General features: G+C 73.5%; 49 protein-coding genes and 2 pseudogenes (1 of these 51 running past the window's edge). 18 read left to right on the top strand and 33 right to left on the bottom strand.

Features of this window, described 5'->3' with window-relative positions; genetic code table 11:
• Together HN013_RS25235 and HN013_RS25230 are read left to right on the top strand one after the other, a co-directional pair.
• Positions 1-196, top strand: partial view of a hypothetical protein gene (locus HN013_RS25235; RefSeq protein ID WP_171170055.1) — the final stretch only. The gene continues 275 nt to the left of window position 1, outside the view; only the last 196 of its 471 coding nucleotides appear in the window; its start codon lies beyond the left edge, outside the window; its stop codon occupies positions 194-196.
• A gap of 97 nt (positions 197-293) precedes the next feature.
• Positions 294-752 (top strand): annotated as a pseudogene (locus HN013_RS25230) (aldo/keto reductase); the annotation flags it as partial.
• Positions 753-796: 44 nt separating this feature from the next.
• Here HN013_RS25230 and HN013_RS25225 read toward each other — a convergent pair.
• Together HN013_RS25225 and HN013_RS25220 are read right to left on the bottom strand one after the other, a co-directional pair.
• On the bottom strand, positions 797-1765 hold the full coding sequence (locus tag HN013_RS25225) for a 2OG-Fe(II) oxygenase (RefSeq protein ID WP_171170053.1): 969 nt from the start codon (positions 1763-1765) through the stop codon (positions 797-799).
• A 141-nt stretch (positions 1766-1906) separates the two neighbouring features.
• A complete protein-coding gene (locus tag HN013_RS25220) occupies positions 1907-3397 on the bottom strand; it encodes an FAD/NAD(P)-binding protein (RefSeq protein WP_171170051.1) in 1491 nt (496 codons plus the stop codon).
• Positions 3398-3502: 105 nt separating this feature from the next.
• On the opposite strand from HN013_RS25220, the gene HN013_RS25215 reads away from it, so the two are divergent.
• The 3 genes from HN013_RS25215 to HN013_RS25205 all read left to right on the top strand — a co-directional run bounded on the left by HN013_RS25215 (position 3503) and on the right by HN013_RS25205 (position 6813).
• Positions 3503-4486, top strand: coding sequence for a reductase (locus HN013_RS25215; RefSeq protein ID WP_171170049.1), 984 nt, complete (start codon positions 3503-3505; stop codon positions 4484-4486).
• 172 nt (positions 4487-4658) lie between these two features.
• Positions 4659-5270 carry a PadR family transcriptional regulator gene (locus tag HN013_RS25210; RefSeq protein WP_171170048.1) on the top strand — a complete coding sequence of 204 codons (612 nt, stop codon included), beginning with the start codon at positions 4659-4661 and terminating at the stop codon, positions 5268-5270.
• On the top strand, positions 5263-6813 hold the full coding sequence (locus HN013_RS25205; RefSeq protein ID WP_171170046.1) for an FAD-dependent monooxygenase: 1551 nt from the start codon (positions 5263-5265) through the stop codon (positions 6811-6813). Before HN013_RS25210 ends, HN013_RS25205 begins: the two co-directional genes overlap by 8 nt.
• Positions 6814-6926: 113 nt before the next feature.
• Here the strand turns inward: HN013_RS25205 and HN013_RS25200 are convergent, their stop codons facing one another.
• The 3 genes from HN013_RS25200 to HN013_RS25190 form a co-directional block, all read right to left on the bottom strand.
• Complete coding sequence (locus HN013_RS25200; protein WP_171170076.1) at positions 6927-7397, bottom strand: MarR family winged helix-turn-helix transcriptional regulator; 471 nt, start codon at positions 7395-7397, stop codon at positions 6927-6929.
• A 53-nt stretch (positions 7398-7450) separates the two neighbouring features.
• Positions 7451-8875 (bottom strand): MFS transporter, encoded by a 1425-nt coding sequence (locus HN013_RS25195; protein WP_171170044.1) that lies wholly within the window; start codon positions 8873-8875, stop codon positions 7451-7453.
• 82 nt (positions 8876-8957) lie between these two features.
• Positions 8958-10061: a PP2C family protein-serine/threonine phosphatase gene (locus HN013_RS25190; RefSeq protein ID WP_171170041.1), complete on the bottom strand. Its 1104-nt coding sequence runs from the start codon at positions 10059-10061 to the stop codon at positions 8958-8960.
• A gap of 292 nt (positions 10062-10353) precedes the next feature.
• On the opposite strand from HN013_RS25190, the gene HN013_RS33260 reads away from it, so the two are divergent.
• On the top strand, positions 10354-10701 hold the full coding sequence (locus tag HN013_RS33260; RefSeq protein ID WP_312018709.1) for an anthrone oxygenase family protein: 348 nt from the start codon (positions 10354-10356) through the stop codon (positions 10699-10701).
• A gap of 6 nt (positions 10702-10707) precedes the next feature.
• On the opposite strand, the gene HN013_RS25180 is transcribed toward HN013_RS33260, so the two are convergent.
• The gene (locus tag HN013_RS25180) at positions 10708-11205 is read right to left on the bottom strand and encodes an anthrone oxygenase family protein (protein WP_312018708.1); all 498 of its coding nucleotides are present in this window, start codon (positions 11203-11205) and stop codon (positions 10708-10710) included.
• 31 nt (positions 11206-11236) lie between these two features.
• Between HN013_RS25180 and HN013_RS25175 the strand changes: the two are divergent.
• Positions 11237-11560: pseudogene (locus tag HN013_RS25175) on the top strand (helix-turn-helix transcriptional regulator); the annotation flags it as partial.
• 144 nt (positions 11561-11704) lie between these two features.
• Positions 11705-12166, top strand: a complete 462-nt coding sequence (locus tag HN013_RS25170; protein ID WP_171170037.1) for a DUF2690 domain-containing protein — start codon at positions 11705-11707, stop codon at positions 12164-12166.
• Between the two features lie 24 nt (positions 12167-12190).
• Here HN013_RS25170 and HN013_RS25165 read toward each other — a convergent pair whose 3' ends face one another.
• Both HN013_RS25165 and HN013_RS25160 read right to left on the bottom strand, forming a co-directional pair.
• On the bottom strand, positions 12191-12874 hold the full coding sequence (locus tag HN013_RS25165; RefSeq protein ID WP_249375372.1) for an IclR family transcriptional regulator: 684 nt from the start codon (positions 12872-12874) through the stop codon (positions 12191-12193).
• 255 nt (positions 12875-13129) lie between these two features.
• Entirely contained in the window at positions 13130-13609 is a 480-nt protein-coding gene (locus tag HN013_RS25160) for a CcdC protein domain-containing protein (RefSeq protein WP_171170035.1), read from the bottom strand.
• A 168-nt stretch (positions 13610-13777) separates the two neighbouring features.
• On the opposite strand from HN013_RS25160, the gene HN013_RS25155 reads away from it, so the two are divergent.
• Together HN013_RS25155 and HN013_RS25150 are read left to right on the top strand one after the other, a co-directional pair.
• A complete protein-coding gene (locus tag HN013_RS25155) occupies positions 13778-14053 on the top strand; it encodes a hypothetical protein (RefSeq protein WP_171170033.1) in 276 nt (91 codons plus the stop codon).
• A gap of 56 nt (positions 14054-14109) precedes the next feature.
• Positions 14110-14490, top strand: coding sequence for an RNA-binding S4 domain-containing protein (locus tag HN013_RS25150; RefSeq protein ID WP_171170031.1), 381 nt, complete (start codon positions 14110-14112; stop codon positions 14488-14490).
• A 55-nt stretch (positions 14491-14545) separates the two neighbouring features.
• Here the strand turns inward: HN013_RS25150 and HN013_RS25145 are convergent, their stop codons facing one another.
• Positions 14546-18907 (bottom strand): hypothetical protein, encoded by a 4362-nt coding sequence (locus HN013_RS25145; protein ID WP_171170029.1) that lies wholly within the window; start codon positions 18905-18907, stop codon positions 14546-14548.
• A 731-nt stretch (positions 18908-19638) separates the two neighbouring features.
• On the opposite strand from HN013_RS25145, the gene HN013_RS25140 reads away from it, so the two are divergent.
• Complete coding sequence (locus HN013_RS25140; protein WP_171170027.1) at positions 19639-20037, top strand: hypothetical protein; 399 nt, start codon at positions 19639-19641, stop codon at positions 20035-20037.
• Between the two features lie 57 nt (positions 20038-20094).
• On the opposite strand, the gene HN013_RS25135 is transcribed toward HN013_RS25140, so the two are convergent.
• On the bottom strand, positions 20095-21546 hold the full coding sequence (locus HN013_RS25135) for an MFS transporter (RefSeq protein ID WP_171170021.1): 1452 nt from the start codon (positions 21544-21546) through the stop codon (positions 20095-20097).
• A gap of 253 nt (positions 21547-21799) precedes the next feature.
• Here HN013_RS25135 and HN013_RS25130 point away from each other — a divergent pair, with 253 nt between their 5' ends.
• Entirely contained in the window at positions 21800-23353 is a 1554-nt protein-coding gene (locus HN013_RS25130; RefSeq protein WP_171170019.1) for an LCP family protein, read from the top strand.
• A gap of 70 nt (positions 23354-23423) precedes the next feature.
• Here HN013_RS25130 and HN013_RS25125 read toward each other — a convergent pair whose 3' ends face one another.
• The 4 genes from HN013_RS25125 to HN013_RS25110 form a co-directional block, all read right to left on the bottom strand.
• On the bottom strand, positions 23424-23951 hold the full coding sequence (locus HN013_RS25125) for a DUF4142 domain-containing protein (protein ID WP_171170017.1): 528 nt from the start codon (positions 23949-23951) through the stop codon (positions 23424-23426).
• Between the two features lie 232 nt (positions 23952-24183).
• Positions 24184-24780 carry a hypothetical protein gene (locus HN013_RS25120; protein ID WP_171170015.1) on the bottom strand — a complete coding sequence of 199 codons (597 nt, stop codon included), beginning with the start codon at positions 24778-24780 and terminating at the stop codon, positions 24184-24186.
• A gap of 356 nt (positions 24781-25136) precedes the next feature.
• Positions 25137-25748 carry an NADPH-dependent FMN reductase gene (locus HN013_RS25115; protein WP_171170013.1) on the bottom strand — a complete coding sequence of 204 codons (612 nt, stop codon included), beginning with the start codon at positions 25746-25748 and terminating at the stop codon, positions 25137-25139.
• A 142-nt stretch (positions 25749-25890) separates the two neighbouring features.
• Positions 25891-26805 (bottom strand): NADP-dependent oxidoreductase, encoded by a 915-nt coding sequence (locus HN013_RS25110; RefSeq protein ID WP_171170011.1) that lies wholly within the window; start codon positions 26803-26805, stop codon positions 25891-25893.
• A 162-nt stretch (positions 26806-26967) separates the two neighbouring features.
• Here HN013_RS25110 and HN013_RS25105 point away from each other — a divergent pair, with 162 nt between their 5' ends.
• Positions 26968-27927: a LysR substrate-binding domain-containing protein gene (locus HN013_RS25105; protein WP_171170009.1), complete on the top strand. Its 960-nt coding sequence runs from the start codon at positions 26968-26970 to the stop codon at positions 27925-27927.
• 426 nt (positions 27928-28353) lie between these two features.
• On the opposite strand, the gene HN013_RS25100 is transcribed toward HN013_RS25105, so the two are convergent.
• Both HN013_RS25100 and HN013_RS25095 read right to left on the bottom strand, forming a co-directional pair.
• Entirely contained in the window at positions 28354-29118 is a 765-nt protein-coding gene (locus HN013_RS25100) for an alpha/beta fold hydrolase (RefSeq protein WP_171170008.1), read from the bottom strand.
• Positions 29119-29777: 659 nt separating this feature from the next.
• On the bottom strand, positions 29778-30677 hold the full coding sequence (locus HN013_RS25095) for a DMT family transporter (RefSeq protein WP_171170006.1): 900 nt from the start codon (positions 30675-30677) through the stop codon (positions 29778-29780).
• Positions 30678-30791: 114 nt separating this feature from the next.
• Here HN013_RS25095 and HN013_RS25090 point away from each other — a divergent pair, with 114 nt between their 5' ends.
• Entirely contained in the window at positions 30792-31349 is a 558-nt protein-coding gene (locus tag HN013_RS25090; protein ID WP_171170004.1) for a CGNR zinc finger domain-containing protein, read from the top strand.
• Between the two features lie 288 nt (positions 31350-31637).
• Complete coding sequence (locus HN013_RS25085; protein ID WP_171170071.1) at positions 31638-32306, top strand: hypothetical protein; 669 nt, start codon at positions 31638-31640, stop codon at positions 32304-32306.
• Between the two features lie 33 nt (positions 32307-32339).
• Here the strand turns inward: HN013_RS25085 and HN013_RS25080 are convergent, their stop codons facing one another.
• The gene (locus HN013_RS25080) at positions 32340-32774 is read right to left on the bottom strand and encodes a hypothetical protein (protein ID WP_171170001.1); all 435 of its coding nucleotides are present in this window, start codon (positions 32772-32774) and stop codon (positions 32340-32342) included.
• 170 nt (positions 32775-32944) lie between these two features.
• On the opposite strand from HN013_RS25080, the gene HN013_RS25075 reads away from it, so the two are divergent.
• Positions 32945-33259, top strand: a complete 315-nt coding sequence (locus HN013_RS25075; protein ID WP_171170000.1) for a Ku protein — start codon at positions 32945-32947, stop codon at positions 33257-33259.
• 641 nt (positions 33260-33900) lie between these two features.
• On the opposite strand, the gene HN013_RS32450 is transcribed toward HN013_RS25075, so the two are convergent.
• Positions 33901-35436 (bottom strand): integrase, encoded by a 1536-nt coding sequence (locus tag HN013_RS32450; protein ID WP_212764785.1) that lies wholly within the window; start codon positions 35434-35436, stop codon positions 33901-33903.
• A gap of 175 nt (positions 35437-35611) precedes the next feature.
• Here HN013_RS32450 and HN013_RS25065 point away from each other — a divergent pair, with 175 nt between their 5' ends.
• Positions 35612-36148: a hypothetical protein gene (locus HN013_RS25065; protein WP_171169998.1), complete on the top strand. Its 537-nt coding sequence runs from the start codon at positions 35612-35614 to the stop codon at positions 36146-36148.
• 10 nt (positions 36149-36158) lie between these two features.
• Here HN013_RS25065 and HN013_RS25060 read toward each other — a convergent pair whose 3' ends face one another.
• The 4 genes from HN013_RS25060 to HN013_RS25045 all read right to left on the bottom strand — a co-directional run bounded on the left by HN013_RS25060 (position 36159) and on the right by HN013_RS25045 (position 39525).
• Entirely contained in the window at positions 36159-36815 is a 657-nt protein-coding gene (locus HN013_RS25060) for a response regulator transcription factor (protein ID WP_171169996.1), read from the bottom strand.
• Positions 36803-38083, bottom strand: a complete 1281-nt coding sequence (locus HN013_RS25055) for a sensor domain-containing protein (RefSeq protein WP_171169994.1) — start codon at positions 38081-38083, stop codon at positions 36803-36805. Before HN013_RS25055 ends, HN013_RS25060 begins: the two co-directional genes overlap by 13 nt.
• 78 nt (positions 38084-38161) lie before the next feature.
• Positions 38162-39088: a phosphotriesterase gene (locus HN013_RS25050; RefSeq protein ID WP_171169992.1), complete on the bottom strand. Its 927-nt coding sequence runs from the start codon at positions 39086-39088 to the stop codon at positions 38162-38164.
• Positions 39085-39525: a carboxymuconolactone decarboxylase family protein gene (locus HN013_RS25045; protein ID WP_171169990.1), complete on the bottom strand. Its 441-nt coding sequence runs from the start codon at positions 39523-39525 to the stop codon at positions 39085-39087. The genes HN013_RS25050 and HN013_RS25045 overlap by 4 nt, the downstream gene beginning before the upstream one ends.
• A 99-nt stretch (positions 39526-39624) precedes the next feature.
• On the opposite strand from HN013_RS25045, the gene HN013_RS25040 reads away from it, so the two are divergent.
• Positions 39625-40248, top strand: a complete 624-nt coding sequence (locus HN013_RS25040; protein WP_171169988.1) for an ABATE domain-containing protein — start codon at positions 39625-39627, stop codon at positions 40246-40248.
• Here the strand turns inward: HN013_RS25040 and HN013_RS25035 are convergent.
• From HN013_RS25035 to HN013_RS24985, 11 genes are all read right to left on the bottom strand, one after another.
• Complete coding sequence (locus HN013_RS25035; RefSeq protein WP_171169986.1) at positions 40227-42725, bottom strand: DUF6519 domain-containing protein; 2499 nt, start codon at positions 42723-42725, stop codon at positions 40227-40229. The two genes, HN013_RS25040 and HN013_RS25035, sit on opposite strands and share 22 nt — an antisense overlap.
• Entirely contained in the window at positions 42722-45202 is a 2481-nt protein-coding gene (locus HN013_RS25030) for a hypothetical protein (RefSeq protein WP_171169984.1), read from the bottom strand. Before HN013_RS25030 ends, HN013_RS25035 begins: the two co-directional genes overlap by 4 nt.
• Complete coding sequence (locus HN013_RS25025) at positions 45199-47790, bottom strand: baseplate J/gp47 family protein (protein ID WP_171169982.1); 2592 nt, start codon at positions 47788-47790, stop codon at positions 45199-45201. Before HN013_RS25025 ends, HN013_RS25030 begins: the two co-directional genes overlap by 4 nt.
• Positions 47787-50327: a baseplate J/gp47 family protein gene (locus tag HN013_RS25020; RefSeq protein ID WP_171169980.1), complete on the bottom strand. Its 2541-nt coding sequence runs from the start codon at positions 50325-50327 to the stop codon at positions 47787-47789. The genes HN013_RS25025 and HN013_RS25020 overlap by 4 nt, the downstream gene beginning before the upstream one ends.
• Positions 50324-50698, bottom strand: coding sequence for a GPW/gp25 family protein (locus tag HN013_RS33740; RefSeq protein ID WP_212764784.1), 375 nt, complete (start codon positions 50696-50698; stop codon positions 50324-50326). The genes HN013_RS25020 and HN013_RS33740 overlap by 4 nt, the downstream gene beginning before the upstream one ends.
• On the bottom strand, positions 50695-51027 hold the full coding sequence (locus HN013_RS25010) for a hypothetical protein (protein ID WP_171169979.1): 333 nt from the start codon (positions 51025-51027) through the stop codon (positions 50695-50697). Before HN013_RS25010 ends, HN013_RS33740 begins: the two co-directional genes overlap by 4 nt.
• A gap of 64 nt (positions 51028-51091) precedes the next feature.
• The gene (locus HN013_RS25005; protein WP_171169977.1) at positions 51092-51601 is read right to left on the bottom strand and encodes a phage baseplate assembly protein V; all 510 of its coding nucleotides are present in this window, start codon (positions 51599-51601) and stop codon (positions 51092-51094) included.
• Entirely contained in the window at positions 51598-52716 is a 1119-nt protein-coding gene (locus tag HN013_RS25000) for a hypothetical protein (RefSeq protein WP_171169975.1), read from the bottom strand. Before HN013_RS25000 ends, HN013_RS25005 begins: the two co-directional genes overlap by 4 nt.
• The gene (locus HN013_RS24995; protein WP_171169973.1) at positions 52703-53026 is read right to left on the bottom strand and encodes a hypothetical protein; all 324 of its coding nucleotides are present in this window, start codon (positions 53024-53026) and stop codon (positions 52703-52705) included. The genes HN013_RS25000 and HN013_RS24995 overlap by 14 nt, the downstream gene beginning before the upstream one ends.
• The gene (locus tag HN013_RS24990; RefSeq protein ID WP_171169972.1) at positions 53023-53688 is read right to left on the bottom strand and encodes a hypothetical protein; all 666 of its coding nucleotides are present in this window, start codon (positions 53686-53688) and stop codon (positions 53023-53025) included. The genes HN013_RS24995 and HN013_RS24990 overlap by 4 nt, the downstream gene beginning before the upstream one ends.
• A 25-nt stretch (positions 53689-53713) precedes the next feature.
• A partial coding sequence (locus HN013_RS24985) for an HNH endonuclease signature motif containing protein (protein WP_171169970.1) occupies positions 53714-56564 on the bottom strand: 2851 nt, incomplete at its 5' end.

The following is a 56564-nucleotide window of genomic DNA, read 5'->3' as shown; positions in this document are numbered from 1 at the left end:
CGACACGCTCGGCAGCCGGGTACGCACGGTGGGCCCCCTGCACATCGACTACGACAAGCTCGGCAGCCGCCCGCACGTGGTGCACCTGCCGGGGGAGGGCGCCGGGCCGGGAACGCTCCCCGACGACCTGCTGATCGCCCTGTTCCTCGTCCTGTACTGGCGGACGGAGGAACAGGAGAACGCGCGACGCCGCTGAGTCCCCGGTCCGGTTCCCGTCCCACCGTCAGAACGCCTGTCGCGGCTCGGCCGGCAACAGCGTCTTCCGCGCGACGGGCGACGACAGCACCACCACCGACTCGGTCGGCGCCCTGCGCGAGCTGCTCGACGCGGGGACCGTCCGCACGGCCGGCCTCTCCAACGTCGACGCCGCACAGATCCGGCAGGCCCACGGGATCCTGGGCGACCGGCTGGTGTCCGTACAGAACCGCTACTCGCCCGCCGTCCGGGACAGCGCTCCGGAGCTGCGGCTCTGCGCGGAGCTGGGCATCGCGTTCCTGCCGTGGAGCCCGCTGGGCGGGGTCTCCCGGAGCTCGCTGGACGGCGCCTCCGGGCAGGCCGTGGACGACGCGTTCGCCGCCTTCCAGACGATCGCCCGCGAGCGCGGGGTGAGCCCCCAACAGGTCTGTCTGGCCTGGCTGCTCGCGGCCTCCCCGACGGTGGTCCCGATTCCCGGCGGCAGCCGTCCCGCGAGCGTCCGGGACTCGGCCGCGGCGGCGGACCTCGTCCTGACCGCGGACGAACTGGTGCGGCTCGGCCCGTTACACGCCGTAGCCCGGGGGCCGGACGCGCGCGCCGGTCAGCGCGTGCGCAGGTCCTCCCAGGTGACGACCGGGCTCCCGGCCCGCATGCTGAAGTCCATCGCGGGGTCGCGCACGGGCCACTTGAGCCGCAGCCAGCTCGGGACGGTGGCCAGGATCCCGTCGTCCCCGGCCAGGTGCCAGAAGGTGTTGGAGTCCCGCCGGGCGAAGTACGGGCAGAACAGCGAGATCACCAGGGTGACCCGGCGCCCCCGGGTCACCGGCGTCACGGCGTGGAAGATCCGGCTGCCGTGCAGGAAGAGCGTCGCCCCGCGCGCCCGGCAGTCGGCCTCCCGGATGCGCGGGTCGCCCTCCGTCACATCGTCGAACTCGCCGGTGCGGCCCTGGAAGTAGGTGAAGCTCCCGCCCTCGTACGCGTCCCCGTCGCTGAGCTGGACGGTGAACACGTAGTCCATGCCGTCGCGGTGCCACCGTACGATCTCGGGCCGGCCGCCGCGGCCCTCGAAGTAGTTGATCTGCGCGGTGGGGAGGCGCAGCGGATGCGGGATCAGCGGTACGCCGGCGATCCGGGAGCAGGTGAGGAGGAAGGACCGGTCGCGGATCATGTTGTTGATGAAGGGCGACACGAGGTCGGCGCCGCGCAGCCGGCGGGTGGCGATGAAGCCGCTGGACCCGGCGGCCGGCTCCAGCCGGTCGCAGACCTCGGCCAGCCGGTCCAGGCCCTCGGCCGTCAGGACGCGGAACGGTCCGACGAGCGCGGTGTCGTCCACCGTGCCGTGCGCGCGGCCGAGTTCGCGGCTCGCGTAGCCGAACTCCTGGAGGGTGACCCGGGGCCCGGTGGCGTCCGTGACCACGAACTCGCCGCTCCAGGGCGGCTCCACGGGCAGGCCCGGCGCGCGGCGCGGCCGCCGCGCGCGGACGGCGTGGAAGAACTGGTCCACGCCCGTCGCCGTCCGGGGGAGGTTGAGGACTCCGTCCCCGCCGCGTCTCGTCCGGACCATCGCCATGACTCGTCCCTCCGCCGGGAAGCGCCCTCGGCGCGCGGCGGCCCGCCGTCCGGGACGCCCGTCCCGGCGGGCCCGGCGCCGGCCGCGGCCAGTATCCACCGCCCGGCCGCCCGCCCGGCAAGGCGCGATCCCGCCACCCGCTCAGCCGTCGGCCGCGACCTGTTCCGCGACCCGTCGGGCCTGCCGGGTCACCGTGCGGAGGTGGTTGGAGAACGGGATGCGGACATGGGTGCCGACTCCGGCCACCCAGACGTGCTCCGGCGCTGCCCCGGGGTGCCGCCGGACCCGCAGGTCCGCCTCCAGGCGGTCGACGGCGGTGCCGATCCCGTCGGCGGCCGGGGCGAGGGCGAGGACGGTGCCGCCGGCTTCCCAGGTCAGCTCCGGCGGGTGGAACCCGGTCGCGTTGACGACGTGGTCGTAGGACGCGGGCGGGGACCCCGGTGACGTCACCCGCCACGCGCCGTCCTCGAAGGCGACGGACGCGGGGTAGCCTCCGGGGGCCATGCGCAGGGTGCCCGCCCGGAAGTGGCCGAGCAGCCGGCGCGCGTTGACGACGGTCAGCGCGGTCAGGTAGCGGCCGACGAACCAGTCGAAGTGCTCCATCACGGCCCGGTGGCGGGCCGCCGGCAGGCCGTCGCCGAAGGCGGTCAGCGCCTCGATGACGGCCACCGCCACCCCGGGCCACTGACAGGCGCCCGCGTCGGCCAGGGCCGTCTCCTCCGCCAGCCGCCGGACGGGCTCCGCGGCCCGCGAGGTCTGCCGGCGCAACGGGCGGTCCCCCAGCAGCCGGACGGCCTCGACCACGCAGCGCGTCATCCGTCGCTCCAGCAGCGGGTCGGCGGGGTCCAGCCGGCTCATGCGCTCCAGCGGCGGGAAGGCGCGCACCGGGGCGTGCAGCGAGAGCCGCACCGCGGGCAGCATGCCGGACGGCGAGGCCAGGGTGGTGCGGTGGCCGTCCCGGCACAGCAACAGGGCGGCGTCCACGGCTGATTGACGCGATCCGAGGACGAGGACCCGGCGGCCCGTGCCGAGTTCGGCGCGCAGGCGGGCCGACGGATAGGGGCTGTCCAGGTAGCGGGGGTGACCGGTGAAGGCGGCGAACCCCCGGGGGACGCGCGGCCGGTGCACGCCGGTGGCGACGATCACGTCGTCCGCGGCGAGCTCGCTCCCGTCGTCCAGCCGCACCCGCGGCCGCCCGTCCGCGAACCCGACGGACAGCGCACGGGCTTGGATGTGACGAGCCGTCAGACCACCGCCCACCGCCTGCTCGCGGGCGCGCGTCCACCGGTCGTGGCAGTACTCGGCCATGCGGGCGCGGGGTACGCAGGTGTCCGGCCGTCCCGTCCAGCCCCGGGCGCGCAGATGCTCGACGAAGTCGTCCGGTCGGTCCGGCAGCAGGGAGTTGACGTCGGCTGCGCTGTTGCACATGAGCAGGGGGTCGGCGTCGCCGAAGGCCAGCCCCCAGCCCGGCGGCGCGGGGTCCACGACCAGCACCGACCGGACGGGCCGCGCCCCCGCCGGTCCTGCCGTGCGCAGGGCGGCCGCCACCAGGTGCACGAACACACCGGTCCCGGCGGCCCCGGCCCCGACGACCACCACCGTCCGCCCGCCGGTGTCGTCCCGTCGCGTCACGTCCACACCTTTCCTCCCGGATGCCTCCGGTCCGACCTTCCCCGGATTACGCCCAGAGCATGCGGGGGTTCCGGAGAAGGCCGTGCCCGGGGCAGGGTCGTGACCATGAGACTGCTGATCCTCGGAGGAACGGAATTCGTGGGCCGCGCCCTGACGGACGACGCCCTGGCCCGCGGCTGGGAGGTGACGGTCTTCCACCGGGGCCGCCATCCGGCACCGCCCGGTGTGACGGCCCTGCTCGGCGACCGCACGGCGGACGGCGGCCTGGCCGCCCTGGCCGGGGGCGAGTGGGACCTCGTCGCCGACACCTGGTCCGGCGCGCCCACGGCGGTGCGGGACGCCGCGCGGCTGCTGGCGGGCCGGGCCGGGCACTACGCCTACATATCCAGCCGCTCCGTCCACCGGCACCCCTGCCCGGCCGGTCTCGCGGAGGACGGCCCGCTCGTGGACGGTTCCCCCGACGCGGGCGACGTCGCCTACCCCGAGGCCAAGCGCGGCGGCGAACTGGCGGCCCTGGACGCCTTCGGCGACCGGGCGCTGCTGGCCAGGGCCGGGCTGGTGCTCGGTCCCGGGGAGAACATCGGGCGGCTGCCCTGGTGGCTGCTGCGCGTCGCGCGCGGCGGCCGGGTGCTGGCCCCGGGCCCGCGCGACTCGCAGGTGCAGTTCATCGACAACCGCGACCTCGCGTCCTGGACCCTGGACGCCGCCGCGCGCGGACTCGGCGGCCCCTTCAACCTCGTGAGCCCGCCCGGCCACACCACCATGGGCGAGCTGCTGGAGTCCTGCGTCCGCGTCACCGGCTCCGACGCCGAGCTCCGCTGGACGGACCCCGAGCCGATCCTCGCCGCGGGCATCGAGCCGTGGACCGACCTGCCGGTCTGGCTGCCGCCGGGCGAGCTGCACACGACGATCTTCGGAGCCGGCGTCGGCAAGGCCCTGGCCGCCGGGCTGCGCTGCCGGCCTGCCGCGGAGACCGTCGCCGACACCTGGGCCTGGCTGCGCTCCCTCGACCTGAAGCCGCCGCTCCGCCCGGACCGCGATCCGGTCGGCCTGGACCCGGAGAAGGAGGCGAAGGTCCTGGCGGGCTGAGCGGGCGGGCGTACGGGCGTACGGACGTACGGGTATACGGACGGACGGCAAGGCCCGGCGCGGGTGCGATGGCATCCGCGCCGGGCCTTGCTCATGCGCCCCGGAGGCCTCTAAGCTCGGATCCGAGTAATAGAGCCCGAGCAATCATCCCCGATGTGAAACGCGGAGTGAGATGCCCGCCCGACAATCCGCCCGGCACCCCGCCAGACGACCCGCCAACCCGCTGGCCCTCGCCGTCCTGGGCCTCCTGCTGGAACAGCCCCTGCACCCGCACGCCATGGCGACCGCCCTGCGCGAACGCCAACTGGACCTGGCGTTCAAACTGACCACCGGATCCCTTTACGACACCGTGCGAGCCCTCGTCCGCGACGGATGGATCGAGGCCGACGGCACCGAGCAGGTGGGCGGCCGCCCTGCGCGCACCGTCTACCGCCACACAGCGCGGGGCCAGGCGAACTTCACCGACTGGCTGGACGAACTGATCCGCGAACCGGCCCAGGAATTCCCCAAGTTCCTGTCCGCCGTCAGCTACCTCGGCGCCCTCGGCCCGCGCCGCGCCGCGGAGGCGCTGCGCGAACGGGCGGCGGCGCTGGAGGCCCGCATCGAGGCCGGCGACCGCGCGTACCGCGCCGCCACCGAGGAGCACCACGCGCCCCGGCTGTTCGTCATCGAGGCGGAGTACGCCCGCGCGATGGCCGAGGCCGAGCTGCGATGGGTGCTGCGCACCGCCGAGGAGATCGAGCGGGGCACGCTGGCATGGCCGGGGGAGGCCACCGATGACTGACACGGACTCCGACGTCCTGGTCGTCGGCGCAGGCCCCGCCGGACTGACCCTCGCCTGCGAACTGGGCCTGGACGGGGTACGCGCCACCGTGCTCGAACGCGACGCCGACCCGTCCGCCTTCTGCCGCGGCTTCAACCTCAACGCCCGCAGCCTGGAACTGCTGGACCGCCGGGGCCTCGCCGACCGCTTCCTCGCCGAGGGGCCGACCCTCCCGTCCACCGCCTTCGTCGGTACGGCCGTCCTCGACCTGGCCGCCATGCGCACCGACCACCCCTACATCCTGGGCATCGCCCAGACCCGGGTGGAGGAACTGCTCACCGAGCGGGCCGCCGAACTGGGCGTCCGCGTCCTCCGCGGACACCGGCTCGTCGGACTGCGCCAGGACGACGACGGGGTGACCGCCGACGTCGTCGCGCCGGACGGTCCGCTCCGCCTGCGCGGCGGCTGGCTGGCCGGCTGCGACGGCGGGCGGAGCACCGTCCGCGGGCTGGCCGGCATCGCGTTCCCCGGCACGCCCGCGCGCCGTTTCGCGCTGCTCGGCGACGTGGTCCTGGCCGACCCCGCGGCGCTGCCGTTCGGCACGACGGCCGGACCGGACGGCGGCTCGGTGTTCACCCTGCCCCGGCCCGACCACGTACGCCTGATCACCGCCGAGCCGGACCCGCCCGAGGACCGGGACGAGCCGGTGACCCGGGCCCGGTTCCAGGAAGTACTGGACCGGGCGCTCGGACGGCACGTGGAGATCGCGGAGATCCGTCGGCTCACCCGGTTCGGCGACGCCGCCCGGCTGACCGAACGGCTTTATGAGGGACGGGTGTTGCTGCTCGGTGACGCCGCCCACATCCACCCGCCCGCCGGAGCGATCGGCGTGAACGCGGCGATCGACGACGCGATGAACCTCGGCTGGAAGCTCGGCCTCGTCGCACGCGGCCTGGCTCCCGCGAGCCTGCTGGAGACCTACCACACCGAGCGGCACACGGCCGGCGACCGCCTGCTGCGCACCACCCGTGCCCAGGCGCTGATCGCCGACGGCGGCGAGCGACTGGCCCCCCTGCGCGACCTCCTCGCCGACCTGGCCACGGCCGAGGAGACCGCCGCCCACCTGGCCGAGACCATCACCGGCGTCGCCACCCGCTACCCGGCCCACGACGCCCACGGCCACCCCTGGGAGGGGCGGCTGGTCCCCGACGTCCCGCTGGAGCGGGACGCACTCCTGCCGCTGCTGGCCCGGTCCGGCGGCGGCGTGCTGCTGCTCGACGACACCGCGGCCCCCGGTCCGGTGCGCGCCGCCGCCGCGCCCTGGGCCGACCGCGTGACGCCCGCCGCCGTCCGGCCCGGCCGGCTGCCCGACGCCTACGCGGTCCTCGTGCGCCCGGACGGTCACGCCGGCTGGGTCGGCCTCCGACCGGCTTCGCCCGGCGGGGCGGCGGACGAGGTTCGTGCCGCGCTGGGGAGGTGGTTCGGGCCGGCTGTTCGTGGTGGGGGCTTGGCCCCGGTCCCTCCCTTTCACCGTTTCTGCGGGGGGTGCCCCGCGCCCCTTTGAAACCGCGCTTCGCGCGGTTGTCCTCAAACGCCGGACGGGCTGAAAATCAGCCCGTTGGGGGTGGGTGCCCTCTCTGGGGGAGGGGCCGGGAAAAGGACCCCACCGGCCCCGACCTAGTCCTCCGCCAGCCGCTCCAGCAGACCGATCGCCTCCACCACGACCGCCCGCTCCCGCTCGTCGAAGCGCTCGCGCAGAGCCTGCGCGATCCAGCCCTCCCGCGCCCTGCGCACCTCGGCGAGCCGGTGCCGGCCCTCCGGGCTGAGGGAGATGAGCACCTGCCGGCGGTCGCTGGGGTGCGGGGACCGTTCGACGAGGCCCGCCTCCTCCAGGCCGGCCAGGGTCGCGCCCATCGACTGCGGCCGGACGCGCTCCCATCGCGCCAGTTCCACGGTGGTGGCGGGGCCCCGGCGGTCGAGTCCGCTGAGGACGGCGGCCTGGGAGAGGGTCACGTCCGTGCCCTCACCGGCGGCGCGCAGCCGGCGGGTCAACTGGCCCGCGAGGACGCGGAGTCTGGACGCCGCCTCGTGCAGCTCGGTGAGCTCGGCGGAGGCGGCCGGGGCGGGGGACTGGTGCTCGTGGGCCATCACGGGGCCAGGGTACCCGCCGCCCGTGCGCCGTTCCGCCGGGCCGTCGCTGGTCAGCGGCGTGATCCGGGCAGCGCGCGGTCCAGCAGGGCGGCGGGCAGCAGGAGGGCGCCGAGCACCGTGAGCACGATGGCGGCCGTGTGCAGCCCGCCGGTGGTGGCGCGTTCGCCGTAGACGAGGCCGATCACGCTGGTGGAGGCGATGGCGCCGATGTACTGGGCGGTGCGGAAGAGCCCGGCGGCGGTGCCCGTCTGCCCGGCGGGGGCCTGGGCGTAGAGGGCGGTCTGGTTGCCCACGGAGTTGAGGCCGTTGGGCAGCCCGAACACGACGCCGATCAGCACCAGCACGGCCGTCGGGGTCCCCTCCCCGACGAACGCCAGGGACGCCGCGGCGACCACCATCGCCGTCGTGCCGACGAGCAGCGGCCCCCGCGCGGTCGCCCGGCGCGAACCGGCCCACGAGCACAGCGCCGCCACGGCGCACATCGGCAGCATGATGACCCCGGTGACGGAGGCGGAGTACCCGCGTGCCTCCTCCAGCCACTGCGTATAGCCGTACAGGACGCAGTAGATGACGAGGTACGAGGCGCCGTACCGGACGTAGGTGCGCACCAGGGGTCCGTTGGCCGCCAGCATGCGCACGTCGATGAACGGCCGGCGGGCCCTCAGCTCCCGGGCCGTCAGCGCACAGGCGGCGACGGCGCCGAGGGCGAGCAGCGGCCAGCGGGGGTGCGCGAGGCCGACGAGGAAGAACATCAGGGGGAGCAGGGCGGCGGTGAACAGCAGGACGCCGGGCGGGTCGAGGGCCGTCCACGTGCTCTCCGCCCCGTCCGCGCCCGTCCGCCGGCCGTCCTTCGGCAGCCAGGCCAGCGCGAGGAGGAGGCCGGCCACCGCGAGCGGGATGTTCACCGCGAAGACCGCGCGCCAGCCGGCCAGTCCGGTGAGCAGCCCGCCCAGGGCCGGGCCCAGCGCGGCGCTGGCGAGGGCGGCGATCGTCAGCGCCCCCAGGACACTGCCCGGCGGCTCGCGGCGCAGCCGGGCGGACCGGCCGCGGATCATGGCCATGGCCGCGGGGTAGGCCGCCGAGGTGCCGACGCCGGTCAGGACGCGTACGCCGATCAGCTGGCCCAGCGAGTCCGCCAGCAGCCCGGCGACCCCCGACAGCCCGACGAGGACCAGCCCCGCCACGTAGACCCGCCGGGCGCCCAGCCGGTCGGCGACCCGGCCCATCACCGGCTGTGCGACGGCGCTGGCCAGATACAGGCCCGCGACCAGCCACACCGTCGCGGAGGGCCCGGCGCCGAAGCTCCGGCCGATGGGGACGAGCGCCGTGGAGATCATGGTGGAGTTGACCGGGTTGAGCATCGAGCCGACCATCACCGCCGCGACGAACCGGCCGCCGAACCCGGTGCCGTCGGGTTCTCCGCCGACGACACCTCCGTCCGACGGCCGGCCGGCTTTTCTGACGACGTGTCGCATGGCCCTCCTTTCTTCTGCACTCAAGAAAGGAAGGTTAGCTGTTATTCAGGAAACCTTGCAAGGTTCCCTTTGTGTGAACTGGCTACTCCCGGCGGACGGCCAGCAGCGCCGCGTCGTCCGACAGCTCCCCGCCCACGTACGTCAGCAGATCCGCCACCAGCCGGTCCACCACCGTCCCGGGCGCCCCCTCGGGGAGCGCGGCCAGCCGCCGCTCCAGCGGATAGAAGCGGCCCGCCGCGTCCCGCGCCTCCGTCACGCCGTCCGTGTAGAGCAGCAGGAGGTCGCCCCGGGCGAAGGCGAAGGTGGCCGAGCGGTAGGAGCCCTCCGCCAGCTCGCGCAGCGCCAGCGGCGGATCCGTCGCGTCGTCGGCCCCGCCCGCCGTGCCCACCGGGATCACCCGCCCGTCCCGGCGGACCAGGGGCGGCAGATGGCCGCAGTTCACCAGCTCCACGGCACCGCCGTCCGGCGGAACGGTCAGCAGCGCGGCCGTCACGAACTCCTCGCCCACCCCGCGTCGGCGCACCGTCGCGTCGAGCCGCCGGGCCACCGCGCCCAGGTCGGTCTCCACCTGGGCGGCCTCCCGGAACGTCCCGAGCACGTCGGCCGCGGTCTCGACAGCACCCAGCCCCTTGCCCCGGACGTCCCCGATGAGCAACCGGACCCCGAACGGTGTCGTCAGCACCTCGTACAGATCCCCGCCCACCTGCGCGTCCGCCGCGGCCGCCAGGTACCGCACGGCCACCCGCAGCCCGCCCACCCGCTCCGGCACCGGCCGCAGCAGCGCCTGCTGCGCCGCCGTGGCGACCGAGCGCGAACGCAGCAGTTCCCGCTCGCGAGTGGACACGAGCACCACGTTGGCGGTGCTGATGCAGGTCAGGGCGAGCACGGTGAACGCCGCCGTCAGATGCACGGTGACGGGAACCTCGGGATCCGCGAGCGTCAGCGGGGCCACCAGGAACAGCGCCACCACGCCCGTCAGCAGAGGGACCCGGGCGCGCCGGGTGCCGATGCTCGCCAGCACCGGGGCCGTGCCCAGCAGGGGCGAGAACGTCAGCCGGGGGTCCGAGGCGAGGTCGATGCCCACCGCGGCGGCCAGCAGGGCGTAGGCGGCCACGACGAGCAGGCGCGCCGGATGCGGAAGGGCAGGCGCCTGGTACGGGCCGGCGGTGGCGGGGGCTCGCTTCATGGCTGCTCTCCACCCTAGGGGCGCCCCGTCCGGCCGCAACCGGAGCGGCTTGCGCCGTGGGTAGGGACGCGCACGCATGCCCCTGAGCGGCACAGCCATGGCCCGCCCGCCGCCCGCCGCGCCGACCGGCGCCATGACCGACAGCACGCGCTCCCACGCCTGCGCCGGCCGCCTCCTGACGGCGGCCATCATCGCCACCGGCCTCCTGGCGGGACTCTTCTTGCCTTCGACGTCTCGGTGCTGCCGGGCCTGGAACGGGGCGACGACGAGACGTTCGTGACCGCGATGCGCCATATCAACGAGGCCATCCGGAACGGGCCGTTCGACCTCGTCCTCTGCGGCGCTTCCCGCCACCGCCGCCGCGGCGCTCCTCGAACACCGCGGGGGCCGCCGCACCGCCGCCCGCTGGACCCTCGTCGCCCTGGTGCTGCACGCCGCCGCCCCGGCCCTCACCTTCGGCGTCGGCATCCCCCTCAACGACGCCCTCGCCCGGGCGGACGTCCACGACGCCGCCGGGGCCCGCGCCGACTTCGCGGACGGCCGGCAGGCCGTGAACATCACCCGCACCCTGGTCTGCATGGCGGCCCTCGGCTGCCTGGCCCGGGCCCTGGCCACGCGTTCCCGTACCGCGCGCCCCTGACAGGCCCTACGCCCCGCCGTACCGCACCAGCGCGCAGCACAGACACCCGAGCGCCCCCGTGCACAGCACCGTCCGGACGACATTCCAGCGCACCCACGCCCCCTCGAACCGCTCCCTCGCGGCACCCGGCGCGGCCACCGCACCCGGCGGACCGGCCGCCGCGAGCGCGTCGTTCAGCGGGATGCCGCGCAGCCGCGTCACCGCCACGGCCCCCGCGTACAGCACGAACGCGCCCGCCGCGGGCGGCAGTACGGACCGCCCGTCGTCCACCACATGCAGCCCCGCCGCCAGCGCCGTGGTGACGAGGGCACCGCCGAAGGCGGCGGCGAACCAGCCGTTGAGGATCGCGACGTTGACGCGCTGCATCACCTCGACGAACGTCCGGTCGTCGGCACCGCGCAGCGCCGGCATGACCGAACAGCAGTAGCCGAAGAACAACCCCGCGACCAGCCCCACCGCCACCGTGGCGGCGACCAGCGCCGCCCCCCGAACGAACTCCAGCACGATGTCCTCCCGTTACGGATCGCACGCCCGTCCCGCACACCCCTGGACGGTGACCGCGCTGGCCGCAGAGGTCGGAGCCTCCCGGGCCGCCCTGGCCCGCCGCTTCACCGCGCTCGTCGGCGAACCGCCCACGGCCTACCTCACCCACTGGCGGCTGGCCCTGGCCGCGGACCTGCTGCGCGACCCCGCGCTGACGATCCCTGCGGTGGCGCGACAGGTGGGGTACGGGAGCCCGTTCGCGCTGAGCGTGGCGTTCAAACGCGTACGGGGCGTCAGCCCGCAGGGATACCGCGACCGGCCGGCCGACGCACCGGACGAGAGTGCCGAACTTCCCCCGGCAAGTGCACTGATGTGACGGAGAAGGCCGGGCGTGACGGCTGAGGCGCTCGCCAATTCCCGCTCCCTGTAGGCACTGTGGCGCTCACACCCTCGCATACCCCACAATGCGGAAACAGTCCGGCAATTGTCGCTGGAGCATCCCCAAGGGGGAGGAACGTCGATGAATCCCATGAGAGGGGCCGCGGGAGCCGCCCTCGCCGTCGGCCTCGCGTTCGCCACGACCGGCTGGACCGCGCCGCCGGCCTCCGCCGTCCACACCGCACAGTCCCCGAGAACCCCCGCCGACGTCGGCTGCAAGGGACCCACCTGCTCGGGCCAGGACCCCCACTCCACGCAGTGCTCCACCACCGGCACGGTGCTGACACTCGAACACCAGGAACTGCAGGGCCGCACGATCAACCTGCGCTGGAGCCAGGACTGCCAGGCGGGCTGGGCGGAGCTCACCGGGGGTGTCCCCGGGGACGACGCCCTCGTACAGAACAACACCGGGGAGACCCAGCACCGGGCGGTCACCTCCGGCACGACGACGTATTCGCCGATGGTGAACGACGCGCCTCCCCTCACCGTCCGCGCCTGTGTGACGCTCCAGTCCGGCAGCCAGAAGTGCACCTTCTACCACTGACCTGACCGCCGGCGGCGGCCCCGGTCAGCGCGCCGGAGCCGCCGCCAGCCCGGCGGAGACCGCCCGGGCCGTGTCCCGCAGCAGGTCCTCGTAGCGCCGGGCGCGCCCGCCGGTGGGGGAGAGGAGGTGCCGCGGGCCGGTCAGGAACAGTGCGGCGGCGTGCCGTACGCCGTCGGGGCCGGGGACGGACGTGGCCAGGGAGGCGCTGCCGGGACCGGCCCCCTCCTCGTACACGCAGCGGTCGTCGCAGGGACCGTCCAGGACCCGGGCCGGTGCGCTCGACGGGGGCAGGAGCTCCCCGGTCGCCAGCCGCTGCGGACGGTTGTCCGGCCGGAACACGTGGTGGATGAGCTGGGCGCCCTCCGGGTGCGCGACGGCGAGCAGCACGCTCATGCCGGTGCGCGCGGCGAGGGCGTCGGCCCAGGGCATGGCCGCCGCGCGGACGTCGTTGCAGTCTTCCCGGCGCCGTTCCGCGTCCGCCGGGCCGGCGAACGAGCGGACGGGCTCGCCGGGGCGGCAGGTGCCGGATCCGGTGTCGTACTCGACCAGTCCCTCGGCGCGCAGCCCGCTGAGCAGATCGCCGACGGCGCGGTCGGGGATGCCCAGGGAGACGGCCAGCTGGTGGAAGGTCACGCCGCGGTCCGGCTCCCGGGCCAGGAGCTTCAGCACGGTTGCGGTACTGCCGACGGGGGCTCGGTGGTGGTGCATCGGGGTTCTCCGTTCCGTCCGGGAGGTTCCGAGGTCCGGTGCCCGGTGGTGCGCGCCGCTCCGGGCGCGTCGTCGGCCGGTCCCGCGAGGGCCCGGCGCGTTCGCCGCGCTGCCGCCCGCGGTCCCGCGTCGTACGGCCGGGGATCCGGCCGCCGCACCACCGGGACTGTCGAGGCTAGGAGCCGCGCGCGCCGGGGGAGGCCCCCCGACCGGGGGACCGGCCGGGGGAACCCGGTGTCCCCCGGCGGACCGGCGTCACCACCGCTGCTTCTCCGGCGCGAACGGGACACCCGACCGCAGCCCCCGGAAGCCGAGCACCAGCGACTCCCCGAGGAAGCTCACGCCCACGTTGAGCTGGGTCGGCCGCGCCTCCTCGTGCAGACCCGCCTTCGTGGCGACGAAGCCGTAGGCCGCCATGACCACCAGGGATCCCGCCAGGACGAGGAAGGTCCGGCCGGTGTAGCGCTGCCAGAGGACGCCGTCCTTCTCGAAGAGCCGCACGGTGCGGGCGCGCACCGCGCCGAGGGCGGCACCCAGCACGGCGCCCGGCACCACCCAGGCGAGGTCGGCGGAGGTCACCTCCTCCGCCTTGGCCAGGGTCACGACGCCGATCGTCACGAGGACCACCGGCGGGACGGCCAGATCCCGGGCGTTGAGGGGCTCGCCCCTCAGCCGCTTGACGACCACGACGATCAGGACGACGGCGATGATACCGGCGAGCAGCCAGCCGTTCACGGAGCCCCCTTATTTGGCACGTGTTTGCCAAAACAAAGTAGCTCGACCGTGCTACCAAAGCAATCGGGACCCCGCGTGGCGCACCGGTCGTCACGGCGTGTATGCATGGACCAGCTGTCATGTAACGGTCCACTGCGGGCGCCCGGACGGACGGAAGGAAGAGCTGCGATGACGGTCGGCGGCATCCCGAACAGCAGCGCCACCGAGGCCACTTGGTCCGTACCTCTGCTCGTCCTCGCCCCCGCTCTGCTCATCCGGATCATGTCGGACCGCTCGGCGCCCTGGCTCGCCGCGGCCTGGACGGCCTGGGGGCTCGCCGCCACCCTCACGGCGGCGGGCTGGGTCGGCGTCGTCCGGGGCGGAATACGGCGGGCCCAGGCCTGGGCGACATGCCTGTTGCTGCACGTGGTCCTCGTCGTGCAGGCGGTGTCCCTCGCGGCCTGACGGAGACGGGTGGTGCGCCCGTCGTCCCCCGGGCCGGCCGGACTAGAGTCGGGGGCATGGTTGCAGCAGACGAAGGGCCCGTACGCGTCGACAGCTGGATCTGGTCGGTACGGCTCACGAAGACCCGTTCGCTGGCCGCCACCGCCTGCCGCGCGGGGCACGTCCGGGTCAACGGCGAGCGCGTCAAACCGGCGCAGCTCGTGAAGGCCGGTGACGAGGTGCGGCTCTTCCACGCCGGACGGGAGCGGATCGTCGTCGTCTCCCGGCTCGTGCGCAAGCGGGTGGGCGCCCCGGTGGCCGTCGAGTGCTACGTCGACAACAGCCCGCCGGCCCCGACGCGCGAGATGGCCGCCGCGGCCGGTGTCCGCGACCGCGGCGCCGGCCGGCCCACGAAGCGCGACCGGCGGGAGATGGAGCAGTTGCGCGGCCGTCCCTGACGGGCACGCGAACCCTGGTGGGGCCGCGGGCGCGGCCCCACCAGGGGCGGATCGACTAGTCGCCGTGGCTCCCGTCGTCACAGAACATCGCGACGTTCGGCGTACTGCCGGGGAAGCCGTCCGGAACCTGCTGGAGGCTCCAGGGGTTGCCGCCGTTCCCCCGGCGCTCCACCGCGCACGTTCCGTACGCGGAGGAGCTGTTCTCGCCGCTCGCCATGGCGCCGAACTTCATGAAGTTGCCGTTCTGCACCGGGCCGGACGTGGGCCGGCCCGCCTGGTCGACCATCCGGCCGTCCAGGTAGAGGTACAGGCTCGGCATATAACTCTGGTACACCAGGCCCTGCTTGGGTTCGTCGTTCTCGAAGTTCGGCACGGCCTGGGTGGACATCACCCTGCCGCCGGGGCAGAAGGCCATGCTGACGTTCTGCCAGATCGGGCCCGCCATGTTGAACAGCGACCCCTCGGCGATGTCACTGCCCGCGATCCGCGCCTTGCGGAAGAACATGCTGTAGATGTCACCGGCCGTGTTCGCGACCTCGGGCGGCACCTTCCCCGCTTCCGCCAGGGACTTCAGCTTGTCCACCCAGGCGGACACCTCGGAGTCCGCGTTCGACTTCGACAGCAGCGGCCGGTAGCCGATCGTTCCGCCGCTGACGTACTTCGTGGCGACGCACTTGCCGTCGTCGACGATGGTCGTGGGCTTCTGGCCCTTGCGGAAGGCGATGCCGGGGGTGATGCCGGTCTCCATGGGGTTGGGCGCCTTCCGGTAGGTGCCCGGTTCATTGGCGTCGGTCATCTCGAAGGTCAGGTCCGGCATCCTCACGCCGAGCGAACCGTAGTCGGTGACCGTCGCCTTCACGAACGACTTGACGAACGGCGCCAGTTCGGTGTCGCCCGTGCGCCCCCTGGGCACGACGGACTCCGTGCCGGGGACGACCTTCCCGTTCTCGTCCGCCACCCACTCCGCGTCGATATGGGTCTTGATCTTGTAGGAGCGGTCGTCGTCGAAGGTGTTCGGGCCGATCGTCGACGGCGGGTCGGGGATGGCGAAGCCCATCCAGTCCGCGACGGACGGCCGTTTGCCCGTGTCGGTGCCACCGGCGTCGACGTCGGACTCCCACTTGCGGGCGGCGTCGTGGACCGCCTGGCCGACGCAGTCCTTCATCCGGGCCCCGTCCGTGCAGACGCCGTACTCCAGCATGCCCTTCAGCATGATGGACTTGTCGTAGGACATTCCGCCGGTGGTACGGGACTTGGCCCAGTCGTAGAGGGTCTGCCGGGTCCGCATCGGCGTCTTCATCAGCCAGGGTGTGTCGGTGTCGATGTTCTGGTTGCTCCGGAAGATCGACACCGCGTCGAAGGTGTGGCTCTCCCACGTGCCCTTGACCGGTACGAAGGCGAGTGTGTCGTAGGCCACCGTGCTGTCGCCCGAACTGCTGTCCTTGGTCACATTGGTGAGCATGACTTTGGCGTTGCTGCCCAGACCGAAGACACCGATGTCCACCCAGCCGTTGGTGACCTTGTTCTGGTCGACGACCCTTTCGACGGTCCGGCCGCCGCGCGTCGTGATCTGGTAGCGGGCCGACTTGGTCTTGTTCCCCAGGTACGGCATGTACGCCTGGATCCGGTACACCCCCGTCGAGAGCTTCGGCTTCCAGGCGCCGGTGGTCACCAGGTGGTTGTCGAAGTTGTTGGGCTGGCGCCCGTGGGAGAACCAGTAGTGGCCGCCGAAGCCGCCGCCCATCTGGTGCAGGTCCTCCCGCGCCTCGTAGTTGCCCTCCTCGTCGGCCGTGAACGACCACTCGAAGTCGCCGCCGCTGGACCAGGCGCGGGTGCCGCACCGGCTGGACGGGACATTGTCCGGCACATCGTCCACGATCACGGTGCCGCTGGGCAGCGCGCCGGAACCACAGGGCCCCGGTTTCGGGTTGGCGTCACCGGGTTCGGCGCGGACGGTCTTGTAGGGCATGTACTCGTTGCCGCACTGCAGGGTCCTCGGGTAGCCCGTCTGCTGGGTGGTCCCGCAGTTCTTCCAGATGGCGTCCTGCCGGTACCAGTGCGGCTTGTAGCACGCCTCGTCGCGGCAGTCGGGCGGGTTGCCCGCCTCGCAGGCGTTGCTCTCGTTGCAGAAGGTGCGGCGCGGCGGCAGGATGGCCGCGGAGCGGTCGGCGGCGACGTTCCAGCTGGCCTGTGAGTAGCCGTGGGTGTTGCCCTGGTCCTGGTTGCCGCGGTCGTCGTACGAGCGGAGGGTGTCGATCGGGAACGCGCCCCAGCCCATCACCTTCTCCGCGTAGGACCAGTGCTGCGGGTGGGCGGCGTCCGCGTAGTGGTTGTTGTCCAGGAACGGCTTCCGGTCCGCCGGGTACTTGGGGTTGGCCGGGTTGTTGCCCCAGCCCAGCCCCCAGTTGCCGGACGAGTCGGCGCCGGGCGGGTTGAAGCCGGCGTTGTAGTTCCAGACGGCGGCGAACCAGTTCTCCGGGCGCATCGGGTCGTCGTCGTTCATCCGGATCGTGCTGCCCGGCGTGTGGAGCTCGTTCCACTTGTCCTGGAGGATCCGCACGGAGTAGGAGATGCCCGTGGCGTAGTCGAGGGCGACCGCGCGCTGCTGGTCCGGCGGCAGGAGCTTCTCGTTCGGCTTGGGGTGCCCGGCGATGCGCATGCCGTCGGTGGCCTGGCCGATGCCGTAACCGCAGTCGGCCTTCTCCCAGTTGACCTTCCAGATCCGCTTGGGGTCGTAGCCCTTGGTGCCGGCGTAGATGTTGGTGCCGTAGAAGTTGCCGATGAGCGGGTTGCCGTACTCGCCCGGCTCGGCGTGCGAGCTGGCCTGCCACAGGTTGGACTCCTGGGCGAGGATGCCCAGCATCACCTGGGCGGGGATCCGGCCGCCGGTGTTCAGGGTGTGCGGCGGGAACATGCCCTGCGGGGTCCAGGCCGGCAGGCCCGAGTTGTGCCAGTTGGCGGGCCGGTTGACGTTGCCGGTGATCAGCAGGCCGCGGATGGCCATGTCGACGGCCCACTCGACCTGGTTCGGGGTGGGCTGCAGGACCTGGGTCCGCGGGTCGTTGCGGGGCACCGAGCAGTAGCGCTCGTCGTCCACCGTGTTGTGCGAGACGTCACCGGGCGCGGCGCTCTTGGCCTTGGCCAGGGACTTCTTGGCCGCGCCGGCCCCGCCCACGACGTACGGCAGCACGGGGGACGGCTTCCGGCCGCCCTCCGCGTCCCGGGTCGTCGCGGTGTCCACCGAGAAGCCGACGTCCTTCCCGCTGCCCGTGGCCCGCGCCGTGATGTCCACCGGCTCCGGCCCGCCCGGGCGGGGGCGGTCCAGGGGTGCGGACACCTTCTTGGCGAGGTGCCGGGGGGCCGCCTGGACGATGGCGAGCCTGCCCTCGCCGGACAACTCGGCCCGGCCGGGGACGTCCGTCATACGGCGGACCGTCTTCGGCAGGCCGCCGCCCCGGGGACGGGAGCCGCCGGTCAGGAACACCGTCCCGCCGGCGCTGCCGGAGCCCTGGACCAGGCCCGTGTCCCCCAGCCTGCCGTCCGCCACGGTGGTGACCTTGCGGTCCTTGAGGTGCTGGACGAGCGCCTTGTCGCCGTCCGCGTCGGCGGCCTCCAGGAAGGCCACGCCGCCGTCGCCGTCCGGGCGCAGCCGCAGGGGCGTCCGCCGGGTGGTGGCCAGCAGCTCGGTCCGGCCCGAGCGGGTCAGCCGGAGCAGCCGCGGGCCCGAGGCCGCGACCACGTCGGTGCCGACCGGAACGGCCGAAGTGGCCTGCCCGTTCACGGTATTCGTGGCGACGACCTTGCCGCTGGCCGCGTCGACCGTCTGCAGCTGGGTCTGCTCGGACTTCCCCTCGTCGGCGGCCTGGGTGATCACGGCGGTCTCGCCGCTGCCGCAGCCGGGATCGAAGTAGGCCAGGCTCGCGTTCAGCGGAAGCTTGTTCACCTTGCCGCTGTCCAGGTCCACGGTGGCCGCGAACGCCCCGCGGTCGTACAGGTGTTGACGGTTCGTAAACCCGCGCGGCGCGTAGACCACGACGGCCCGCCGGCCGGACGCGGTCACACAGGCGTTGCCGATCCACTGGTCGGTCTGCAGCCCGGGCTCGGAGAGGGTGGCGGCCGTGCGCCAGGTGTAGCCGGACTTACCCTCGGCCACCAGCAGGTGGAAGCCGCTCGCGTCCCCGGCCGTCGTCCAGGCGCGGTCGGAGGAGCGGTTCCAGCCCTTGCCGAGGACGCTGTCGCGCTCGGCGGGGGCTACGGTGCCGGGCGATGCCTCGGCGGCCGGCCGGTCGTCGCCCGCCCGCTGTCCGGCCCACGCGGGTGGGCCGGACAGCAGCGCGGCGACCGTGGCCGTCGCCGCGGTGACGGCGGTGGCCACGGCCAGGGCCGGAGCCCTGCCGGATCTTATGTGGCGTCTCAAGGGGTCTCCCTCGTACGGGATTTCACACGCCGCCTCCCGGCGTGTGACGGCCCGTCAGGTCGCTTCCGCGCCGGGAAGCGCGCCGCCGGGCGCGTTCAGGGGGGTGCCCCGTCCCGCACCGCGGCCGGGCCTCCGGGCATGCCGGAGCGGGGCACCCGCTGCGGGGGCGGGCGCCATGTGGTGCAGAACGGAGGGAAAAACGGGAAAGGCGGCTGATCGGCCCGACTCGACCGGATTCACCGGGAATCGCGCACAGGAGGGGCAGGGAGAATTACGGGAATTCCTGGGCAGCCACTGCTGAAGACTCCTCGCCCATGGGTCGGCCGGACGCTTCTTCCGTACACCGGATTGATCGCGCCGTGACTTTACGCGCCCTGAATCGGCGCCCGCAAGAGCGTTACCTCAGGTCCAACTTCACCGTTATGCCGCAGATTTCGGCATATCCGTCCGCAGGGCGGACAGAATTGCTGATTTGGATTTCCGTGACGCTAAACAGGTACTGCCTGTTACTCCGCTTTCTCCAAATTTAAGCCGGTAACGTGTGATGCTGTAGTGATCTGAGTGTGGTCTTGTGGCTGCTGACTGTCGATGTCTATGCTCGGTCGCGCTCTTCGGCCACGGCCGCCATGCGTCACGCGTTTCCCGTACTTCGGCACATCCGCTGTTGCTTTTCCTGATTCAGGACTGCTCTGTCCTTTTTCTGCCCACGGCATTTACCGAAGGAGATATCGATGGCCAGTTTCAACAAGAAGCTGATCGGCACGGTTCTCGCCAGCGCCGCCCTCGTCGTCGGCCTCGCCGGCTCAGCCTCCGCGGACAGCACCGACGTCGAGAACTACTACGGTGTGGCGGAGATCCACGGCGAGAACGGCAGACTCGGCTGCTACGACAAGCGCGCCGAGGGCTGGGGTTTCAACGCCGAGATCCAGATCTGGCACGAGGGAACGCGCGGCTGGATGACGTCCGGCGTGCGCTGCTACGACGACACGAGCCACCAGACCGACGACTCGGGTTGGACCTGGGTGGGCGGCAGCTTCTCACGGGGCACCAACACCCGTATCCACGTGTGGGGTTCACGCGGAAGCAGCACGGACGCCCACGCGTACAGCCGGATCATCGTGATGGGCTGACGCGGCGCCCCGGCGCCCCGAGGAGGAGCGCCGGGGCTGTGCCGCCGTCAGGTGTCGTCAGCCGTCGTCAGCTGTCCCCGCCGCTCCGCCCCCTGGCCGGCCCAGCGCCGCCGCGGCCAGGGCCAGCAGGGCGAACGGCAGGAGGGCGACGACGGCCCACCGGGGGCCGTCGCCTCCGGACAGATGGAGGGCCAGCGTCACCAGCGCGATGCCCAGCGCCGTCCCCAGCCCCCGGGCCATGTTGATCAGACCGCCGCCCGTACCGGAGGCCCGCGCGGGGATCGCCGCCATGACCGTCGCGTTGTTCGCCGGGGTGTAGACGCCGAGACCCAGGCCGAGCAGCGCGAGCATCGGCACCAACGGGAACGCGGTGAGCGGCAGGGCCGCCGTCGCCGCCAGCGCGCCGACGCAGACGAGCGCGCCCAGCACACAGCGGGCGCGGTCGGACAGCGCGGCCGGCAGCACCTTCTCCGCGCAGGTCGCGGCGAGGGCGAAGCCGGCCGGCAGGGCCGTGAGCACCAGACCCGCGAGGAGCTCCGACGACCCGGCCGCGGTGAGGGCCGCGGGCACCAGCACCAAGGGGCCGAACAGCACCAGGTAGTCGCACAGAGCCCCCGCAAGCCCCGCCACGACCGTACGGGACCGCAACAGGGCCGGGTCGAGCAACGGCCGGGGGCGGTGCTCCAGGCACCACAGGAAGGCCCGGCCGGCCACCGCCGCCAGGACGAGGAGCACCGCCACCGACCAGCCGGGGAACGGCAGCCCCGAGGCACCGGACAGCGCCAGCAGCAGTCCGGTGGTCGTGATGGCCAGCAGGACCGGCCCCAGCCGGTCGAAACCGCCGGACGCGGCGCGGCCGCGGGTCCGGGGCAGCAGGTATCGGCCGGCCACCAGCGCCACGACGCCCACCGGCACGTTCACCACGAACACCCAGCGCCAGCCGACCGCGGACACCAGCGCCCCGCCCACCGTCGGCCCCAGGGCCAGCCCCAGCGCCTGGGCCGCCGCCTGCACGCCCAGCGCCGCCCGCACGCGGCCGCGCGGCGCACTGGTGGTCACCAGCGCCACGCTGTTCGCCTGCATCATCGCCGCACCCGCGGCCTGCACCACACGGGCGCCGACCAGCACCGGCAGCGAGGGCGCCAGCCCGCAGGCGGCCGAGGCGACGGTGAACAGCGCGAACCCGTTCAGATAGAACAGCTTGCGGCCGTGCGCGTCCGCCAGCCGCCCCACGGGGACCAGCAGGGCGACCAGGGTCAGCAGGTAGGCGAGCGACACCCACTCGACGGCGGCCGCCGACGCGTGGAACTCGGTGCTCAGACTGCGGTACGTGAGGGTGACGATGCTGGCGTCCAGTTGCCCCATGAAGGCCCCGAAACAGACCGTCGCCACGGCCAGGCGCCAGGCGTCCGGCCGCTCCCTTATCCGCCGCGGCCGCGGCCGCTCCTCCGACAGCACGGCCGGCAGCAGACGCCGCCGGGGCACGTGCGGGGCCGGACGACCGTTCATGAGCTCCTCCTGGGACGCCGGGGGACGACGGCGCACCGCGCCGGGGAACGGCACACCGCACTCCGACGCTAGCCCCGTCCGCCACCCCGCCGCGAACGGAGGTTCCCCGGACGTCTGTCGGACGGGAGGGCCGCGAACACGCCGCCCGGCCCGTGACCGTCACCGCACCCCGCCGTGGCTCGTTGAGCGGGCTGGTGGGTGCGGGGCGCCGATGACCGCCCCCCGGCACAGGGCACGGCAGGAAGGGCGGGCGATGCGCGACCCCCGCGGCAACCGCGATCCCCGCGGGGGCAGGAACGGGCACCGGGGAAAGGACGGCCGGGCGAGACCCCCGCGCAGTCCGGGCCACACGGCCCGTATCGCCGTCTGCCTGGCCTCGGCCGCCGTCCTGGCGGTCGCCGGCACCGGCTGGCTCGCCGGCCACTGGATCGGCGACGGCCTGACCACCTCCCGCGCGCTCGACGCGCTGCGCAGATCGGCGCCCGAGAAGCTCGACGACTCCGTCAACGTCCTGCTGATCGGCCTGGACAGCCGCAAGGACATGAACGGCGACGACCTGCCCCGGCAGTTCGTCCAGGAGGAGCTGCACGCGGGATCCAGCGCCATCGGCGGATACAACACCAACACGCTGATCCTCGTGCACATCCCGGCCGACGGCGGCCGGGTCACGGCCTTCTCCATCCCCCGCGACGACTATGTCGCCGTCGCCGGCGGCCGCGGGGAGCACAAGATCAAGGAGGCGTACGGCATCGCCAAGGCGGAGGCCCAGAACCGGCTGGCCGCCCAGGGCGTCAAGGGCGCCGAACTGGAGCACCGCAGCCGCGAGGCCGGCCGGGAGACGACCCTGGCGACGGTCCAGGACTTCCTCGGGGTGCCCATCGACCACTTCGCCGAGGTCAACCTCCTCGGCTTCTACGACATCGCCAAGGTCGTCCAGCCGGTCCCGGTGTGCCTGCGGAACGCCGTCCACGACCACTACTCCGGTGCGGACTTCCCCGCCGGACGCCAGGAGTTGAATGCCCGTCAGGCGCTCGCCTTCGTCCGGCAGCGGCACGGCCTGACCAACGGCGACCTCGACCGGACCCACCGTCAGCAGGCCTTCCTCTCCTCGGTCATGCACAAGCTCACGTCGGAGGGCGCCTGGGGGGACCTCGACAAGCTTGAGGGACTGCTCGACGTCGTCAAGAAGGACGTGGTCCTCGACGACCAGTGGGACCTGCTCGACTTCGCCCGGCAGGTCCCCAACCTCACCGGCGGCAACGCCGAGTTCCACACCCTGCCCATCGAGGGGTTCGCCAACCGCAAGGGGGAGGCGGTCAACCTCGTCGACCCGGCGCGGATCAAGAGCCTCGTCCAGGCCCTGACCGGGCACCGGCCGCTCCCCGAGCCCTCCGCCGCGCCCACGCCGACCGTCCCGGCCGACGCGTCGTCGACCACCGTGGAGGTGCGCAACGCCTCGGGGGTGCCGGGCGCCGCGGCCGCCGAGTCCCGGTCCCTGAACGCGCTGGGCTACACCCCGGGGCGGATCACCAACGCCCCGGCCGCCGTCGCGACGACCGTCACCCACGGCCGCGGCGCCGCCGCCGCCGCCCTGCACATCGCCGCCCGCCTCGGCGCGGAGCCCGTCCGGGACGGCGCGGTCCCCGCCGGCCACGTCGTCGTCACGCTGGGCTCCGCCCCCAGGACCCCGCGCCCGGCCGGCGACTCCTCGGCCGGAGCGGACGCCCCGGGCGGTAACGGCCCGTCGGCGTCCGACACCTTCCAGGGCCGGTCGGTACGGATGGGCGGCGTCACCTGCGTCGACTGACCGGGGACGGCCGGCCGTAGGGGATCGGCCGGCCGGTCCCGTGTCACCGGCGGGACCGGCCCGGGGTCCGCTAGCGGTGGCGCGCCGGGAAGCGCATCATGCAGTCGCGCACCATGTCGAGGTGCTTGGCGATGACGGGCCGCGCCTTCCTGGCCGCGTCCCTGACGGCCGCGTCCTTGCCGTGCGCCGCCTCCTCGTCCAGCAGGTCCAGCGTCTGGACGTGCGCGGTGTCCTGGGCGCGCAGCCAGAGGTTGTCGTAGGAGCGGGTCCGCGCCTTCTTCCGGAGGTCCTTCAGCTCCTGCTCCTGCTTGGGGGTCACCGCGCGCGGCAGAGCGACCTTGAGCTTGCGGCCGAGCTCCTTGACCCCCTCGTCCAGCAGGGTGTGGTCGCGGACGAGCACCTTCCCGGTGTCCCGCACGCATGCGGTCACGGCGTTCTTCTGGGCGTCGCCGCCCGCCGCGATCTCGGCCAGGTTGCCCTGGTGCACCTGGCCCAGGAAGGCGTCGTCGAGGACGTCGGTGGCGAGGGCCGTACCCGCCGACGCCATGGCGAGGGTGAGAGCCGCCAGCGCCGTAGTGGCCCGGTGTCGCATACGCATCTTCGCTGCTCCGTTCGTCGTCGGCCCGCGGCACGCCGCGGTGCGCGGGCCCGTCCGGCCGAGGGGCGCCCGTCGCGACCCCTCACGGAGCTGAACAATGCACCCGGCCCAGGGCCGTTGACCTGCCGGACGCCTGCCGTCCCGCCATATGGCCGCGCTGATTTCGGGCGATCGGGGGTACGGGCGTCCGGGCTCCGGGCGTCCGACGGACCCGGCCGGCTCGTACGGTCGCTCAGCCCAGCAGCCCGCCCACCAGGCCCGTCAGGGTGCCGAGGACCCCGGTGACCAGACCGGAGAGGGTGCCCACCAGGTTGGTGACCAGGGACAGCAGACCGTTGCCCGCGTCGGTCGCTCCGTCGGCCGTACGCGGGGCGAGCTCGTCCCGCGCCCGCTGGGCGTCCGCCACGATCCGGGCGACAGCGGCCCGGTCGGGCGCGGCCGCCGCGGCCTGCCCGCGCAGCCCGTCACGCGCCCCGACCAGCACGTCGAGTCGTTCCTTGACGGCACCACAGGCCCCCCTCTGCTCGGCCGACGCGTTCTGCACAGCGCCGCACGCGGCCGCGGCCTCCGCGGCACGCTGTCCGATCTCGTCCTGGTCGAGCACCCGCAGGGCCTCGGCCGAGACCCGGCGCACGGCCTCCGGATCCGCGGCGGACTCGGCCTCCGCGACCGGCAGCGGCGCCGAGGTCAGCACCGAGGGGGCCAGCGGGGCGGCGGAGGACGGGGGCGCGGCGGGCGGTACATCGGCGAGGGCCGGCACCGCGCCCGCGGCGAGGGTGCCGCACAGGGCGACGGCGGTGAGAAGACCGGTTCTGCGGAGGGCGTCCATCGGGTGCTCCTTCGGAGAGGGGATCCTGCCGTCACCCTGCGGCCGGTCCGGGACGGCCGCAATCGGAGCGCGCGAGCGGACGCACCGTCAGCTGACGGGCCGTCGGGAAGAAGTACCGACGAATCGTCAGGTGGCGGGGCATCAGCTGATGTCTCGTTAGCCCTGTAGCGCGTATTCCATCCACCTGGACCGAACGGGAGTGGTGCCGCCGCTGTCTGCCGGTGAGTCAGCGGTTCGGAGGAGGATGTCACTGCCGGGCGGAATCCGGTGTGTCGCCGCCGGAGGACCGAGAGAGAGGGCCTCGATCCCGCCGGTGGGATACCTACTTGGGTCCGCCGCCCGGCGGCCCCCGCGGGTCAGGCGGGCCGCTGTTCCCGCATGTGGAAGAGGGGCTTGATCAGGCGGCCTCCGGCCTGGTCGTCGATGGCCGCGGCCAGCCCGTTCAGGAGGGAGACGAGCATGGCCCGGGTGACGGGGTCGGTCAGGCGCTCGGCGGGTTCGGCGGTGTGGTCGAGGCGGGTGTGGACCTCGGGTACGGCGACCAGGGGGCCGCCGACGACGTAGACGTTCAGCAGGGCGAACATCTCGCGCAGCTGTGTCTGGGCGCGGATCCCGGCGAGGTTGCCGGGCGAGGAGGAGAGGATCATGGCGGTGTGGCCGGGCAGGACGCTCGCGTCGTAGGGCCGTGAGGCCCAGTCGAGGGCGTTCTTCAGCACGCCGGGCATCGCGCCGTTGTACTCGGGGGTGGCCACGATCAGGCCGTCGGCGTCGGCGATGGCCTGCCTCAGCCGGAGCACGGCGGCCGGCGGCTCGTTCTCGAGGTCCTCGCTGAAGTGCGGTACCTCGTCCAGGTGCTGGAAGAGCTCGATGTGCATGCCCGTCGGCGCCAGCGCGGTGAGGCTGTGGAGGATCTGGGTGTTGAAGGAGGCGGTTCGCAGCGAACCTGAGATGGCCAGGACACGACTCATGACGGGTGGTACTCCAAGGTCGAGGGAAGGATGCCGTCCGGAAGGGGAGGACGGGGTGGGAGCAGAGGGGGAGCGGGCAGGGCGTCCTCGCAGGGCGTTGCCAGGGGCCCAGTGAGGTGAAAGCCGCCGTGCGGCGGCCGGGTCAGCCCGGGACGAGGACGAGCTTGCCCCGCAGGCCGCCGGCCTCCAACAGCCGGTGCCCCTCGGCCGCTTCCTCCAGGGAGAAGCGGCGGGCGAGGGGCAGCCGCAGGTCTCCGCGGGCCACCAGGTCCGCGACCCGGGCGACGGTCTCGGCCGCGCGGCTGCCGTACATCATCGCGATGCCGTGGCGTTCGGCCAGCGGCGGGCTGACCAGGGTCACGATCCGGCTCCTGTCCCGCGTCACCGCGATCGACGCGATGACCGCCTCGTCGGATCCGGTCAGGTCCATCGAGGCGTCCACCCCCTGCGGGGCCAGCTCGCGCACCCGCTCCTCCAGCCCCGCCCCGTAGGCGACGGGGATGCCGCCGAGGGAGCGGACGTAGTCGTGGTTGCCTTCGCTCGCGGTGCCGATCACGGTGGCTCCCCGGGCGCCGGCCGACTGCACCGCTACGCTGCCGACACCGCCGGCCGCGCCGTGGATCAGGACCGTCTCCCCGGCCGCCACGCCGAGCGTCCGCAGGGCGTTGAACGCCGCCTGGCCGACCGCACTGACGACCGCGGCGGTCTCCCAGGGGAGTTCCGCCGGCTTGGCGGTCAGGTTTCCTGCGGGGACGACCACCCACTCGGCGTGCGCCGCCATGTCGGCGAAGCCGATCACCTCGTCTCCCGGAGCGAAGCGGTTGACGCCCGGGCCCACCTGGTCCACCACGCCCGCGAACTCGTTGCCGAGCTGTCTCGGGAAGGAGATGTCGAACACGGAGTCGAACTCGCCGCGCCGGATCCTCGCGTCGATCGGATTCAGCCCCGCCGCCCTGATCCGCACCCTCACCTGGCCCCCGCCGGCCTCCGGCTCGGGGAGATCGGCCACCCGCAGCACCTCCGGTGGACCGTAGGAGTCCATCACCACTGCCTTCATCGCATGTGCCGCCTTACCTTCGATCGAACCATCGGGCGCCGGGAACCTCTTCGTCCCCTTGCCTCGGCGCCCTGCTGATCACCGAGTCAACGTCCGCGATGCCTCATGGGTCCAACACTCCTCAGCGGACGCGTGACAGCGTCAGACTGTTACAGTGGGGGCGTGGACCTCGACCTGCGCCAGGTGCGCTACGCCGTCACCCTCGCCGACGAACTCCACTTCGGGCGGGCCGCCGCCCGGCTCACCATCGCCCAGCAGACCCTCTCCGCCCAGATCGGCTCGCTGGAAAGACGCCTCGGCGTACCGCTGTTCACCCGCGACCGCCGCCATGTCGCCACCACCCCCGCCGGCGAGGTCTTCGTCGAGCGCGGACGGCGCCTGCTCGACGACGCGCGGCGCCTCACCGACGCCGTCGCCGGCACCCGCGCGCCCTTGCGCGTCGACGTCCTCACCGAGGGGCTCACCCCCTCGGTCCTGGCGCAGCACCTGCGCGCGCAGTCCCCGTGCCTGCCCTTCGAGGTGTTCCAGACCCAGGGACTGGCCGCGGCTCTGCCCCGCCTGATCGCCGGCGAACTCGACCTCGCCTTCGGCCGTGTCCACGGTCTCGGCCGGGACCTCCCCGCCGGCCTCGCCACCATGCCCGTCCGCCTGGAGCCCATCGGTGTGGTCCTGCCCGTCGGCCACCCCCTCGCAGACCGTGACGAGGTGCCCCTGGCCGCCCTCGCCGACCACCCGCTCCTCGTTCACACCGCCGACGAGGCCGCCGAATGGCGCGACTGGATCGACCGGGCCATTGGCGCCTTCGGTCTCCGGACGGCCCTGCGCGTCCGCGGACACGGCCATGCCGCCGTCCACGCCACCGTCCGGGCCCGCGGCTACCCCGCCCTGAGCCCGGCCACCGGCCCCCTTCCCGAGGGCCTCACCCTCCGCCCCCTCACCGACCCCGTCCCGCTCTACCCCTGGCACGCCGTGTGGAACACCACCACCGCCGCCCCCTCCGTCAACCGCATCCTCGAACTCACCCACTCCTACACCCGGGACCACCACTGGTCCACCCTCCCCGACGGCCCCTGGTGGCTCCCCGAACCCGACCGGACCACGTTGCGCATTCCGACCGGCTGAAGACGAGCCTCGGTCGGCAACCGCCGCCCGTCGGCTGCCAGATCCGCGCGAGACCACGCGCCCACCGGGCGGGAGCGGGACCATCCCAGGCATTCGCCGGACCGCTCCGCGGGCCGGGAGTCATGACGTGCGCATACCCGGCATCTCGCTGCTTCCCTGAGACAGAGACGTGTTGCGCGGCCGGGGATCCCGTCGCCGAGGACTGGGTCGCCGTCCGCGCTCTCACCGTGCTCGCCGACCGACTCGACGTTTTCTGGCGCCCGCTGGGGCCTTGCCGGTGCCGAAGCGCTCTTGAAACTCCGGGCGTTGATCAAGCAACAACGACCTCGCCCCCTGCTGGCGCTGCCATCTTGCCCACGAGCACCACCGCACCTGTCAGGCCCCTGAAACAGGCCGGATACCTCCTGACAGCCTGAGCTCCACGGCTCAGCAAGGTTCGGACAGAAACGCGGCGACCGCGGCGGCGAACTGCTCCGGAGCGTCGTGATGCACCACGTGACCCGCGGCCGGCTCGGCCAGGCGGGCCCGACCGCCGCGGCGGGCGACCATGTCGCGGGCGTGATCGGCCGTCAGGACGTCACTGCGAATTCCGTGGATCAGCAGGGTGGGGCAGGACACCGCTGTCCAGTCGCCCCAGTGATCGCCGTTGAGCGCCTTCTGGGACGCCAGGGTGTCGTCGATGCCGAACGAGAAGCCCCAGCCCTGACCCCTCTGCCGGAACGAACACTCCAGATAGGGCGCAGTCGTACCCAGGGCCGTGACCAGTGCCTCTCGGGACCGCGCGTGAGAGGGCAGGCGCATGGTGAACGACGAGTCGAGGTCGATGAATGCACCGATGTCCTCCACGATCAGCTTGCTGACCCTGTCCGGGTGCCGGGCGGCGAACTGGTAGGCGTTCACCCCGCCCAGCGAGTGGCCCAGTACCGCCACGGGGCCGACTCCCAGATGCCGGTGGAAGGCTTCGGCATCGGCTACGTAGTCGTCCCGCCCGTAACTGGGGGCACGGTCGGACTCTCCATGACCGCGCTGATCGAGCGCGATCACCCGCCACCGCGGAGCCAGCGCCTCCGCGAGCGGCGCGAACGCGGCTGCTTCGTTGTAGTGCCCGTGCAGGGCCACAAGCGGCCTGCCCGGACCTCCGAAGTCCAGATACGACAGCCTCCGCCCACCCGCTGTGAAGAACTCACGCATGACGCAAATCCTAAGAGCCGTAACCGACAACCACAGTCGAACAGCGGTCAGTACACAGCCCGCCCGCTTCAAGGGAGAGCCCTCGCCCGAGACGAGCGCTCAGTGCCCACAGCTGGTCCGTGGCGTCCGACAGGCAGAGCATGCTTCACTGCCTCGCCGGTGGAGTGTCGGTATTCGAGAGTTGCAGTATTCGCCCGCGGGGTGAGCGACCCGGGCACGTCAGCGGTGACAAGGCGTACGGTTCTCGCCGCAACGGGCGGCCCGTCTCGCTTGCGATGGGGAGATGCGATGGGGAGAGGGGAGCCGCCTGGCTCCCCGGCGCCGGCCCGATGCCGCAGAGTGGCCTGTTCCTGAACCTGGGCCGTGATGCCGACGGCTCCGCTCGTACTTCACCGACGGTCGGCGGGGAGAGCTTTGACCATTTCCCCGTTGACCAGGACGACGAAGCAACCGCAGCCACCGGTGCAGTACTCGACCTCGCCCTCGGACGTTCGGTGGCGGGATCGGAGCGTCCACCACTGCGCTTCCCTCCCAGTTGGCTCATGGCAGACGGGGCAGCGGTCCTGTGCCGACGTGACGGTGACCGAGGGTACGGGTGTCATGCCACCAACATGCTGTCACGGTCTATTGCACTTCAACCATTACATCGAGCAGAAGGATCAGCTGTCGGGGGTGCCGGGCCGGGCCTCCGGGGCGGCAGGCGTTCCGGCCCGCAGCACCGACCAGGCACCGGCCAGGACGACCAGCACAACCGCTGCCAGCTGGCGTACGGTCAGCTGCTCGCGCAGCAGAAGGAAACCGACGGCCGCCGCCACGGCAGGGCTCAGTGCGAGAAGCACCCCGAAGGCGCGGGCATCGATACGCCGCAGCACCGTCATGTCCAGCGCGTACGGAATCAGCGAGGACAGAAGAGCCACGAGGAGACCGGTGAGGAGAACCGCCGGGTGGTTCACCACCGAAACGCCGTCCGTGACAGCGGAGACCGGGGTCAGGACGCAGGCACCGCAGGCCAGCGCCAGCGCCAGGCCCGTCCAGTCGGGGAACAGCCGTCCGACCCGCCGGCTCAGGACCACATACCCGGCCCGGCACAGCGCGGCGGCGCCTCCCAGTACCAGCCCGGCGGCGGACAGCGAGGCACCCGGGCCCGTCAGCAGCAGTACGCCCGCCAGTGCCAGCAACGCCACCACGAGATGCTCCAGCCGACGGGACAGAGCGATCGACAAGGTGAGCGGGCCGAGCAGTTCCACGGTCGCGGCCACGCCGATCGGCAGCCGGCTGATGGCCTGGAAATACGCCATACCCATGGCCGCGAAGACCAAGCCGAGTGGGATCACTGCACGCCACTGCACCGCCGTGACCCTGCGCGGTGACGGCCGGACAAGCATCCAAAGGATCGCGGCGGAGAAGAACAGCCGCATACCGGCCAGAGCCGAGGGACCGACGGATGCGTACGCCTCCTTGGCGACGGCCGACCCCGCCTGAAGACTGGCGATCTGGACCAGCATCAACGCCGGCGCCATCGCGGTCCCCTGCCGCGGCCAGCGGACAGCCTGCACCATCGTGCCTCCGAGATCTCGTCGTATCCGGTGTCGTCCGGCGGGCCGCGACGGCCATACGGCGCTTCGGCCTGTCGCCCCGGTACGCCCGGGACCACACGATGGTGTAATCGTCTTATGCAATTCAACCATTACGGCGGTGAGGCCGCCCGACTCGCCGCTGACCTTGTCAACCTGACCAAGGCACCCCACCCCGCAGACCTGGAACCGATCCTGGCCGTGCACGGCGTGGTGAACCGCACGCTCACCACCGCGCAGGCCGAGACCATCTGGACATGGAGCCGGCGCCTGGCCGCGTGTTTCGGGCGACAGAACCTCGACGAGCGGTGCGACGCGGTCAATGCGCTCCTCGCCGACTCTTCGAGCAGCCCCCGTATCTCTCTGCACGACGGACGGCCCCACCTGCACTACAGCGCCACCGGCGCCGACCCGGCCGCGCACATCCGCGCCATCACCGCGGCCGGACTCGCCTACGTCATCTGCTCCGCCGACGCCGAGCGGCTGGGACGCTGTGCACGACGCGACTGCGCTCTGGCTTTCGTCGACACCTCCCGCAACGGCAGACGCGCCTACTGCTCAGTGCGCTGCGCCAACAACGACGCCGTGGCCCGCCACCGCGAGCGGCGCCACGGAAGCCCGACGCCGACAACCAGACGAACAACACCGCGCGCGTAACACGCCCAAGACCATTCGCGGCGAGTGGCGCCCTCCGCTTCTCTCGCCTATTCCGAGCTGTTGCCGAACATCAATCGATCACGGCTCGTCTGTAGCTCCCCAGACCAAGCCGGTTTAGGGACGTGTGACTGAGCGCGATAGGTGGCGCTTGCGCACGCTAGTTGGCGATCGAGCGCGCTAGTTGGCACCCAGGGTCGGGGGATGCCGAGCCGGTCAGTAGGCTCCGTCGCTGTGACCAACGATCTCGGGTGCGCCTGTTCGTGCTGCGGGGCCCGCCACTCTGAGCTGCTGTCCTCCACGGGCGATCACGTTTCGCCTCTCCCGGTCGCGCCTGTCGGTCTGAGCCACCGGGCTCACCGGTTCGTCGAGGTGGAGGGCCTCCGGGTTCACCAGCCCGACATCCGGCGTCACCGCGATGTGTGGATCGAGCGCGGAATCCCCGTTGCCGAGATCGACCGGGCCACCGCCTTCCAGGACCGTTGGGGCGGTCTCGCCCTGCCGCCGGCTCCGTTCTACGAAGGCGGTCCACGCGTCCTGAGCGCGGACTGTCCCGAAGGGTCGTCCGCAGAAGGCTGGTCGTTCTCGGCGGGGGACGGCAGGGTGTCCATGGCCTACGGGTTCATGATCGGCCCCGACGGGGCGTTCGGCATCGACGCCGACCGCTGGACACCCCTGCACGCCGGCACGGAGGGGTGGGTGGAAGCCCTGGCCCTGGCCGCCCACGCCCGTCGCTGGGCCACGACCGTCACGAGGGTCACGGGCAGGGCCGTGGAGGCACTGGCTCTCGACAGCTTCGAACCGGTACCCGAGGTCCAGGGCGTGACCGACGGCTGGTGGCGGGGCGAGGACACCCTCATCGCCGTGTACCGCGGCGAGGCCATGGGCCTCGACGCCCCGCAGTGCCTCGAAGCGCACGTTTACGGCGGCCTGGACGAATGGGGCCTCCACGGCGGCTGACTCCGCGCACCGGGTTCCGACGGCCCTCCCGCGCTACGGGGCGAGGTGGTCGACCGGCGGCGGTGTCGCCGTGTCGATGGCCGCGGGGATGAAGTTGATGTGGGGCATGGGCAGGGTGCGGTCGCCGGCGAGGACGAAGAGGATCTCGCGCGCCAGTGCACGTACCGCCGCCCAGGCCGGATCATTGGCCAGGGCCTCGTACGTCCAGGGGTCGGCCGGCCGGTCCCCGCACATCTCCCGGAAGTGATCCTCGATCGTGCGGAGCTCCTCCATCACGGCTGCCGCGTCGATCTCGTCCGCCTCTTCGTGCGCGAAGACCGGTAGGGCGTTGTCGAAGTCGTACAGGAGGTCGTCCGTGGCGATAGGGAACGACTTCAGCCACGCCTGCTGAGCAGCCGCGTCGGCGGCCAACGGGATCAGGGCGGCGATCATGAGGCGGCGGGCGGAAGAGCCGTAGTAGGCAGACACGGCCACATTCTCGCCTGGCGAGCCAGCGGGCCCACAGCAAGGGCCGGGTGCATCGCATCACGAAGAGCGAGGACTCCACCTCCGAGAACCCCCGTCACACCCGGGGCGCCGACAATCCAGCCCCCGGGTGCGGACCTGAAGCGGGAGCGCCCGGACGGAGGGAGACCCGAGTGAAGTCCCTGTGCACCTCCATCGACCCCATAGCCGCGGGCGCCTCCTACTACGTCACCGCCAACGGCCCCGCCGCCAAGCCCTACATCCTCCTGCACACCGCCCTGGCCCGCTCCAGCAAGGTCGCCGTCGCCAAAGTCGGCTTCCGCGGCCGCGAATGCCTGGCCCTGCTGCGCACCCTCGGGGGATGTCCTTGTCTTCCACGCGACGCGCTCGCCCGACGAGATCCGCTCGACCTCCGGCGCCCGGTCCCGGACGCCGCGGTCGACGAGAGCGTCGCCCGCGCACTTGCCGGCGCGCCCTGTGCATCGTAGTTGTCCGGCGGGGCCAACTACGTTGCTCAGTCACAGGACGTGTGACTGAGCACTGCAGTTGGCCCCTGAGCGTTCCAGGCGAGCGCTGCAGAGGGCCCAACCGCTGCGGACGGAGACATGCGGCAAGATGCGGACGCATGACCCTCTCATCGCGTTTCACCATGCCGGGCCAGATCCGCGCTGTGTCCGCATCCGGCCCGTCCGGGCCACTGACCGTGACCGGCTACGGCCCGAATCCGCTGGCGACCGTCATCACGAGGGTCGACCTTTCAGGCAAGGTGGCATGGCAGCGGACCTACCCCGGGACAGGCAAGCCGCAATCCCGTCTGGCCACGGACCGGATGGGCCGGCGGACGGTTGAGCGAGGCCAGGTGGTGCGAATCGGCGCAGCAGACCGTAGGCGCTCAGGGCCGAGGAGGTCGTCCTGCGCCGCCCGGCCGGAGAGGTCGCCCCGGCGAAGGCGGTCGCCAGCCACACCACCAGCTCGCGGGTGATGGGGAAGGCGGCGAAGTCGTAGTCGACCGGCCGGCCGCCGCGCTCCGGGAAGAAGCGGACCAGGCACTGCCCGTCGTCGAGGAACAACCGTTGCGGCGCTTGGTATCCGGGTGTCGGCAGCGCAGCCGGGCGCCCTGCAGCGCGGGTCATGACGGTTCTCCGGCGACCGGGTCGGACAGGACCTGCGGGTGCGTGGCGAACATGGACGCCATCAGGGCCGACAGCGCAAAACCGTGAGCGTGCTCGATCAGCAGCGAGACGTCGAGGTCGCGGAAGGGCTCCAGGTAGGTATCCATGGTGGTCGTCACGTCGGCGTGCCCCAGCAGCGTCTTGACCAGATACCAGGTGTCGCCGAACTGGGCACGGAAGTCGCGTACCTCCTCAGCATTCAGGTGCGCGACCTGCCGCTCGTAGAGCAGCCGGCCGACCGAGTACCAGCGCAGCGCGAAGGAGTGCCGCATCATGTGCGCGTACGCCTCGAACGAGGTGAGCCCGGCGCGGGCGACCCGCTCGTTGCCGGCGTCGAAGGTGTGCTGCCAGCCGTGCGCCGCGCGCGGCAGGCCGTCCTCGTTCAGCCAGACCGCCAGCGGCTCCAGCCCGGCTGCGGTCCGGCGGAACAGCCTCTCGCGGGCGCCGGGATCCAGCGAGTCCATCGACACGGTCACCCGCCGACCGCCTGCGTCGCGCATCTCCAGGCGGCGGTTGCGGGTCCTGCGTTCGACCAGCAGCAGCCCTGGCAACCGCTCGTAGCGGCAGGCGCGCTGAGCCCGGCGGACCGCTGCGGCGCGCTCGCCCTCCTCGTAGGCCAGGATGTCGACCAGGACGCTGCGCGGCATCCAGAAGCGGCGCCCACGTCCCCCCTTGGCGCATGCCTCTGCCAGCCGGCAGGTGTAGTAGGTGCGGGTCTCGTCGTCGGCGGGCAGCTCCAAGCGCAGGACGCTGGCCCACTCACTCAGCCGCAGCCCGGTGCCGTAGAGGCCGTCGACGAACGCGCAATCGCGCTGGCTGTTGCGCCCCCGCCACCCGTCGATCTCCCGACCGTGCAGGTTCAGTCCGCGCAACCCGACATCGACCCAGCGGGCGTAGCCCGCCGGGTCCAGCCATTTCACGTCCTTGCTGCGGACGGGATGCGGGCCGGCCTCGAACGACTCCGTCACCGAGCCCGGGTCAGGGCCGGGAACCTGCCGCCGGGCCACCGGATCGCTCACTCCGAACCGGAACCCGGCCCAGCGGTAGAACGCGCTGATCGCGACCAGGTCGTCCAGCACCGTCCCGCCGGCCACGCGCCGGACGTTGGCCTCGGCGGTCATCCGCCAGAACTTGAACCCGGCGACGTCCTCTTCGTCGGCGTCGTGCCAGGCCCGGCCCACCGCATCAAGGAACCCCAGCCAGACGGCTACCGCGAAGGCGTACTTTCTTCGTGTGCCTGCCCTCGCGTTACGCATCCGCGCCGGGGCGAAGAACCCGTTGACCTCCGGGACCGACCATCCATCGGCCCGCAGCAGCACCGGCTGTCCCGGCTGCGTACCGTGCGCGTGCGCCCACTCCGCCGGCGTCGGCAGGCCCGCCAGTACGGTAACGCCGGTCCACTCGCAGCAGCCAATGAACGGAAACGAATCGTCGGAACCGAGGCGCTGCACGGCGGTCTCTTCGGTGAGGAGCCTGCACGCCGTGCAGGTCATGCGGAGAGGTTATGACCTCAAGTGCGGTTGAGGACAAGCGCGTGATCTCCCGGACGACCAGGCCACCGCTCATACGCGCCGTGGCACTTCCGGCGTTCGCCGGACCCCCGTCCCACCGGCGGTCTACTCTGCGGAACGCCGCGCTGCCCACCGCGGCCCAGTGAGGAGGAATCCTGTGCCATCCCCCTGCGACCCCCGGTACGCCCCCGCCGGCGATGTGGGTGCGGCGCTCATGGTGATCGACTCCCGGCTCAAGAGCATTCACGAGGGCAGGACCGGGACCGACCCCGAGCAACAGGCGCTGATGGACCAGTTGACGGCGTCCCTGGACTCCGAGGGAGCCAATGACGTGCTGGACGGCGCCTGCACGCTCATCTTCATGTTCATGGAGTGGCTGCGGGAGGCCTACGAGCACCATGACAAGGACGTCATCGCGTACGTGGTGCCCGACATCGTGGCAACGATGCGCATGATGCCCAGGAGCGTCCGGCCCGAGGTCATCCCGACCATGGCCGGTCTGCTCGTCGCCGCGGGCACCGGCCTGAGCCCCAGCCTGTGGCGCAAGCAGTACGGCTACTGGACGGAGGACGAGATGAATCCCCTGGAAGCCACCGCCTTCCTGCTTGCGGAGCACATCAACCACCTCACCGACGACGCCGACTTCGCCACGCGTTTGATCACCGAAGCGCTGTCCGGCGCGGACGAGGGTTGACGGGCCGGAGTCACGGGTGGGTTTCTGCCCGGAGCCAGGTCAGTACCGCCCGGACGCGGCGGTGGCCGCCGTCCGTCGCCGGCAGGCCGAGCTTGGTGAAGATGTTGCCGATGTGCTTGTTCACCGAGGTCTCCGCGATGAACAGCCGTTGTCCGATGGCCGAGTTGCCGTGTCCTTCGGCCATCAGTGCCAGCACCTCGCGCTCCCGGGGGCTCAGCGCCGCCAGCGGATCGTCGCGGGTGCCGCGCACCATCAGCTGGGAGATCACCTCCGGGTCCATGGCGGTCCCGCCGGCGGTGACCCGGTCCAGTGCGGACAGGAACTCCTCCACCCGGCCGACGCGGTCCTTGAGCAGGTATCCGACGCCCTGGGCGCTGTGGGCGAGCAGCCGGGCGGCGTAGACCTGCTCCACGTACTGGGACAGCACCAGGACCGGCAGGCCGGGGATCCGTTCCCGGGCCGCGAGGGCGGCGCGCAGGCCCTCGTCCTGGAAGCCGGGCGGCAGGCGGACGTCCAGGACGGCGGCGTCCGGGCGGTGTTCCAGCAGCGCGGGCAGCAGGGCGTCGCCGTCCTCGACGGCGGCGCAGACCTCGTGCCCGGCGCTGGTCAGCAGGAGGGAAAGGCCCTCCCGCAGCAGGGTGTTGTCCTCGGCGATCAGGATCCGCACGGCAGCTCCACGCGTAGCAGGGTCGGCCCGCCCGGCGGGCTGGACAGCTCGGTGCTGCCGTCGAGGGCGGCGACGCGGCGCCGGATGCCGGCCAGCCCGGTGCCCGGGCCCTCGGCCGCGCCGCCCCGGCCGTCGTCCCGCACGCTCACCCGGATCGACCGCGGCGTCATGCTCAGCCGCACCTGGGCGCGGCCGGCACCGCTGTGCCGGGCGACGTTGGTCAGCGCCTCGGCGAGGACGAAGTAGGCCGCCGCCTCCACCGCGGCCGGCGCGCGGACAGCGGGCGGCGCGGTCTCGACGTCGAGGTCCGTCGGCACCGGGCAGGCCGCGGCGAGGCCGCGCGCCGCCTCCGTCAGCCCCTGGTCGTCGAGCACCGGCGGGTGGATGGCGCGGACGGTCGCCCGCAGCGAGGTCAGCGCCTGCTCGGCCAGCAGCTGGGCGCCGTCGACCAGTTCGGGCAGCTGGTCCGGACGGTGCTCCAGGGCGCGCCGGATCAGGCCCAGACGGAGGGAGACGGCCACCAGGCCGGCCTGTGCCCCGTCGTGCAGGTCCCGCTCGATGCGGCGCAGTTCGGCGGCGTGCGCGTCGAGGGCCTCGGCCCGCGAGACCGTCAGCTCCTCGACGCGCCGGGCCAGCGACGCCCGTTCCCGCCGCGGCCGGAGCAGGGCGCGGGTCAGCCGGGCGTGCCCGCCGGCGAGTACCGGCAGCAGGACGCCGGCCAGCGCCGCGTAGGCCAGACCGACGACGACCGCGCCCAGCGCCGCGGGCCAGGAGGCGATCTCCCACACCGCGAACTGTGCGCCCGGCACCGCCCACCACCACAGCGGCGTCGCCAGCCAGCTCAGCGCGCCGCCGCACAGCACCAGGGCGAACGCGCCCAGGACCGTCCCCGCCAGGCCGTGCAGCGCCAGCCACCCGAGGTCGGACCAGGTCGCACGGTCGCCCAGCATCGCCCGGGCGCGGGCCAGGGCCCCGCCCTCCGCCGGGCGGTACGCCGACGGGACCCCGGAGCCGAGCCATGCCCCGGCCCGCCTGCGGTGGACGTCGGCGAACCGGCGCACCTGCCGCAGCACGGCGGGCAGGACGGGCAGCCCCGGGCCCGGCAGGCTCAGCACTCCGACGGCGAGCACCAGGCAACAGCCGAGCAGGGCGGCCGGGCCCGTGGCCCCGGCGAGGAGGAGGTAGCGGAGGGCCGCGGTGAACCGGCGGACGAGCGCGCGCCACGTCATCGGTCCGGACCGGCCCTGCCCCCGGAATGCGGTATCCATCCCTACCCCCTGCCCGAGACGCTATCACCGCCGGAAACCCCCGCCGAAGTGCGGCTTTCCGGACCGGCGGGCGGGCCGTCAGGCGCCGTCGGGAACGGCGGAGGACTCCTTCCGTGCCAGGGCGAAGGCCCGTGCGGGATTGCGGTGGAAGACCTGGACGACGAAGTCCTCGCCGAACTCGGCGCCCAGCCGCGGACGCAGGTTCCGCAGCAGGTACGGCATGCCCGGACCCCCGTGGACCGAGCGGGCCGCGGCCGTCGTGGTGTCGCCGCCGAGCAGGAGCTGCCCCGCGTGCCCGGCGTCGGCCAGAGCCGCCAGTTCGTCGAACAGCCGCCAGTCGGTGGGGTGATGGGCCCGTGAGGGACCGTCGAAGGCGAGGAACGCCCCCGAGCGGGCGGCCTCCCGCTGGACCCGGGTGTCGGGCGAACGGCCCAGGTGGCCGAGGATCACGGAGGCGGGCGGCACTCCGAGCGTCCCGCAGAGCAGGTCCAGCACTTCCAGGGGTGCCGTGCCCAGCTCCAGGTGGACGGCGACGGGCGCCCCGGTCACATGGTGCGCCTCCGCGGCGGCGGCCAGGGTGTGCCGGGCGTGCTCGTCGAGACCGTGGAAACCGCCGGCGACCTTGACCAGGCCCGCGCGGACCGGAGCCGTCGTCAGGTCCTCGATGAACCGCCCCGGCAGCAGGTCGAGTTCGACATGGTCGAGCGGAGGGACGTAGTGCACCGCCTGGTGCAGGCCGGTCGCCGCGACCACGTGGACGCCCGTGGCCCGGGACGCCGCGACCACGTCGGCCAGCCGCCGTCCCATGCCGCGCGGGGTCCACTGGACCACCGTCCCGCCGCCCGCCGCCGCGAAGGCCCGCAGTTCGGCCTCCGCCGCCCAGGGGGCGTCGAGCTCGTGCCCGGGCAGCACCGGGCTGCGGAGGAAGAGGTGGTCGTGGGCGTCGACGGCACCCAGGTCGGTGGCCGGGACATCGCCGAGCACGGTACGGACGACGCCGCTCATGCGGCGTCCTCCGCGGTCCGCCCGGCGGCCCCGGCGTCGGCCGCCAGCGCCGCGGTGGCCACGCGCAGCCCGGCCAGCGCCTTGGGCACCCCGATGTACGGGGCGATGTGGACGAACACCTCGACCACCTCCTCCGCCGTGAGCCCCACCCGGAGACCGGTCCGCACGTGCCCGGCCAGCTGCGCCTCCACGCCGCCGAGCGCGGTGAGCGCGGCCAGATTGGCGATCTGCCGGTCCCGCAGCGACAGCCCGTCGCGCTGGTACGTGCCGCCGAACAGGCTCGTGACGATCCAGTCGGCGAACCCCGGCGCCATGCGCTCCAGGCCCGGAAGGGTCGCCTCCTGCGTCCCCTCGTCCTGGAGCACGTCCAGCAGCCGGTACCCCGCCGCGCGGTCGATCCGCGCCTCCCGCAGTCCCCGGCCGATGTCCTCAGTCATCCCGCGTCCTTCCCACCCCGGAACCATTTCCCCGCCGTAACGGGTGAGCCGTTACAGCGACTCTGCCAATGTAACGTATGAACCGTTACGATGGGTGCCATGGGTGAAGAGGACCGCCTGGCCTTCCGCTTCGACTGCGGCGCGACCTGGCTCAACCTGCTGGCGACCAGTGGCCGTACGTTCAGCGCCCGGCCGGTCGAACGCATCGCCACGGCCGAACGGCTGGGGGAGTGGTTCGACCGCAGTGAGCTGACCCCGGTCCGGCCCCCCGACGAGGCCGATGTGCGGCAGGCGCACGCCGTCCGCGAGACCCTTCGCGTGCTGGCCCTCGCGGTCGTGGAAGGTGAACTCCCGCCCGCCGGCGCGGCGTCGGAGATCGGCCGCTTCCTCACCGAGCAGCCCGACCCGGTCCGGCTCACCGTCGCCGGCCGGCTGCTCCGCGAGCCCCCGGCCGACACCGGCGCCGCACTGGCCCGGATCGTCCGGCAGGCCGTCGACCACCTCACCGGCCCGGAACGGACCTCGCTGGCCGTCTGCCCGGAACACGACTGCCGCGGCGTCTTCGCCAACCCGACGGGTCGCCGGCGGTGGTGTCCCTCACCGGCCTGCGCGAGCAGGGGGCGCGTCCGCGCCCTGCGGGAGCGGCGGCGGGCGGAGGGTCAGGAGTCCGACGGGCGCACGGCTCCGGGCCGCGAGAGTTCCTATCCGTTGACCTTGAGGTAGAAGAACAGGTCGAGGTCCGCGGCCCGTTGCGGATCGCGCCAGGACAGGTCGAGTGGACGATGGGTCGCGGTGCCTTGGGCCCCCAGGTGCTCCGCGTTCAGGTACGCCCGGCGGCCCGTATTCGGGTCAAGGGCCCAGATGTGGGCGGATCGGATCCGCAGGAGGCAGAGGACCGGCGGGACCGTCTCCGCGGGCTGCCATTGGGTCGTCCCGAATTCGTCCAGGACGGCCTTGTTGCCCCACTGGTGCTGTGGCGCCCTGTCGAGGAACATCTTGGCCGTCTCCGACGGCGTCCACTGCAGTCTGGCGGTTCCCGTCGTCTGCGTCACCTTCACGGTCCCGTCCAGCCGCACCCGGTGGAACCCGAAGGGGGCGGTGATGGTCGGGTCCAACGGGACGCCGGACTCCGATGCCCGCTCCCAGTAGACCTTGTCGGGATCCGTCACCGGGTAGGGCAGGTCCAGATGGACCTCGATCAGCGGGTCGAACGGCTGTGCCGCCGTCTTCAACTGCATCGCGGAATCCGGGATGGAGATGCTCAGGTGGATCCCGCCCACGAAGGCGGTGTGCGACACCTCGGCCCCGTTGCGGATGAGGCCTTCCTTGATCAGATTCCATACCCCGTCATGGTCGCTCAGATTGATCGACTCGAGCCGCAGCGTCGGGAGCACCACGGAACCGCCCATGTTGGCGCACAGCACGTCGAGCGCCTCCTGCACCGTCTTGGACCCCTGGAGCAGTTCGCAGTCACCGGGCCGGTAGCTCGTGCCGGCGGCCGTCCGGAAGCCGGCCGTGAAGAGCAGCGGCGGGCCCTCGGGAGTGCCCGTGGGCGAGGTGAGCACCGCCTGCACGTGGTGGTCCTCGTCGGTACGGCTCGCGTCGACGGCCCACGGGACCTCGCACAGCCCGTTCTCGTCCGTCTCGCTCGTGAAGCTGTTCGCCCCGTCCACCGCGGAGCCCCCGACCCGGCTCGGGATGCCGCCCGCGGGCATGCTCCAGGTGACCACGGCACTGGGCACCGGGACGCGTCCGCGCATCACCGCGACCCGTAGCCGGCCGGGGAGGGTGACGAAGCCGCCGCCCGCCGGCGCCGGGATCCCCTGGCCGTCGCCGCCCCGGTACAGCAGCGCGCGGTCGGTCAGGGTCGCGGCCCGTACCCGGCAGTCCCGGGCGGTCGTCGGGCCGGTCAGGGCGGCCAGCGGCGCGTACCGGGTCTCCGGGCCGTGGGGCCGCTCGTGCAGGCCCTCCGGCCAGTCGACCGACCCGTCGGCCCGGGCGGCGAACGTCCAGTGGTCGCCGCGGCGGAAGATGTCGAGGCCGCCCCGGCCGAGGCGGATCGCCAGGCCGTCGCCCAGGTCGAGGGGGAGGGAGAGGTCCGGGTCGTCGGGCGACGCCTGGGCGGTGGCGACCCCCTTGCCGTTCGGGAAGGCGTCCCACAGCCGCAGGAACCAGCCCGTCGTGTCGCTCTTGATCGATCCGGCGAGGGCCGTCGCGGCGGTCTCCAGCGTCACGACGGTGTCCGTGACCCGCGCGACCTGGAACAGCCGCTGCCCCTGGGCCGCGTCGCGGGGGTCGACGTCGTCGTGCTCCGACACGAACTCGGCGTAGGCGCCGGCCGTGAACCAGTTGAGCGGATCGAGGGCCGGCGGCTCGACGGTGACGGCCGTACCGTCGACCGTCACGACCCGGGCCAGGACGGACGCGTTGCGCCGCGACAGCTTGACCGTGAGGCCCTCCATGCCGAACCGCGGGCCGTCCGCGTCCGGCCGGTCGCTGTTCGGGACACCGCCGTGCACCTCGATCCGGTACAGGAGGTTCTCCGGCCGGGAGAACCCGCCCTGCGGGGTGAGCGAGCACGGATCGGACGACGGGGGTGCCTGGTCGGGGACCACCGTCAGGGTGCCGGTCGACGGCTGGACGAGCTTCTTCCAGTCCGCGTGCTCCGTGGCCGTGGCGCAGTCGAGGCCCGGGCCCCAGCCCCCCTCGGGGACGAAGGGGAACACCTGCCAGTCGACCAGGGCACGTCCGGCCGCCTGGGCGTCACCGAGGGCCGGATCGGCGTAGGCCGGCTCCTCGACGGAGTCGACGTACCGGACGAGCGCCTTGAGCGCGAGGAGCACCGGGCCCGTGGCGGCGGTGCCGGTCCAGGGGTGCGGCTGGTTGCCCACCAGGCAGTTCTCGGTCCTGTTCTCGACCAGCCAGCCGCCGAGGAAGCCGTGCCCCGTGCCGATCCCGCACGCGCCCGGCGTGGCCGCCGGTGTCACGGAGAAGGCACCCGACGCGGCCGGGACCACGAGGCGCCCGCCGGAGCCGAGCACGTCGCCGGTCTCCGTCTCGACCCGGTCGAGCAGGTGCCCGCCCTGTGCGTCGAGGTCGGCGTCCAGCAGCACCTGCCCCTGCCGGACGACGACCGAGCGCGGCTGCCGCTCGTCCTGTGCCCGGACCGTCAGGCGGGTGGCGTCGTTGCGGATGGTCATGGTCTGTTCCTCCGGGCTGCGACAGCGCCGGAGCGCGTGTCGTCGATGACTCGGGCCGCCAGGGCGACCGGTAGGTACTCGTCGAAGAGGGCCCGCACGTCGGCGACGGCGATCCCGAAAGCGGCACGGGCGAAGGCGCCCATCTCGACGTCGCCCTCACCCCCCGAGCGGACGCTGTCGGGGCAGAGCGGATGCAGCATGGCCAGTGTCGGCTCGTCCGCGGCCGTGTCCAGGAAGAGGGGTTCGTTCGCGAAACGGACCACGTCGGCCTCGTCCGGCGACAACGGCCGGCCCGCGGCCTCCTCGGCCGCCGCCAGGGCGAGGGACGGCTGACAGCGGAACTGGCGCGGTACCGCGGAGCCGTGCGGTACGAAGCTGTGGCGCACACAGCCGGTCTGGCGGCGCGTGACCGTCACGGCCTCCGCGAACACGGCGTTCGTCGCGGTGAGGGAGCGTACGGACGACGTCCCGAGCACGGTGACGTCGCGCAGCGCGACGTCGAGGCCCGGCGCGGCGAGAGCCGGGCCCGCCGCGCCGTCCGCCGTCACGACACTGTCGGTGACCAGCAGTTCGCCACTCACCGCGGTGTCCGAGTCCCCGATCCGCAGCGGGCCGCAGACCGCGTGGTCCACGCCGATCCGGACGGCGGTGAGGTCGCCGTCCGCGCCCACGGCGACGCCGCCCGGGGCGCGCAACGTCACGTACCGCAGGTCGAGTTCGGACACCGCGTCCGCGCCGAGGCGCAGACCGCCGGTGAGTTCGAGGCCGTCGAGCACGAGCCGGCCGGCCGGCGCCCCGGCCTCCCCCGGCCCGCGCAGCACCCGCGCCGGCGCGTCCACCGTGCAGCGCCGTTCCCGCCGGACGACGAACCCGCGCAGGGCGGGGTCGGGGTCCGCGCCGGGCAGCACCCTCGGCCGCCGCCACTGCGCGGCCACAAGGTGCACCTCGGACGCGGGGGGCACCGTCACGTCGAGCGTGGCCGAGCCGGCGGGCGCGGCCTCCAGGTCGCAGCGGGCCAGGACGACGATGCTGCGGTGGCCCGCCCCCTGGGACGCGACCCCGGCGAGGGCGTCCGCGAGCGTGGCGACGGTACGGCCCGACGTCTCCGGGGAACCACCGGCCCCGGCGGTGGGATCGACGACCCAGACCAGATCCCTCGTCTCGCCGGTGCTCCGCACGTCGAACGGCCGGTCCGGGGCGTTGCGGTCCTGGGCACCGGCTCCGACGGCCCGGCCGGCGGCCGTGGCACAGGCCACCCGCACCTCGGCGACGTCCGGCCCGGGTACCCCGGCCACGACGACGCGGCCGGTCACGGGGTCGACGGCGCACGCGACGGGATGCGTGCCGCTCCGGCGCTCCGGCTTCGCGGCCCCGGGCTCGTACCACGTGTGCGTCACCTCGGGGGCGACCCGGGCGCCCGGGGGAGCCGGCGGGGACTCCAGGTCGGCGATCCGGACCTCGGCCGGTGGGACGCGCCGGAAGGCCGTCTCGCCGTCCCGCCGGAGGAAGACCGTGAACGGTTCGTCGGCGCCGTCGAACCAGGGGCGGCCGGGCAGCCGCGGCGGCCGTTTCTCCAGCGCGGCGGCGCGCAGTTCCGCGGTCTCCAGGTGCAGGGGCAGGCGGCTCAGCCGGTCGGGCAGGTCGGCCTCCCGGAGCCGGGAGCCGACGGCGCGGGCCCGGCGGTCCGGGTTGAACAGGCGCAGTACGGCGCCCGGTTGCTGGGCCAGCTGGAAGTATCCCGGCGGCGCGGTCCCGCCGACCGTCCACGGCCGGGCCCGCGGAACGCCCGCCATGTCCGCGGCCGGCACGGTGTCCCCCGCGGGGGCGGGGAACCGCGCCACCGACGGCCGCAGCAGATGGACGCCGACGGCGGCCGGCGCGTGCCGTCCGGCGGGCCGGCCGGGGGACGCCCCGTCGACGCGCCGGACGTCGAGCAGGCGGGGCAGCCGGTCGAAGGCGCTCCCGGCCGACGACGCGGACCCGCCCGGGGTGAGGGCGGCGGTGGCCGGGCGGTCCGGACGCACGTCCAGCAGGTGCGCGCAGCGGGCCAGCCGCCGGTGGTACTCGACCGCGACCGCGGCCAGGCCGGTGACGTCGCCGGCCATCGCCTCGACGACCCGGGCCGTTCCCTTGCCCCGCCGGTAGCGGATCGTGTTGGCCACGAACGCGCGACGGCCGGTACCGGCCCCACCCGGGACGGGACGCGTCGGAGGCGCGGCGACGAGAGCGGCGATCGCGGCGAGCGCCGCCTCCCCGGCCGTCTCGACGAACAGCGCGTCGTACCACGCCTCGATCTCGGCGTCGATCTCGGCGCTCGCCGGCCCCAGCACCCCGCACAGCGCCCGCAGGGCCCCGCCCGCGGCGAGATCCGCCTGGCGCACATGGGCCGGCAGCAGGCCGTACAGGGCCTCGGCGACCGCCTCGACGCGGGTCTCCGGCAGGTCGGTCCCGCCGCCCACCGTGGTAGGCACACTCATACGGTCAACTCCGTGAACGTGATGTCGGCTCCGGCGACGGACAGCAGCCGCGCCGGTTCCAGCCGGGCCGGGCCGGGACCCGGGCCGGTCACCATGACCGGCCCGGGGCAGGGCAGCCGCCCCGCGGCGTCCGGTGTGACGCCCGGCGCGGAGAAGCGGGTGAGGAGCACGGCCCTGACGCCGGGGACGCCCTGCGCGGCGGCGGTGATCTGCGAGCGGTGCACGGCGGTGCCGAACGGCCGGGCCGGTCTGCCGAAGCCGCGGACGAGGGCGGCACGCACGGCGGCCTCCACGCGGGGCCGGGGCAGGTCCGGGTCGGAGGCGAGGGCCAGTGCCACGGTCATCGGCAGGTCGACGAAGCCCGCGATCCGCAGGCGAGTCCCCGGCGGCGCCGCCGCGACGAGCGCGGCGTGCAGGCCGGCCACCAGGTCCGAGCCCGGGGCCGGCGGCGCGAGGGAGGTGGTGGCGACCGTGAGGCACACGAACCGCCGCGCCCCCGCCCGGAGTTCGACGGCCGATGCCTTGCCGACGCCCCGGTACGCCTGGGCGAACGCCTCGAAGTCCGCCAGGGACACCACCCGGTCCAGCGTCCGGACCGCCCTCGGCGCGGCGGTGCGCAGCTCCTCGGTCGTCTCGGCGTCGCTGCCGCCCTCCGCGGCCAGGGGATTGGTCACGGAGTCCACACCGCTCACCGGGGTGACGATCTGCGACAGCCGGCCGACCGGAAGGTTCCCCGCCGACCCGCCGCCGACGCGGTAGCGGGCGGCGACGTTGCCGGTCCCGCTGGGCAGCCGCCCGGCGAACCGCAGCTCGAACCCGCCGTCGGGCCGCTCGGTGACCTGGAACCGGTGGCTGTCGGGCCCTTCGCCGTACAGCGTGTCGGCGGGCTCGTAACGGCGGTCGTCGACCCGGGCCTCGATCGCCGGGGCGTACCCGCGAGGCCCCGGCGCGGCCACATGGGCGAGCGGCGACTGCCCGAGCGGGAAGCGCGGCAGGACGGCCGCCGGGTCGCCGGACCCCACGGTCTCGGCGCCCGTGGCGGGCGTCAGCGCGTGCGAGGACGGTACGACGTTGCCGAGCACGGTCAACGTGGCGTCCGTCCAGCGGCCCGCCAGGTCCGCGTCGAACACCACCAGCGTCGCCCGCTGTTCCGGCGCGCCGCCGTTGTGGTGTTCCACCCGGAGGACCGTGGCCGCCTCGGAGACCGTCCTGCCGCCGGCCGTCCGCCCGGTGAGGATCACCCGCCGTCCGGGTGGCAGGGCCGGCCTCCCGGCGAGGTAGAACCGGTCGGGAAGGTTCTGCGGGGGGAAGCCGGGGTGCTGCGGTGGCGCGGGCTCGCCGTCGGGCCCCGGATCGGTGACCGGCAGCACGCGCTCCTGGAGGTGCGCGAGGAGCGTCCCGCGTGCCGTCTCCCCATGGATGACCGTTTCGCGGACCTTGTCGTTGAACGTCTCGTACAGGTCGGGGTGGAGGGTGATCAGGGTGCACCGCGCGGAGAGCCCGAAGTCCGTCCGGGCGGTCTCCCGTACGGCGAGGACGCGCGCCACGCCGACCGGCGGGTCCGCGGAGGCGGCCTCCAGGACCACGACGCGGTCCGGCGCGGCCTGCGGGTGCACGGTGTCGAGGTGGATGTGCCAGAGGCCGTCGTCGTCGGACAGGGTGCCCATGACGAAGTCGGCCCACTCGGTCGGCAGCTGCTTCGAGCCCGGCACCGGCTTGCCGTGCTCGATCCGTACCGCGTCCGGCATGAACGTGATGTCCGGCGCGGTCGCGCCGAACGCCTGGGCCCGCTGCCCGAGGAGGATCACCGTGCCCGGCCCCGAGGGCTCCGTCAGAGCGGCGTCCACGGAGAGCAGCCGCCCCCCGGAGAGCGTGAGCACGGTACGGGCGGGCTCGGCGGACGCGGCGACGTCCACGTCCGTGACCCGGGCCAGGAGCCAGGACGGCATGCCCGCGTCGGTCCCCGCGTGGACGAGCACCCGGTCGCCGGCCCTGGCCCCCAGGGTGATGCCCTCGACCTCGACGCTCGTGGTCTCCTCCGATACCGGCGGCAGGGCGAGCGCGCGCAGCGGCGGCAGCGCGTTCCACGCGCCGCGGGCCTCGACGGCGGCGTCCGTCTCGAAGGTCACGGGCAGTTCGCCCTGTTCGGGCACCGTGCCCACCCTGAGTCCCCGGGGGACCGTCACCACGTCCGGCGCGCCCGGGAGCGTACCGACCCGGAACGCCAGCAGGGCCTCGGCGGCGATCGCCGGCCGCGGCACGTGCCCGAGCATGCCGGTCAGCCGGACCAGCGCGGCGCGGTCCTCGGTGCCGGGCAGCGTGGAGTCGACGGCGAGCCGGTGGAGCGTCCACCCCAGGACGTGGTGCGCGCCGGCCGCCGCGGCGAGCAGGGCGACGGCGGGATCGTCGGGCGACCGGCCGAGCGTGGCCAGCGGCCGGCCGTCGAAGGCCCGGGCCCGGGAGATCCGGTCGAGCAACCGCTCCAGGATCGCGCCGTACCGGAAGCGGGCCGGATCGCCGGGCAGCCGGGCGGGAGTTCCCGCGCACGACGCCCTTCCCGCCCCGTCGCAGCCGCACGCGCGGCTCATCGGCCACCTCCGGCGCTGATCCGCAGCCGTCCGCGCTCCGGAAAGCTCGGATCGTCGTGCAGTTCGAGGACCTCGGCCGTCGCGGGCCGGATCACCCCGCGGCCCAACTCGCCCTGGGCGAGGCGGCCGTAGCGCTGGAACACCAGGGGTTCGACGCTCCGCACCCCGGGGACGGCCATGACGGCGGCGAGGAGCGCCGACAGGTACAGGGGCGTGCCGAAGGTGAACCGGTCCGGATGGAAGAACCCCGGGCCACCGCCGCTTCCGGCGGGCAGCAGCGCCGCGCGGACCCGGCGCCCCACCTCGCCGCGCGGCACGTCCGGTGCCGCGCAGACCGCCAGGCCGATGTCGAGCGGGACGGCGAGGGCGCCGCGCACCGCCACATCGAACCCGGCGAGCCGGAACGACTCCAGATGCTCGACCAGACCCGCCCGGAAGGCCGCGTCGACATCCGCCCCGCCCCGGCGGTCGACGTGCACGAGCACCGTCCGCCAGGCGCCGGTCCAGCGCGGGACGGCGACGGCGTCGGCCACGCCGGGGAAGCGGCGCGCCGCCTCGGCGTAGTCCGCCGGGGTCACGGCACGCTCCTGGCGGCGGAAGGCCTGCGGGGCCGCCGCCCGGACCGCGGCGTCGTCCTCGGGCGCCGCGCCCCCCGACGCCGGCACCGGGTTGGTCACCGACACGACCGGCGTGCCGCCCTCGGCGGCGGGCAGGACGACGTGGCCCAGCGTGTCCGGACCGAGATTGCCGACCGGTCCCGTGCCGAACCGGCCGCCGACCCCGAGGGAGTCCCCCACCGCCGGCGCGAGACCGTGGGTGCCGTCGCCGAACCGCAGAACCGGACGCCCGTCCGGCCCGGTCTCGACGACGAAGTCCCGGGAGAACCGGCCGCTCGCCAGGAGGTCGCGCCGGACGGTCCACGTCGCGAACGTGTCGTGGAGCGCGATCGCCGGCATGCACCGGACCTGATCGACCGTCAGGAGGGCGGAGGCCGACGGCCGTCCGGGACCGTCGGGAAGATGCCGCGCGATCCGGGCCGGCGGCCCGATGCCGCCGGTCACGGACGGGCGCCAGGCCGTCCCCGCCCGCGGGCCGGACGGAGACAGCCGCGGCGTCAGCGCCTCGGCGGCCGACGACGGCAGGCCCAGGTGCGACGGCGGCGGCAGGGTGGCGCCGTGCTCGGCGAGCACCAGGTTGCCCCGCGCCGCGGCGCAGACGACCCGCCGGGCCGGGCCGGACGGCCGCGGCACCTCGGCGGTGACCGGCAGGTCGAACGGCAGCGCGTCGGCCTCGTCCCACTCGACGTCGAGCAGGCGCGTGCCGGGGGCGAGGACGTCCTCGGTCGTCGTCACCCGGGTCAGCCGGACGATGTGCCGGTGCCCCGGATCGGCGTCCTCGGCGCGCCCGGTGTCGGGGGCCGCGGTCTCGGCCAGGAGCAGGAAGTCGCCCGGGGCGAGCCGGTCGGTGGCCTCGCCGCCGCCCGGGAGGGGCACGGTGGCGCCCGTGCCGCCGTCCACGAGTGTCACCGCGGTCGCCCCGGCGGGCAGCGTGCACCGCTCGTCCCCCCAGGTGTGCAGGGCGATCTCGTTGCGCCACTTCCACAACCGGAGGGGAGCGAGCGTCTCGAAGACGGCCGGCGACGACGCCAGCGCCTCCGGATAGGCCGTCGCCGCGACGACGGGGGGCAGCGCCGGCGAGCGGGGCAGCACCGGGGTGCTCGCGCGCAGCTCGTAGCCGTCCCCCGCCGTGCCGGGCGGTTCGAGGGACACGGCGACGAAGGTGCGCGCGGAGGCGCCCTCGCCCGGTGTGTAGTCCAGCAGCCGGGCGTGGCGGGTCACCGAGGCGCGGGTGCGCGCGGTGTCCAGGAACGCCTCCGTCCCGACCCAGTCGAGGGTGTAGCTCTGCTGGTCGGCGCGGTACGCCAGGGCCTCGACGAGCGTCGTCGTCAGGTCGACCGGGTCGTCCTCGCGGAAACCCGGGACGAGCACCGACATCCGGTCGAGCATCAGGCGCCGGAAGCCCTCCCAGTCGCGGGTGCGGTAGTCGAAGCGCGGGTCCGGCGGCACGGGCGCCGCCGGCCCGCGGCCGCCGGGCGCGCAGTCGCCGTCGTCGAAGCAGTCCACGGCGAACGAGAGGTCGACCGCGGACAGCCGGGGATCGATGAAGAGGGGCGGGGTGTCCGCGCCCGGTCCGGCGACGATCGCGAGCCGGTACGTCGAGAAGTCGACCGGCTGGCCGCCGGGCACCGTGACCGTGTACCGCGACACCCGCGTCCCGCCCGGTGCCGCCGTGACGACGGGATCCACCCGCGGTGCCGGGAAACGCACCCCGCCGGTGAGGGCGATCTGGTCCCCGGTCAGCCCGGCCTGGGGCAGGGGGAGCGGCTTCACCAGGACGACGTCGATCAGCGTGGGCTGGTCGACCGTGCTGCCCCGGTGGACCTCCACGTAGTCGATCCCGGACATGTCCGCCGGCCCGGACCGGGCGAGCACGGCCCTCCGGCGTTCGTCACGGCAGTGGTAGCGGGCACCGGTCATACGCGGTCCTTCCGCAGCCGCACCTCGTCGGCCGATCCGCTCGAACGGACCTCGTAGGTGACGACGATCTCGACCGCTCCGGAATCGTCGGTGACCTCGACGGCCACGTCCCGGACGGTGAGCACGCCGCCCAGCCACTGCTGGATCGTGGACTGCAGGGCGGCGCCGAGCGCGACCGCGGTGGGACCGCTCTGCGGTCCGAACACCAACTGCTGTGCGGGACTGCCGAGTTCGGGCCGCATCACGCGTTCCCCCGGCAGGGTGAGCACGAGCAGTTCGAGCATCTGCCGCACATGCGCGTCACTGCCGTACGCCACCGTGGCGGAGCGGCCGAGCGCGGTGACGGCGAACGGGAAGGCGAGCCGGCTCACGTCGCGACCACCCGGGTCTGGGTGCCGGAGACGACCGGCGGACCGGCCGGGATCCGCTCCGCCGACAGGCAGAGCGCCCCGGCCGGGCTGACCAGCAGCGGGTGGCCCGAGGCGGTCACCCGGGCCGCCCCGGCGAGCCACCTGGTGCTGACGCAGGGCTGGGGCTTCGGGGGCACCGTGAACGGACAGCCCGTGACGAAGCCCTGGTCCGTGACGACGGCCGCGGTGGAACCGGACACCGTGACCCGGGGGCCGGCGGCGACGATGGTGAGCGGTGCGCCGTGCGGGCAGGTCACGGTCGCTCCGGCGTGCAGGACGGCCCCGGGCATCGGGGGCTCCTTCCGCTGCGGATGGATGGGGGAGAGGGGGCGGACGAGTGGCCGTCACTGGCTCTCAAGTCACCACGAGCGCACCCCCGTTGATGATCACCGAAGGGCCGGAGAGCACGATGGACGCCTGCCCGTTGCTGATGCTGATCCCGGCGGCCCCGACGACGATCGACGCCCCGGCCGGGGTGAGCACCTGGAGCTGGGCCGCGGGCATGTCGGACAGGGTCACCGAGACACCGGTCGTGGTCTGGAGATGGATGTTCGGCGTGGCCGGAGTGCCGGCCATCGCCAGTAGCGGGGCACCGGCCGGCTCGGGCCAGAACGCCCCCGTCCAGATGGGGCAGTCGGGATCGCCGGCCTCGAACTCGACCCACACCATGCTGCCGGTCTGCGGCAGCGCGATGATCCCCGCGGTGCCCTTGGCCGCGAACGGGACGGCGGGCAGCGCCCACGTCGAGGGGAACAGCCCGTACCGGTCGGAGAGCTGCACCTGGATCCGGCCCTGCACGAGGGGATCGGCGGTGTTGAGGACGGTGGCGCGGTACTTCCCGAAGTACTTCGGCCCGGACGTCATGGCGTCACCTCCGGCACGTTCGACACCAGACCGTCCCGCGCGAGCTGGAACGCCTGCTTCCAACTGCCCCGCCCCAGCGTGTGCGTCACCGAACGCACGAACCACAGCCCGTCGTGCGCCCGTCCCGCGCCGCGCACCCCGACCAGGGAACGGGCGTCGAGGGGGCGCCCGTAGCGGGCCAGGTCCATCGTCCCGGTCGCGGTCACCGGGTCCGCCGCGCCGCGTCCGGCCAGCAGCGTCATCAGGGCCTCCGGCAGCCCCATCCGGTCGGTCTCCAGCGGCTTCGTCCGTGTCGGCACCAACGGCCGGGCCGCGAGCGGCGGTTTGAGCAGCGCGACGTCCGGGACCGGCACGGGCACGGAGAAGTTCGCGACCTTCACGTGCCCGTACGGCAGGACGGCGGCGTTCCCGTCGGCGGAGAAGCTCATGCCGTCGAGGTTCGACGCGGTGTCCATGTCGACGGTCAGCGCCGGCTGCACCGCGCCGGCCCGGACCTGCGGCCCCCAGTAGGCCGTGTTCACGCCGGGCGCGGGACCGGGCGTCACATAGAACTCGTGACCGGCGTCCTTCGCCAGCTTCGTGGCGTACGCGAAGTCCGTCCCCTGCTGGTGGGCGAACTTCTCCACCGCGCTCGTCACCGGCTGGAACGGTGGGGGGACCGTCACCGGCACGACACCGAACGCCGCGTACTTGGCCATCATCAGCGCCACCCGGGCGAAGGGCGGCATCCCCGGGAACACGAAGCCGGTGGCGTCGAGCACGTCCATGTACCCGGAGACGTCCTCGCCGGTGACGACCAGGCGGTGCTCGCCCGGGCGGCCGGTGGCGGTGACGTCCTGGCGCTTGACCGGCCCGTCGGCGAGCACCTTCGGCACGCCCCGCAGCGTCGCCACGAGCACGACGCGCACCATCGGGTCGAAGAAGCCCGTGGGCAGCAGGGACGTGGCGATCGGCGACGTCTTGGAGTAGGTGAAGCTCAGCTGGAACCCCGAGCGCGACCCCACCGCCTGGGTCACCGTGGCGCCGTCCAGGGCGTCGATCACCGCCTTCGGCGCGGGGGCGACGGCGACCGGCCCCATCAGGACGGTCAGCGTGACGGAGCTAAGCAGGGCCATGGCCGGTGATCTCCAGGGGGAGCGGGATCATGACGAGCCGGCCCTCGGCGTCGGTCAGCCGGGCCGGGTCGGCCGCGCCGTCGGCGTCGACGACGCGCCACCAGAGAGCGGGGTCCCCGTAGGCGTCGTGGGCGAGGGTGTCGGGCCGCTCGCCGCCGGCGATCCGGCGGTGCCCGAGCGGGACATGACGGTCCGGCGCGGGCAGGATCCGGCGCGCCAGATACACCTCCGTGGTTCCGTCGTCGCCGGTGCGGCTGACGACGGGCACCCCGAAGTAGCGGCTGTTCGGCGGGAACGGCGCGGCGGTCACGGCAGCCTCGACAGTCCGAGGGCCCGGACGTCGGCCCCGCGCCGGCCGGCGAGCCGCTCACGGCGGCGGGCGGCGGTGAGGAAGAGCTCGGCGCCCGTCGAGCCCATCGGAAGATCCGCGGACGACAGCACGCGCAGCCCCAGACCGACGCGGGCGAGGATCGGGTTGAGCCGCGTGTCGAACGCCTCCTCCGTGACGGTGAACTCGGTGATCCGCACCGGCAGCGTGCGGTCGGCGCCCAGCACGAGCAGCAGCAGCGGGGAAGGGAGCGGAAGGATCTCCAGCGTCCCCCTCCCGGCCAGCGCCTCGGCGGCCACCAGATCGGCCGTGGCCGGCGAGATCATGGTCTCCAGCTCGGCGAGGTCCGCGGCGATGCCCTCGGCGACGGTCTCGGGATGCTCACCGGGCTTCTCCAGCCGGTCGGTCGCGTCGAGGGCGATCTCCAGCTTCAGGGTCTCCACCGGTGGCCCGACCAGCCGGAGCGCCTCCAGCCGGTCGCCCGAATCGACGGCCGCGCCCCGCGCGGTCAGCGTCCGGGTCAGCGTCTCGGGGTTGTACTGGAACGGGACGGTGCGCACGGCCGCGCGCCCGTCGGCGTCCATGACGACGAAACCGCCGCGCACCGTCCGGGGCGAGCCGGGAAACCCTGGAACCACCGTCATCGCGCTCCTCCTCTCCGCACCCGCGTCATGTCTGGGTCGCCGTGCCGCGGCCGAGCATGTCCCGGATGACCTGCACGGGGTCGATGGACTCGGGCTCGACCTTGATCTGGGACAGGCTCGGCCAGGTGATCCGGCCGTCCTTGGCGTAGGCGACCCGCCCGAGGGTGAGTTTGAGCTCGGGCCCGAGCTGCGCCGAGACACTGGCCACCTCATAGGTCCAGCGGTGCGAGAACACGCCCCACGCGGCGTAGAGTTCGGCCGCCAGCAGCACCTTGACCCCGGCCGTCAGCCGGCCCTTGGCGTACGCCTCGGCGTCGAACGCGAACCCGTCCTTGTCGTAGTCCGCGGCGATCGCGATGCCGCCCTCGCCCTCGATGCGCAGCGACGGGACGATGTCGATGCCGCCCTTGGCCCCGACGGCCCCGAGCGCGACCTCGGCCCCGATGTAGGCGCCGAAGGTGCCCACCAGTTCCGCGTAGGCCGGCACCACGAAGGCCCCGGTGAGCCTGGCCGCGACCTGGGGATCGTCCTCGAACGGGTAGAGCTCGCCCTTGAACACCACCCCCCGCAGCACGACGGGCCCCACGCCGTAGCCCAGTTGCAGCGAGCCGCGCAGTTCGATGAAGGCGGTCACGGCCGGGACCGGGGTGGGGAAGGAGAACTTCACCCCGACGCCCTTGAGCAGGGGCACCGTCCCGCCCTGCGGGGACGGCCACTTGCGCACCAGGACGATGTCGCCGACGGCGACCTGGCCGGAGAGCCTGACCCGCCGGTCCTTGGTGATCTCGACGCCGAGAACGGGCCGCAGGTCCTTGGTGACCTGGTAGCCGACGCTGCCCTTGCCCCAGTACCGGCCCTCCTCGTCGAAGCCGAGCCCGATGGAGCCGTCGGCCTTCGCGGTCCTGACGGCGATCGTCGCCGTGCCCGAGAAACGGCCCTCCTGCTCCTCCTCCGCCTGGTTGTAGCGGACGTTCATCGTGGCCTTGAACTGCTTCCAGACGACCTCGGCGTCGCCCTGCAGGGACAGGCCGCCCTGGCCGTACCCCCCGGAGAGCCGCACCGAGTCCACCAGCGGCAGGGGCTTGGCGACCGTCACCGACCCCGTGTACGAGAGGGCCCGCCCGTCCCAGCGGGCGCCCAGCCGGAGCTGGGAGCCGCGGATCGTCGTGGTGATCGCCCCGGTCGCGTAGGGCGCGAACCTGCCGGACGCCGTGGTGAAGCCGATCTCGACGTCCGCACCGAAACGGGGCAGGGAGGCCGTGTTCGCCGTGAGCTTGCCGGACCATCCGCTCTCGGAATTCCACACGACACGTCCCGCCGCCGCGTCGACGCCCGGGAGCCTGCCCGCGGGGGTCAGATCACCGGTGGCGGCCAGTGCTCCGTTCTGCACGGTCACGGCGAGCGTGCCGAGCAGGACGGGCTTGGCGGCCGGGCCGACCGAGAACGTGAGCGTTCCGCTGGGCACCAGCGTCGGGGAGAGCCGCAGCGCCAGTTCGCCGCCGGTGAACCGGAAGGCCGCGGGCAGGGGGGAGACCAGTTTGGCCGCGGGGATCGGAGCCACCAGGGCGAGCTCGTCCTTGGCGTAGACGACATTGAGCTTGCCCAGGAACGGCACCGAGGAGTGGATCACCCCTTCGCCGCTGAGATCGCCCCGGTCGTCGAGCGCGATCCGCGTCAGCTCGCCCCGGCTCAGATACGGGTAGAAGAACGCGATCTTCTTGTTCTTCTCCGCTTCGAGCCGCAGCCTGCGGGCCTCGCCCGGCGGCCCCTGAGTGGGATCCGCGGCGCCCCCCGGTCCGGCCGTCGTGGGGGCGGGGGCCGTCGCGGGCACCAGCTCCGCGGTGAGGGTGATCGCCGAGTCGCCCTTGGTGGCCGACACGGCGCGGCTGTCGAGTGTGCCCAGCACGGTGTCCTCCGGGGACTTGGCCCCCGCCTTGGCGCGCCGGTAGGTCTGGATGCGCATGCCCGGCACGATGCGCCGGGCGAGCATGTCCAGCGGTGTATCGCCCGTGTCCCGCACGCGCACCGTCTCGCCCTGCCCGCCGGCCGACAGGGCGACGGGCTTTCCGTCCGACTTGGCCTTCTCCGCGTCCGAGCCGCGCACGGCCCCGGAGCGCAGCAGGTTCTCGATCTCGAAGCTGGCGTCGGGCTGCCCCGTGGGAACCGTCGCCCTGGAGATGCGGATCTGCAGCCTGCGGACGCCGGGCCCGCGCATGGCGGGATCGCGGATCTGCCGCACGAGGTCGACGAGGGCCTGGTAGGTCTCCCGGCCGGAGGCCTGGTTCTTGGAACTCGTGAGCAACTGGAGGTTCGAGGGGATCGAGGTTCCGCCCAGCTGCTTCTCGACGATGTGGTCGACGTCGCACTTCGCCTGCAGGAGGCCCGTGCCCAGGCCCGTCACGACCTCCTTGACGGCCGGATCGGCGAGTTTCGCCCGGACCTTCTCGTTGTCGGCGGCGGCCGCCGTGACGGCGTCGGCGAGCTTCTTCGTCGTCGGGAAGCCGAAGGCGCCCAGCCACACATCCTTGTACTTCTCGCCGCCCTCCTTGTACGCGGCGACCGACTCGTAGCTCGCGGTCGCGTCGCCCACGAAGAGGGGAGTGAAGACCAGGCGCTTGCCGGCCGCGGCATCGTCGTACGCCTTCTGCACCCAGGCACCGGCGCCCTTCTCGGCGGGCAGGGTGAACTGCGGTACCTCGACGACCAGTTCGGTCGTGCCGATGCCCCTCGGCTCGTCGACGACCACGTTCATCCCGGGCGGCAGACGGAGCGCCGGGCCCGTCGCCGTCGCCGGCTGGGCGGCCGCCTCCTTCGGGACGGCCGCCGGGCCGGGGGCGCTCGCCGGGACGGGCGGGGGCGGGGCGGCGCCCCGGCCG

Origin of the sequence: Streptomyces sp. I05A-00742 (genome assembly GCF_013055795.1) — a bacterium.
Lineage (GTDB): Bacteria > Actinomycetota > Actinomycetes > Streptomycetales > Streptomycetaceae > Streptomyces.
The sequence above is the reverse complement of the archived record's forward strand: the minus strand, read 5'-3'. Positions and strand labels throughout refer to the sequence as shown.

Bases quoted from the DNA above. Each gene is read 5' to 3' on its own strand.
- HN013_RS25115 (WP_171170013.1), bottom strand. From the start codon at position 25,748: ATGAGTCGTGTCCTGGCCATCTCAGGTTCGCTGCGAACCGCCTCCTTC.
- HN013_RS25165 (WP_249375372.1), bottom strand. From the start codon at position 12,874: ATGCACCACCACCGAGCCCCCGTCGGCAGTACCGCAACCGTGCTGAAG.
- HN013_RS25125 (WP_171170017.1), bottom strand. From the start codon at position 23,951: ATGCGTATGCGACACCGGGCCACTACGGCGCTGGCGGCTCTCACCCTC.
- HN013_RS25110 (WP_171170011.1), bottom strand. From the start codon at position 26,805: ATGAAGGCAGTGGTGATGGACTCCTACGGTCCACCGGAGGTGCTGCGG.
- HN013_RS25090 (WP_171170004.1), top strand. From the start codon at position 30,792: ATGCAATTCAACCATTACGGCGGTGAGGCCGCCCGACTCGCCGCTGAC.
- HN013_RS25030 (WP_171169984.1), bottom strand. From the start codon at position 45,202: ATGAGTGTGCCTACCACGGTGGGCGGCGGGACCGACCTGCCGGAGACC.
- HN013_RS25130 (WP_171170019.1), top strand. From the start codon at position 21,800: ATGCGCGACCCCCGCGGCAACCGCGATCCCCGCGGGGGCAGGAACGGG.
- HN013_RS25150 (WP_171170031.1), top strand. From the start codon at position 14,110: ATGGTTGCAGCAGACGAAGGGCCCGTACGCGTCGACAGCTGGATCTGG.
- HN013_RS25020 (WP_171169980.1), bottom strand. From the start codon at position 50,327: ATGACCGGTGCCCGCTACCACTGCCGTGACGAACGCCGGAGGGCCGTG.
- HN013_RS25005 (WP_171169977.1), bottom strand. From the start codon at position 51,601: ATGACGTCCGGGCCGAAGTACTTCGGGAAGTACCGCGCCACCGTCCTC.
- HN013_RS25155 (WP_171170033.1), top strand. From the start codon at position 13,778: ATGACGGTCGGCGGCATCCCGAACAGCAGCGCCACCGAGGCCACTTGG.
- HN013_RS25000 (WP_171169975.1), bottom strand. From the start codon at position 52,716: ATGGCCCTGCTTAGCTCCGTCACGCTGACCGTCCTGATGGGGCCGGTC.
- HN013_RS25045 (WP_171169990.1), bottom strand. From the start codon at position 39,525: ATGACTGAGGACATCGGCCGGGGACTGCGGGAGGCGCGGATCGACCGC.
- HN013_RS25095 (WP_171170006.1), bottom strand. From the start codon at position 30,677: ATGGTGCAGGCTGTCCGCTGGCCGCGGCAGGGGACCGCGATGGCGCCG.
- HN013_RS25200 (WP_171170076.1), bottom strand. From the start codon at position 7,397: ATGGCCCACGAGCACCAGTCCCCCGCCCCGGCCGCCTCCGCCGAGCTC.
- HN013_RS25040 (WP_171169988.1), top strand. From the start codon at position 39,625: ATGGGTGAAGAGGACCGCCTGGCCTTCCGCTTCGACTGCGGCGCGACC.
- HN013_RS25120 (WP_171170015.1), bottom strand. From the start codon at position 24,780: ATGGACGCCCTCCGCAGAACCGGTCTTCTCACCGCCGTCGCCCTGTGC.
- HN013_RS25170 (WP_171170037.1), top strand. From the start codon at position 11,705: ATGAATCCCATGAGAGGGGCCGCGGGAGCCGCCCTCGCCGTCGGCCTC.
- HN013_RS25135 (WP_171170021.1), bottom strand. From the start codon at position 21,546: ATGAACGGTCGTCCGGCCCCGCACGTGCCCCGGCGGCGTCTGCTGCCG.
- HN013_RS25215 (WP_171170049.1), top strand. From the start codon at position 3,503: ATGAGACTGCTGATCCTCGGAGGAACGGAATTCGTGGGCCGCGCCCTG.
- HN013_RS25190 (WP_171170041.1), bottom strand. From the start codon at position 10,061: ATGAAGCGAGCCCCCGCCACCGCCGGCCCGTACCAGGCGCCTGCCCTT.
- HN013_RS25050 (WP_171169992.1), bottom strand. From the start codon at position 39,088: ATGAGCGGCGTCGTCCGTACCGTGCTCGGCGATGTCCCGGCCACCGAC.
- HN013_RS25035 (WP_171169986.1), bottom strand. From the start codon at position 42,725: ATGACCATCCGCAACGACGCCACCCGCCTGACGGTCCGGGCACAGGAC.
- HN013_RS25205 (WP_171170046.1), top strand. From the start codon at position 5,263: ATGACTGACACGGACTCCGACGTCCTGGTCGTCGGCGCAGGCCCCGCC.
- HN013_RS25100 (WP_171170008.1), bottom strand. From the start codon at position 29,118: ATGCGTGAGTTCTTCACAGCGGGTGGGCGGAGGCTGTCGTATCTGGAC.
- HN013_RS25195 (WP_171170044.1), bottom strand. From the start codon at position 8,875: ATGCGACACGTCGTCAGAAAAGCCGGCCGGCCGTCGGACGGAGGTGTC.
- HN013_RS32450 (WP_212764785.1), bottom strand. From the start codon at position 35,436: ATGACCTGCACGGCGTGCAGGCTCCTCACCGAAGAGACCGCCGTGCAG.
- HN013_RS24990 (WP_171169972.1), bottom strand. From the start codon at position 53,688: ATGACGGTGGTTCCAGGGTTTCCCGGCTCGCCCCGGACGGTGCGCGGC.
- HN013_RS25210 (WP_171170048.1), top strand. From the start codon at position 4,659: ATGCCCGCCCGACAATCCGCCCGGCACCCCGCCAGACGACCCGCCAAC.
- HN013_RS25010 (WP_171169979.1), bottom strand. From the start codon at position 51,027: ATGCCCGGGGCCGTCCTGCACGCCGGAGCGACCGTGACCTGCCCGCAC.
- HN013_RS25140 (WP_171170027.1), top strand. From the start codon at position 19,639: ATGGCCAGTTTCAACAAGAAGCTGATCGGCACGGTTCTCGCCAGCGCC.
- HN013_RS25025 (WP_171169982.1), bottom strand. From the start codon at position 47,790: ATGAGCCGCGCGTGCGGCTGCGACGGGGCGGGAAGGGCGTCGTGCGCG.
- HN013_RS25225 (WP_171170053.1), bottom strand. From the start codon at position 1,765: ATGGCGATGGTCCGGACGAGACGCGGCGGGGACGGAGTCCTCAACCTC.
- HN013_RS25055 (WP_171169994.1), bottom strand. From the start codon at position 38,083: ATGGATACCGCATTCCGGGGGCAGGGCCGGTCCGGACCGATGACGTGG.